This is a genomic window from Amycolatopsis thermophila (assembly GCF_030814215.1).
Taxonomy (GTDB): domain Bacteria; phylum Actinomycetota; class Actinomycetes; order Mycobacteriales; family Pseudonocardiaceae; genus Amycolatopsis_E; species Amycolatopsis_E thermophila.
The window spans coordinates 5,524,754-5,578,906 of record NZ_JAUSUT010000001.1; the positions used below are offsets into that span (position 1 = coordinate 5,524,754).

At 70.0% G+C, this 54,153-nt stretch carries 61 protein-coding genes and 3 pseudogenes (2 of these 64 only partly in view); 34 read left to right on the forward strand and 30 right to left on the reverse strand.

Annotated elements, in window-relative coordinates; all coding sequences use genetic code 11:
* The 6 genes from FB470_RS27085 to FB470_RS27105 all read right to left on the reverse strand — a co-directional run.
* Positions 1-517, reverse strand: the 5' portion of a protein-coding gene (locus tag FB470_RS27085; protein WP_306996106.1) for an anti-sigma factor family protein. Its footprint begins 164 nt before the window's first position; only the first 517 of its 681 coding nucleotides appear in the window; the start codon lies at positions 515-517; its stop codon lies beyond the left edge, outside the window.
* On the reverse strand, positions 504-1,052 hold the full coding sequence (locus FB470_RS27090) for an RNA polymerase sigma factor (RefSeq protein ID WP_306996107.1): 549 nt from the start codon (positions 1,050-1,052) through the stop codon (positions 504-506). Before FB470_RS27090 ends, FB470_RS27085 begins: the two co-directional genes overlap by 14 nt.
* Before the next feature lie 565 nt (positions 1,053-1,617).
* Entirely contained in the window at positions 1,618-1,800 is a 183-nt protein-coding gene (locus FB470_RS27095; RefSeq protein WP_306996109.1) for a hypothetical protein, read from the reverse strand.
* A 467-nt stretch (positions 1,801-2,267) separates the two neighbouring features.
* Entirely contained in the window at positions 2,268-3,053 is a 786-nt protein-coding gene (locus FB470_RS27100) for a phytanoyl-CoA dioxygenase family protein (RefSeq protein WP_306996111.1), read from the reverse strand.
* Positions 3,050-3,337: a hypothetical protein gene (locus FB470_RS35810; RefSeq protein ID WP_370876578.1), complete on the reverse strand. Its 288-nt coding sequence runs from the start codon at positions 3,335-3,337 to the stop codon at positions 3,050-3,052. Before FB470_RS35810 ends, FB470_RS27100 begins: the two co-directional genes overlap by 4 nt.
* A 453-nt stretch (positions 3,338-3,790) precedes the next feature.
* Positions 3,791-4,156 (reverse strand): ArsR/SmtB family transcription factor, encoded by a 366-nt coding sequence (locus FB470_RS27105; RefSeq protein WP_306996112.1) that lies wholly within the window; start codon positions 4,154-4,156, stop codon positions 3,791-3,793.
* A 114-nt stretch (positions 4,157-4,270) separates the two neighbouring features.
* Here FB470_RS27105 and merA point away from each other — a divergent pair, with 114 nt between their 5' ends.
* Both merA and FB470_RS27115 read left to right on the forward strand, forming a co-directional pair.
* The gene (gene merA, locus FB470_RS27110) at positions 4,271-5,692 is read left to right on the forward strand and encodes a mercury(II) reductase (RefSeq protein WP_306999497.1); all 1,422 of its coding nucleotides are present in this window, start codon (positions 4,271-4,273) and stop codon (positions 5,690-5,692) included.
* Between the two features lie 16 nt (positions 5,693-5,708).
* Entirely contained in the window at positions 5,709-6,152 is a 444-nt protein-coding gene (locus tag FB470_RS27115; protein WP_306996114.1) for a MerR family transcriptional regulator, read from the forward strand.
* 84 nt (positions 6,153-6,236) lie between these two features.
* On the opposite strand, the gene FB470_RS27120 is transcribed toward FB470_RS27115, so the two are convergent.
* On the reverse strand, positions 6,237-6,551 hold the full coding sequence (locus FB470_RS27120) for a hypothetical protein (protein WP_306996116.1): 315 nt from the start codon (positions 6,549-6,551) through the stop codon (positions 6,237-6,239).
* 107 nt (positions 6,552-6,658) lie between these two features.
* Between FB470_RS27120 and FB470_RS27125 the strand changes: the two genes are divergently transcribed.
* Positions 6,659-7,027 carry a hypothetical protein gene (locus FB470_RS27125; protein ID WP_306996118.1) on the forward strand — a complete coding sequence of 123 codons (369 nt, stop codon included), beginning with the start codon at positions 6,659-6,661 and terminating at the stop codon, positions 7,025-7,027.
* A 78-nt stretch (positions 7,028-7,105) separates the two neighbouring features.
* On the opposite strand, the gene FB470_RS27130 is transcribed toward FB470_RS27125, so the two are convergent.
* Positions 7,106-9,127 (reverse strand): heavy metal translocating P-type ATPase, encoded by a 2,022-nt coding sequence (locus tag FB470_RS27130; RefSeq protein ID WP_370876701.1) that lies wholly within the window; start codon positions 9,125-9,127, stop codon positions 7,106-7,108.
* Between the two features lie 51 nt (positions 9,128-9,178).
* Between FB470_RS27130 and FB470_RS27135 the strand changes: the two genes are divergently transcribed.
* Complete coding sequence (locus FB470_RS27135) at positions 9,179-9,541, forward strand: ArsR/SmtB family transcription factor (protein WP_306996120.1); 363 nt, start codon at positions 9,179-9,181, stop codon at positions 9,539-9,541.
* A 655-nt stretch (positions 9,542-10,196) separates the two neighbouring features.
* Here the strand turns inward: FB470_RS27135 and FB470_RS35815 are convergent.
* Both FB470_RS35815 and FB470_RS27145 read right to left on the reverse strand, forming a co-directional pair.
* Positions 10,197-10,361 (reverse strand): annotated as a pseudogene (locus FB470_RS35815) (transposase); the annotation flags it as partial.
* Positions 10,362-10,407: 46 nt separating this feature from the next.
* Positions 10,408-10,566: a hypothetical protein gene (locus tag FB470_RS27145; protein WP_306996122.1), complete on the reverse strand. Its 159-nt coding sequence runs from the start codon at positions 10,564-10,566 to the stop codon at positions 10,408-10,410.
* Between the two features lie 92 nt (positions 10,567-10,658).
* On the opposite strand from FB470_RS27145, the gene FB470_RS27150 reads away from it, so the two are divergent.
* The 5 genes from FB470_RS27150 (at position 10,659) to FB470_RS27170 (ending at position 13,472) form a co-directional block, all read left to right on the forward strand.
* Positions 10,659-11,510 carry an NmrA/HSCARG family protein gene (locus FB470_RS27150; protein WP_306996124.1) on the forward strand — a complete coding sequence of 284 codons (852 nt, stop codon included), beginning with the start codon at positions 10,659-10,661 and terminating at the stop codon, positions 11,508-11,510.
* Entirely contained in the window at positions 11,507-12,454 is a 948-nt protein-coding gene (locus FB470_RS27155) for a DUF5996 family protein (protein WP_306996126.1), read from the forward strand. Before FB470_RS27150 ends, FB470_RS27155 begins: the two co-directional genes overlap by 4 nt.
* Before the next feature lie 296 nt (positions 12,455-12,750).
* Positions 12,751-13,002, forward strand: a complete 252-nt coding sequence (locus tag FB470_RS27160) for a DUF421 domain-containing protein (protein WP_306996129.1) — start codon at positions 12,751-12,753, stop codon at positions 13,000-13,002.
* Complete coding sequence (locus tag FB470_RS27165) at positions 12,999-13,205, forward strand: hypothetical protein (RefSeq protein ID WP_306996130.1); 207 nt, start codon at positions 12,999-13,001, stop codon at positions 13,203-13,205. Before FB470_RS27160 ends, FB470_RS27165 begins: the two co-directional genes overlap by 4 nt.
* A gap of 48 nt (positions 13,206-13,253) precedes the next feature.
* Positions 13,254-13,472 carry a YrhK family protein gene (locus FB470_RS27170; RefSeq protein WP_306996132.1) on the forward strand — a complete coding sequence of 73 codons (219 nt, stop codon included), beginning with the start codon at positions 13,254-13,256 and terminating at the stop codon, positions 13,470-13,472.
* Positions 13,473-13,722: 250 nt separating this feature from the next.
* Here FB470_RS27170 and acs read toward each other — a convergent pair whose 3' ends face one another.
* Positions 13,723-15,531: an acetate--CoA ligase gene (gene acs, locus FB470_RS27175; RefSeq protein ID WP_306996134.1), complete on the reverse strand. Its 1,809-nt coding sequence runs from the start codon at positions 15,529-15,531 to the stop codon at positions 13,723-13,725.
* A gap of 131 nt (positions 15,532-15,662) precedes the next feature.
* On the opposite strand from acs, the gene FB470_RS27180 reads away from it, so the two are divergent.
* The 8 genes from FB470_RS27180 to FB470_RS27215 all read left to right on the forward strand — a co-directional run bounded on the left by FB470_RS27180 (position 15,663) and on the right by FB470_RS27215 (position 24,461).
* Positions 15,663-16,868 carry a helix-turn-helix domain-containing protein gene (locus tag FB470_RS27180; RefSeq protein ID WP_306996136.1) on the forward strand — a complete coding sequence of 402 codons (1,206 nt, stop codon included), beginning with the start codon at positions 15,663-15,665 and terminating at the stop codon, positions 16,866-16,868.
* Between the two features lie 78 nt (positions 16,869-16,946).
* Positions 16,947-18,464, forward strand: a complete 1,518-nt coding sequence (adh, locus tag FB470_RS27185; RefSeq protein ID WP_306996137.1) for an aldehyde dehydrogenase — start codon at positions 16,947-16,949, stop codon at positions 18,462-18,464.
* Positions 18,464-18,832, forward strand: a complete 369-nt coding sequence (locus FB470_RS27190) for a DUF779 domain-containing protein (RefSeq protein WP_306996139.1) — start codon at positions 18,464-18,466, stop codon at positions 18,830-18,832. The genes adh and FB470_RS27190 overlap by 1 nt, the downstream gene beginning before the upstream one ends.
* A gap of 209 nt (positions 18,833-19,041) precedes the next feature.
* Entirely contained in the window at positions 19,042-20,334 is a 1,293-nt protein-coding gene (gene mdo / locus FB470_RS27195) for an NDMA-dependent methanol dehydrogenase (protein WP_306996141.1), read from the forward strand.
* A 70-nt stretch (positions 20,335-20,404) separates the two neighbouring features.
* Entirely contained in the window at positions 20,405-21,430 is a 1,026-nt protein-coding gene (locus FB470_RS27200) for an AAA family ATPase (protein ID WP_306996143.1), read from the forward strand.
* A 9-nt stretch (positions 21,431-21,439) separates the two neighbouring features.
* Positions 21,440-22,942, forward strand: a complete 1,503-nt coding sequence (locus FB470_RS27205; RefSeq protein ID WP_306996145.1) for a VWA domain-containing protein — start codon at positions 21,440-21,442, stop codon at positions 22,940-22,942.
* Complete coding sequence (mftM, locus tag FB470_RS27210; protein WP_306996147.1) at positions 22,939-23,814, forward strand: mycofactocin oligosaccharide methyltransferase MftM; 876 nt, start codon at positions 22,939-22,941, stop codon at positions 23,812-23,814. Before FB470_RS27205 ends, mftM begins: the two co-directional genes overlap by 4 nt.
* Before the next feature lie 32 nt (positions 23,815-23,846).
* Positions 23,847-24,461 (forward strand): acetate uptake transporter family protein, encoded by a 615-nt coding sequence (locus FB470_RS27215; protein WP_306996149.1) that lies wholly within the window; start codon positions 23,847-23,849, stop codon positions 24,459-24,461.
* A gap of 37 nt (positions 24,462-24,498) precedes the next feature.
* On the opposite strand, the gene FB470_RS27220 is transcribed toward FB470_RS27215, so the two are convergent.
* From FB470_RS27220 to FB470_RS27230, 3 genes are read right to left on the reverse strand one after another with little or no spacing between them, the layout of a single operon-like run.
* Complete coding sequence (locus FB470_RS27220) at positions 24,499-25,146, reverse strand: MadR family response regulator transcription factor (RefSeq protein ID WP_306999501.1); 648 nt, start codon at positions 25,144-25,146, stop codon at positions 24,499-24,501.
* A complete protein-coding gene (locus tag FB470_RS27225; protein WP_306996151.1) occupies positions 25,146-26,483 on the reverse strand; it encodes a MadS family sensor histidine kinase in 1,338 nt (445 codons plus the stop codon). The genes FB470_RS27220 and FB470_RS27225 overlap by 1 nt, the downstream gene beginning before the upstream one ends.
* A gap of 4 nt (positions 26,484-26,487) precedes the next feature.
* Positions 26,488-27,840 (reverse strand): iron-containing alcohol dehydrogenase, encoded by a 1,353-nt coding sequence (locus tag FB470_RS27230; RefSeq protein WP_306996153.1) that lies wholly within the window; start codon positions 27,838-27,840, stop codon positions 26,488-26,490.
* 211 nt (positions 27,841-28,051) lie between these two features.
* Between FB470_RS27230 and nicT the strand changes: the two genes are divergently transcribed.
* Positions 28,052-29,116, forward strand: a complete 1,065-nt coding sequence (gene nicT / locus FB470_RS27235; protein WP_306996155.1) for a Nickel transporter NicT — start codon at positions 28,052-28,054, stop codon at positions 29,114-29,116.
* A gap of 34 nt (positions 29,117-29,150) precedes the next feature.
* Here the strand turns inward: nicT and FB470_RS36005 are convergent, their stop codons facing one another.
* From FB470_RS36005 to FB470_RS27245, 3 genes are all read right to left on the reverse strand, one after another.
* The gene (locus tag FB470_RS36005) at positions 29,151-29,705 is read right to left on the reverse strand and encodes a transposase (RefSeq protein ID WP_442320568.1); all 555 of its coding nucleotides are present in this window, start codon (positions 29,703-29,705) and stop codon (positions 29,151-29,153) included.
* A complete protein-coding gene (locus tag FB470_RS36010) occupies positions 29,608-30,099 on the reverse strand; it encodes a transposase (RefSeq protein ID WP_306996157.1) in 492 nt (163 codons plus the stop codon). The genes FB470_RS36005 and FB470_RS36010 overlap by 98 nt, the downstream gene beginning before the upstream one ends.
* A gap of 320 nt (positions 30,100-30,419) precedes the next feature.
* A complete protein-coding gene (locus tag FB470_RS27245; protein WP_306996159.1) occupies positions 30,420-30,788 on the reverse strand; it encodes a hypothetical protein in 369 nt (122 codons plus the stop codon).
* Between the two features lie 40 nt (positions 30,789-30,828).
* Here FB470_RS27245 and FB470_RS27250 point away from each other — a divergent pair, with 40 nt between their 5' ends.
* The 3 genes from FB470_RS27250 to FB470_RS27260 all read left to right on the forward strand — a co-directional run bounded on the left by FB470_RS27250 (position 30,829) and on the right by FB470_RS27260 (position 33,048).
* The gene (locus tag FB470_RS27250; RefSeq protein ID WP_306996160.1) at positions 30,829-31,839 is read left to right on the forward strand and encodes an RNA polymerase subunit sigma-70; all 1,011 of its coding nucleotides are present in this window, start codon (positions 30,829-30,831) and stop codon (positions 31,837-31,839) included.
* Positions 31,840-31,917: 78 nt separating this feature from the next.
* Positions 31,918-32,517, forward strand: coding sequence for a maleylpyruvate isomerase family mycothiol-dependent enzyme (locus FB470_RS27255; protein WP_306996162.1), 600 nt, complete (start codon positions 31,918-31,920; stop codon positions 32,515-32,517).
* 12 nt (positions 32,518-32,529) lie between these two features.
* Positions 32,530-33,048: a helix-hairpin-helix domain-containing protein gene (locus tag FB470_RS27260; protein WP_306996163.1), complete on the forward strand. Its 519-nt coding sequence runs from the start codon at positions 32,530-32,532 to the stop codon at positions 33,046-33,048.
* 880 nt (positions 33,049-33,928) lie between these two features.
* Here the strand turns inward: FB470_RS27260 and FB470_RS27265 are convergent.
* From FB470_RS27265 to FB470_RS27275, 3 genes are read right to left on the reverse strand one after another with little or no spacing between them, the layout of a single operon-like run.
* Positions 33,929-34,375 carry a pyridoxamine 5'-phosphate oxidase family protein gene (locus FB470_RS27265; RefSeq protein WP_306996164.1) on the reverse strand — a complete coding sequence of 149 codons (447 nt, stop codon included), beginning with the start codon at positions 34,373-34,375 and terminating at the stop codon, positions 33,929-33,931.
* Positions 34,376-34,406: 31 nt separating this feature from the next.
* On the reverse strand, positions 34,407-35,033 hold the full coding sequence (locus tag FB470_RS27270) for a VOC family protein (protein ID WP_306996166.1): 627 nt from the start codon (positions 35,031-35,033) through the stop codon (positions 34,407-34,409).
* Between the two features lie 5 nt (positions 35,034-35,038).
* Entirely contained in the window at positions 35,039-35,479 is a 441-nt protein-coding gene (locus tag FB470_RS27275) for an iron chaperone (RefSeq protein ID WP_370876702.1), read from the reverse strand.
* A gap of 245 nt (positions 35,480-35,724) precedes the next feature.
* On the opposite strand from FB470_RS27275, the gene FB470_RS27280 reads away from it, so the two are divergent.
* Together FB470_RS27280 and FB470_RS27285 are read left to right on the forward strand one after the other, a co-directional pair.
* A complete protein-coding gene (locus FB470_RS27280; protein ID WP_306996169.1) occupies positions 35,725-36,252 on the forward strand; it encodes a TetR/AcrR family transcriptional regulator in 528 nt (175 codons plus the stop codon).
* A 169-nt stretch (positions 36,253-36,421) separates the two neighbouring features.
* Complete coding sequence (locus tag FB470_RS27285; RefSeq protein ID WP_306996172.1) at positions 36,422-36,994, forward strand: hypothetical protein; 573 nt, start codon at positions 36,422-36,424, stop codon at positions 36,992-36,994.
* Between the two features lie 124 nt (positions 36,995-37,118).
* Here the strand turns inward: FB470_RS27285 and FB470_RS27290 are convergent, their stop codons facing one another.
* Positions 37,119-37,376 (reverse strand): hypothetical protein, encoded by a 258-nt coding sequence (locus tag FB470_RS27290; RefSeq protein ID WP_306996174.1) that lies wholly within the window; start codon positions 37,374-37,376, stop codon positions 37,119-37,121.
* Between the two features lie 59 nt (positions 37,377-37,435).
* Here FB470_RS27290 and FB470_RS35825 point away from each other — a divergent pair.
* The 3 genes and pseudogenes from FB470_RS35825 to FB470_RS27300 form a co-directional block, all read left to right on the forward strand.
* Positions 37,436-37,777 (forward strand): annotated as a pseudogene (locus FB470_RS35825) (helix-turn-helix domain-containing protein); the annotation flags it as partial.
* A 32-nt stretch (positions 37,778-37,809) separates the two neighbouring features.
* Positions 37,810-38,229, forward strand: coding sequence for a DDE-type integrase/transposase/recombinase (locus FB470_RS35830; protein WP_370876703.1), 420 nt, complete (start codon positions 37,810-37,812; stop codon positions 38,227-38,229).
* Positions 38,230-38,436: 207 nt separating this feature from the next.
* Entirely contained in the window at positions 38,437-39,555 is a 1,119-nt protein-coding gene (locus tag FB470_RS27300) for an IS110 family RNA-guided transposase (RefSeq protein ID WP_306988316.1), read from the forward strand.
* On the opposite strand, the gene FB470_RS35835 is transcribed toward FB470_RS27300, so the two are convergent.
* On the reverse strand, positions 39,530-39,691 hold the full coding sequence (locus FB470_RS35835; protein WP_370876726.1) for a hypothetical protein: 162 nt from the start codon (positions 39,689-39,691) through the stop codon (positions 39,530-39,532). The two genes, FB470_RS27300 and FB470_RS35835, sit on opposite strands and share 26 nt — an antisense overlap.
* Here FB470_RS35835 and FB470_RS35840 point away from each other — a divergent pair.
* Entirely contained in the window at positions 39,644-39,787 is a 144-nt protein-coding gene (locus tag FB470_RS35840) for an integrase core domain-containing protein (protein ID WP_370876704.1), read from the forward strand. The two genes, FB470_RS35835 and FB470_RS35840, sit on opposite strands and share 48 nt — an antisense overlap.
* A 306-nt stretch (positions 39,788-40,093) precedes the next feature.
* On the opposite strand, the gene FB470_RS27310 is transcribed toward FB470_RS35840, so the two are convergent.
* Positions 40,094-41,287 carry an MFS transporter gene (locus FB470_RS27310; RefSeq protein WP_306996179.1) on the reverse strand — a complete coding sequence of 398 codons (1,194 nt, stop codon included), beginning with the start codon at positions 41,285-41,287 and terminating at the stop codon, positions 40,094-40,096.
* Positions 41,288-41,382: 95 nt separating this feature from the next.
* On the opposite strand from FB470_RS27310, the gene FB470_RS27315 reads away from it, so the two are divergent.
* Entirely contained in the window at positions 41,383-41,760 is a 378-nt protein-coding gene (locus FB470_RS27315; protein ID WP_306996181.1) for an ArsR/SmtB family transcription factor, read from the forward strand.
* A 15-nt stretch (positions 41,761-41,775) separates the two neighbouring features.
* Here the strand turns inward: FB470_RS27315 and FB470_RS27320 are convergent, their stop codons facing one another.
* Positions 41,776-42,591 carry an IclR family transcriptional regulator gene (locus FB470_RS27320; protein ID WP_306996182.1) on the reverse strand — a complete coding sequence of 272 codons (816 nt, stop codon included), beginning with the start codon at positions 42,589-42,591 and terminating at the stop codon, positions 41,776-41,778.
* Between the two features lie 80 nt (positions 42,592-42,671).
* On the opposite strand from FB470_RS27320, the gene FB470_RS27325 reads away from it, so the two are divergent.
* Positions 42,672-43,847, forward strand: a complete 1,176-nt coding sequence (locus FB470_RS27325) for a CaiB/BaiF CoA transferase family protein (RefSeq protein ID WP_306996184.1) — start codon at positions 42,672-42,674, stop codon at positions 43,845-43,847.
* Positions 43,848-43,855: 8 nt separating this feature from the next.
* Here the strand turns inward: FB470_RS27325 and FB470_RS27330 are convergent, their stop codons facing one another.
* Positions 43,856-44,617, reverse strand: a complete 762-nt coding sequence (locus FB470_RS27330) for an SDR family NAD(P)-dependent oxidoreductase (RefSeq protein WP_306996186.1) — start codon at positions 44,615-44,617, stop codon at positions 43,856-43,858.
* 292 nt (positions 44,618-44,909) lie between these two features.
* On the opposite strand from FB470_RS27330, the pseudogene FB470_RS27335 reads away from it, so the two are divergent.
* Positions 44,910-45,421: pseudogene (locus tag FB470_RS27335) on the forward strand (transposase); the annotation flags it as partial.
* Positions 45,422-45,455: 34 nt separating this feature from the next.
* Here FB470_RS27335 and FB470_RS27340 read toward each other — a convergent pair.
* The 5 genes from FB470_RS27340 to FB470_RS27360 are packed head-to-tail and all read right to left on the reverse strand — an operon-like array spanning position 45,456 to position 49,646.
* A complete protein-coding gene (locus FB470_RS27340) occupies positions 45,456-46,049 on the reverse strand; it encodes an SDR family oxidoreductase (protein ID WP_306996188.1) in 594 nt (197 codons plus the stop codon).
* Positions 46,050-46,062: 13 nt separating this feature from the next.
* Positions 46,063-47,205, reverse strand: coding sequence for a thiolase family protein (locus FB470_RS27345; RefSeq protein WP_306996190.1), 1,143 nt, complete (start codon positions 47,203-47,205; stop codon positions 46,063-46,065).
* The gene (locus FB470_RS27350) at positions 47,202-47,597 is read right to left on the reverse strand and encodes a Zn-ribbon domain-containing OB-fold protein (protein WP_306996191.1); all 396 of its coding nucleotides are present in this window, start codon (positions 47,595-47,597) and stop codon (positions 47,202-47,204) included. The genes FB470_RS27345 and FB470_RS27350 overlap by 4 nt, the downstream gene beginning before the upstream one ends.
* Before the next feature lie 14 nt (positions 47,598-47,611).
* A complete protein-coding gene (locus FB470_RS27355; protein ID WP_306996193.1) occupies positions 47,612-48,415 on the reverse strand; it encodes an enoyl-CoA hydratase/isomerase family protein in 804 nt (267 codons plus the stop codon).
* A 1-nt stretch (position 48,416) separates the two neighbouring features.
* Complete coding sequence (locus FB470_RS27360; protein ID WP_306996195.1) at positions 48,417-49,646, reverse strand: CaiB/BaiF CoA transferase family protein; 1,230 nt, start codon at positions 49,644-49,646, stop codon at positions 48,417-48,419.
* A 227-nt stretch (positions 49,647-49,873) separates the two neighbouring features.
* Between FB470_RS27360 and FB470_RS27365 the strand changes: the two genes are divergently transcribed.
* The 4 genes from FB470_RS27365 to FB470_RS27380 form a co-directional block, all read left to right on the forward strand.
* Entirely contained in the window at positions 49,874-50,896 is a 1,023-nt protein-coding gene (locus FB470_RS27365; RefSeq protein ID WP_306996197.1) for an NAD(P)-dependent oxidoreductase, read from the forward strand.
* Positions 50,893-52,368, forward strand: a complete 1,476-nt coding sequence (locus FB470_RS27370; protein ID WP_306996198.1) for an aldehyde dehydrogenase — start codon at positions 50,893-50,895, stop codon at positions 52,366-52,368. Before FB470_RS27365 ends, FB470_RS27370 begins: the two co-directional genes overlap by 4 nt.
* Before the next feature lie 52 nt (positions 52,369-52,420).
* Positions 52,421-53,842, forward strand: a complete 1,422-nt coding sequence (locus tag FB470_RS27375) for an FAD-binding protein (protein ID WP_306996200.1) — start codon at positions 52,421-52,423, stop codon at positions 53,840-53,842.
* A 234-nt stretch (positions 53,843-54,076) separates the two neighbouring features.
* Positions 54,077-54,153, forward strand: the beginning of a protein-coding gene (locus FB470_RS27380) for an MFS transporter (protein WP_306999503.1). Its footprint extends 1,258 nt past the window's final position; only the first 77 of its 1,335 coding nucleotides appear in the window; it begins with the start codon at positions 54,077-54,079; its stop codon lies beyond the right edge, outside the window.

Consider the following 54,153-nt stretch of genomic DNA (forward strand, 5'->3'; position numbering starts at 1 on the left):
CCGGCCGATCGGCGTGCGCGACCAGTAGCTCGACGCCGTCCAGCCGGTAGTACTGCAGCCGCAGCTCTGCCGCCCCGGCCTGCACGGTCCAGCCCTGGCCGTGCGCGACCGGGCCCGCATCCGGCGAAACAGGCCGGCCGGTCGGGGCGGGGATGCGCTGCGCGGCTTCCACCACGGTGGTGATCGCCGGCGGGTCGGCACCACGCTCGGGCAGTGCGAGCGCGACCAGCGCGACTACCGCGGCCGCCACCGCCAGCGCTCCGGCCGTGAGCGACCGCACCCGTCGTTGCGGCGGCCGGGTCCGGGCGGCCAGTTCGACCGTCATGCGCACGCGGTCGGCCAGGTCGTGAGGTGCTGTGTCGCGCAGTTGGGCGGTGGCCCTGCGTCCGGCCCGGTCTTCGCGCACCGCCTGCCAGCAGTCGGCGCAGGTCAGCAGGTGCGCGTCGAACTCGGCGGCGGCCTGGTCGTCCAGCTCTCCGGCGAGAAACGCGGCCAGCGACTGTTCATGCGTGTCCATGGCCGCCTCCCGTCCGCGGCCGGGTGCCGGCCAGCAGCACGGCCAGCTTGCGGCGTCCGCGGTGCACTCTGGCCAGCACCGTGCCGCGCGGGCAGCGCAGGATCTCGGCTGTCTCCCGCGCGGTGTAACCTGCGACGTCCATCAACAGCACACACCACCGCTGTGGCTCCGGCAGCCGTGCCAGCGCGGTTTCGATCTCGGCTCGGTCGAGCGCCGTGATCGCCAGCTCGTCCACTGCGTCCGCGGCCACGACCTCGCCCGCCTCGGCCTCGGGCGCCTCGATCGGACGACGCGATTCCCGCCGTGCCTGGGAGCGGGCCGCGTTCAGGCAGATCGCCGCCAGCCACGCCCGCGTGTTCTCGCCGTGGTGCTGATCGAAATGAGTGAACGCCCGCAGGTAGGTCTCCTGCACCAGGTCGTCGGCCTGCGCCGGATCCGCCGCCGCATGCCGGGCGATCCGGTACAGCGCCTCCAGGTGCGGCAGGGTCGCATCGAGGAACGCCCGGTGTGCCGCGCCGCCGTCCCTGCCACGCATCCGACCTGTCCCATCTACCCGCACATCACCATAGACGCCGGGGACCATCCCGTGATTGCGTCGGCCGCCCGCGGCGGCGAACCGCAAGCGGCCGCGATCGCATCAGAGTTCTCCACCTCTGCGTGCCGCTCGACCGACGTCCGGGCCGGTCCTGCCCAGCGACCACGCTGTACATCAGATGTCCGAGCGCGGACGCCCACGGCGTGAACAGCGGTGCGGCCACGAGGTCGACCGCCGTCCACCCGAGGCACCGGATGACCAGCCAGACGACGATGCCGAACACCATTCCCGTTCCGGCGCGCCGGACCTGGTCGCCGCCGCGCGGGTTGACGGCACCGACGATCGCGGCGAGCACCCATGCCCGGCACCGCCGCCATCATCATGTGCACGACCAGCCCCATCACCGGCGCGCCGACGCTGAAGCTCCCGTCCAACGTCCTCGGATTCCTTGTCCCCGCGCGAACCCGGTATCAAGGGCGCGCCGACCAGAAGTGTCAGCAGGATGACACGGGCGGCGGGAGAATGTGTTTCGTTCGTGTGCTGTGTCCGTCGCTTCGCGGCAAGGTCAGTCGGCAGTGCTGCGGGTATCGAGCCGGTCGACCACGTCGAAAACGACGCAGGCGCTGCGGCCGCCGCCGGGCCCGCCGTGCCTGCCAGCCCAGCGCAACCGCCGGGAAGCCCAGCAGCCCCAGCAGCAGGACTCCACCCGGAAGTGCCCGGTCACCGAGCCGGCCACGACGCTGCTCACCAGACATATCCGCCGACCAGCAGTCGTTCCGCCGTTCCCCACTTCCGGTCGGGCGCGCCTGACGATCACCTCCGGCGCGACCGCAGGGTCTGCCGCCAGGGGAGTCAAGCGCGGCGATGGCAGCGGGGATCGGTCCCGCGGAAGTCTCACTTGCCGGTGAGCGCGGCGCAGTTGGCGGTTTCGAACTCGTCGATGCGGTCGAGGAGTTGCGTCAGCTCGGCGATGCGGGCGCGGGTTCGGTGCCACCGTCCGGAGTTGCCGGGCGAGGTGCGGACGGATGCGCTCGTCGGGCCGGGTCGGGCAGACCTCGGTGAGGTCGCTGATCTCGTCGGGGGTCAGGCCGGGCGAGCGGAGGTTTCGGCCGCGCGGACCCCCACAGTGCGGATTCGTCGTACAACCGCCGATCGTCATCGGCGTGCTCGTCGACGCGGCGCCCAGCCGCTCACGGTGCTTCGGCTGGGCGCTGGTCATCGGGCGCCGTGCGGCCGGGGTGTTCGGGGGTAGCGGTGGTCCGGCAGCGGTTGGCCAGGGCTCAGGTCGAGCGGGTCGTGGCCGGGCAGCGGCCGGTAGGTGGCGTCGGCGTCGGTGAAGGTGACCAAAAAGGACAGCCGATCCTCGGTGGAAGTGTTGGCGCCGGCACAGTGCGCGGTGCGCCCGTGGTGGAACGTGGCGTCACCGGCCCGCAGCGGGATGGTGACTCGGGGGTTCCAGTGCAGCTCGGGCCAGTGGGTGAACAGGTAGTTGTCCGGATCGGACTTGTACTCGTTCAACTCGACGTGAGCGGGTCCGCCGCGGCGGTGCGAGCCGGGCAGGAAGGTCAGGCAGCCGCGCTCGGCGGGCACGTCGACCAGGGCGATCCAGGCGTTGAAGATCAGGCGCGAGTCCAGTAGCGCGAAGGTCAGGTCGTCGTGCCAGCCGGTGGGCGCGCTGTGTCCGGGGTTCTTGCGGAGAACCTCGCCGCCCCAGACTCGCAGCGGCATGCCGGCCAGTTGTTCGGCGAGCGAGCCGATGCGCGGGTGGAGGGCGAGTTCGCGCAGGACAGGGTGGTGTTCCCAGGCGTCGGTCGTGGCGGTGATGCGGGTGCCGAACTCGTCGTCGGTGTGGCTGTGCGCGGCGAGGGTTTCCGTCGCCGCGGCGCGGAAACGGGTCACCTCGTCGGCAGTGAGCAGGCCCGGCACGTGGGTGAAGCCGCGCTCGCGGAAGTCCTGGACGATGTGCTCCGCCGCGGCGTGCGCTTTGTCGGTGAAAGTCATGTCAGCCTCCGATCACCGGTTCGTGTCCGGGGAATGGGGTGTCGGTGGTGTCGATCATCGGCCTGACGGGGACAGGCGGGCCAGGATGAGCGGGCACGTGAGGGTGTCCATGGCGCACCTGCCGCACAGGGTCCGCCCGCCGGTTCCGACGATGGGCCGTCGGCGTCGTACTCGGCGGCCGGCGCTTGGCGCACCTGGTCGACGCTGCTACCGGCGGCCTCCGCCAGGTGGTCGAGGGTGACGGCTTCGCCCTCGGCGAGCTGCCGCAGCAGCGGGCGGAACAACCACGGCTGAGTGGCCGGTGGCCGGTGCCGCGCGGAGCGCCGGCGAGCCGGTCGACCAGCCGGCGGGAAGGAGTGCTCACGATCATCACCTCGCAGGCTCGGCGCCGCCGGGAAGAGCGCCGATTGTGGCTACGGACGCGACGCTAGGGTCTGCCCCCGGGGTGAGGGTCAAGCGGGAGCTACTGCTGCCGATGGCAGTCCGCGGAGTCCGATGCGCGTGCACTGCGAACGTGACGCCGAATTCGCCAGACCACGACCGCGACGAGCAGGGCGACGGCCCCGCCGATCACCCACGGGTTGCCCAGGACCGCTCCGGCTCCGGCGAGCGCGCCCCCGGCTATCAGCAACGGCAGACCGCAGCACAGCGCCGGCAGCAGCAACAACGCACCGGCGGCCAAGGTGTTGCGCGTGCCGTCGGGGTCGCGGTTGGTGGGGATCGCAAGCCGCCTTCGCTCACGGAGTAGGGGTGATGCGCATGCAGGCAGCGAGGGCGGCGGCGTTGTCCGCGGCCAGCGACCGCGCCAGCAGCACCAGTTCGGCCACGCGCGGGTCGGTGACCTTGTAGTGGGCGAACCGGCCTTGGCGCCGGACCTGCACGTACCCGCAGTCGGCCAGGCAGCCCAGGTGGGTGGAGACCCGGCCCTGGGACAGGCCGATCTGCTCGACGCATTCGGTGACGGTGTGCTCGTCGTGGAGCAGGTACTCCAGCAGCCGCAGGCGTGCCGGGTCGCCCAGGGCGCGGAAGAACTTGGCCACCATCTCCACGCCGTTCGGCTCGGTGGGCAGCAGCGCCGCCACGGGTTCGGGTGCCCCGGCCATCGGTTCGGTGTCCTCACATCGGATAAGCAACGTATGCGGATGAACGGATATGAGGCTAGCATCCTTGTATCCGCCGGGGCGAATACGTCCGGCGGGACGGAGAGGAGCCACCGGATGCAGGACGACCTGGCGGTGATTGGTTCGGGTGCGGCTGCGTTCGCGGCGGCGATCGCGGCGCGCACCAAGGGCCGCTCGGTGGTGATGGTCGAGCGCGACACCGTCGGTGGGACGTGCGTGAACACCGGCTGTGTGCCGTCGAAGGCGCTGCTGGCCGCCGCCGAAGCCCGCCACGTCAGCCTGGACGGCCGGTTCCCCGGCATCAGGGTGACCCCGTTCGGCGTCGACCTGCCGCGCCTGATCGACGCCGAGCGCGATCTGGTGGGCGCGCTGCGGGCGGAGAAGTACACCGGCCTGGCCGCCGAGTACGGCTGGGACATCCTGCGTGGCATGGCCACCTTCAGCACCGACGGGCCGGACCCGGTGCTGCACGTGGATCTCGCCGACGGCGGCACCCGGAAGGTGGTCGCCGAGCACTATCTGATCGCCACCGGCTCGGCCCCGTGGGCGCCGCCGATCGACGGACTGGCCGAGGCCGGCTACCTGACCTCGACCACCGCGATGGAACTCGACGCGCTCCCCGCCTCGATGATCGTGATCGGTGGCAACGCGGTCGGCCTGGAACAGGCCCAGTTGTGGAACCGGCTCGGCGTCGACGTCACGGTGGTGGAAGCGCGGGACCGGCCGGCGCCCTTCGAGGAACCGGAAGTCTCCGCCGTGATCGAGGAGGCGTTCACCCGCGAGGGCATTCGCGTGATCAGCGGCGCCACCATCACCCGTACCGGCCGCGATCGGGCCGGCTACCGGCTGGCGCTCACCGGCGCCGACGGCCAGCCGGGCGAGGTACGGGCCGAGCAGCTGCTCGTGGCGACCGGCCGCCGTCCCGTCACCGCCGGGCTGAACCTGGCCGCGGTGGGGGTCAAGACCGGGTCGCGCGGCGAGGTGACCGTCGATGAGCACCTGCGCACCGGCAACCCGCGGATCTGGGCCGCCGGGGACGTCACCGGGCACCCGCAATTCGTCTACGTCGCGGGCGCACAGGGCACCCTGGTGGCCGACAACGCGTTCGACGATGCCAAGCGGACGCTGGACTACCACCACCTGCCCCGGGTGACGTTCACCAGCCCCGCGATCGCCTCGGCCGGGCTGACCGAGGCCCAGGCCGTCGAGCAGGGCTACGCGTGCGAATGCCGGGTGCTGCCGCTGGAGCACGTGCCGCGGGCGCTGGTCAACCGCGACACCCACGGACTGATCAAGCTCGTCGCCGACCACGACACCGGCCGCCTGCTCGGCGCGCACGTGATCGCCGAGGGCGCCGGGGATGTGATCGCCACCGCCGTCCACGCGCTGGCGAACGACATGACCGTGCAGCAGATGGCCGACCTGTGGTGCCCTTACCTGACGATGGCCGAAGGCATCAAACTCGCCGCGCAAACCTTCACCCGCGACGTGTCCAAGCTGTCCTGCTGTGCCTCCTGACGAGACGGAGCGGCCGATGACCAGCGGAACCCGTTCGGAGCGGATGACGGTCGGCGAGCTGTCCCGCCGCACTGGAGTGCCGATCAAGGCATTGCGCGAATACACGGACTCCGGGTTGATCTACACGATGGGCCGCAGCGAGTCCAACTACCGCCTGTTCACCGGCGATGCCCTGCGGTGCGTGCAGTGGATCGGGCAGCTGCGTGGACTCGGGCTGACCCTGGCCGAAATCCGGGACCTCGCCCGAAAGTGCCCACAGCCCAACGACGAGCTCATCGGACCCCGCCTGGCCGGACTGCTCCGCACCGCGCGAGCCCGCTTGGAGACGCGCATCGCGGAACTGCAGCGAACACGCGACCGGATCACCGACTTCGAAACCGCCCACCGCGCGGAGCTGGCGGGTCGCGCGAAATCGAACGGCCGGGCCGTCGATCCGCGACGCCGCGCCGGGTGCGCGTGACCCGATCACGCGCACAGGGTGCCGGTAGCCGTGGCCGGGACCGAACCACGCCGGCCCACTGCGATGTCATCCAGCCTGGGCTACCTAGGGAAGGTGACGGTCGATCCAGCGCAGCACGGCGCCCAGCGCGCCTCGCCGGTGCCAGCCGCGGCGGATCACCGTGGCCCGAACGGCCTGGATCCCGCTACGCACCAGCGCAGCCGGCGACGGATGCAGCTCGTCGAAGCGCTGGAGGGCCCGGCGCTGCAGCCACCGCGCGCACCGCAGACACACTCCGACCTCCGGATGGTCACCCAACCGGACCAACTCCGCTTCCGGGTATCTGCCGCCGCAACACCAGCACCCAGTCTCCGACACCCGCTCCTGCTCAGGCTGGACCGACACCAGGATCACCTCCACGCGACGACCGAGGATGCGCTGCGACCACCACGCCACCGATTGTCCGGTCGGCCGGACGACCCGGACCCAACACATCCTGGTCCACCAACCGGAAAGGACACACGTCCATGTTGTCATGGGGTGCCATCGCCTACGGGGCCGCACTGTCCGCCGTGCTGGCCGTACTGCTGGTGCTCGCCGCCGCGCGCGAACGCCGGCCCGGCACGCTCGCCACCGTCGCCGCCGGAGCGGTGCTCGGGCCGGCGGCGTGGAACGCCATCCTGCGCGCCACCGACGCCAGCCAGTTCTTCACCGACGCTCCGATCCCGTTCTTCCCGATCAGCTGGCAGGACACCGGATCCGGCGTCTTCACCCTCGCCGCACTCGCCCTGCTCCTCAGCCTCGGACCATTGCGCGCCACACCCGGCCGCCGCATCGCACTCGTGGCCGGTCTCGGCGCCCTCAGCGCGCTGCTGGTCGACATCTACCTCTACTGACCCGCGCAGGTCAGGTCTGGGGACAAGGGGCGGTGTGCTCGGGTTCCTGGCAGTCGAGCACACCGTGGCCCCTCGCGCTCACCTTGAACCAGGTGTCGCGCCGACGCGGGTCGCGCGGCGCCAGGCGGCGCGGCGGAGGAGGCGGAGCCCGTTGAGGCCAACGATGACGGTGGAGCCTTCGTGGCCGGCCACGCCGAGCGGCAGCGGCAGGGTGCCGATCAGGTCCCAGAGCACGAGGCCGGTGATGAACACGGCGGCGATGATCAGGTTGGCGGTGACGACGCGGCGGGCGCGGCGGGACAGGGCGATGACGGCGGGGATGGTGGTCAGCTCGTCGCGGACGACGACGACGTCGGCGGTCTGCAGGCTGAGGTCGGATCCGGCGCCGCCCATCGCGATTCCGGTGTGCGCGGCGGCGAGGGCGGGTGCGTCGTTGATGCCGTCGCCGATCATCGTGACCCGCGCGCCATCGGTTTCGAGGTCGCGGACGGCGATGACCTTGTCATCGGGCAGCAGGCCGGCGCGGACGTCGATGATCCCGACCCGGCCGGCGATGCGGGTGGCAGTGGCGGCGTTGTCCCCGGTGAGCAACACGGGGGCGGTGCCGGTCAGGCGGGTGACGGCGGCGACGGCGGGGGCGGCTTCGGGGCGGATCTGGTCGGTGATGCCCAGCACGCCGATCGGGCGGTGTTCGCAGAGCACGACAACGGCGGTGTGTCCTTGTTCTTGGAGCACGTCCACGACACCGGCGGCATCGTCCGATGTGGACAGAAACGCGGCGGGGGAGCCGACTTGGAGGAATCGGTCGTCGACACGGGCGGAGACGCCGCGCCCGGGCCGGGCGGAGAACTCGTCGGCGATCGGCAGGTCGAGGCCGCGGGCGCGGGCGGCCCGAACGATCGCGGCGGCCAGCGGGTGCTCGCTGGGGTGCTCGGCCGCCGCGGCCAGCCGCAGCAACTCGTCCTCGGTGATTCCGGTGCCGGGCAGAACGTGGATCTCGGCGAGTTCGGGGGTTCCACGGGTCAACGTGCCGGTCTTGTCGAATGCGACCCGGGTGGTCGCGCCGAGCTGTTCCATGACGACGGCCGACTTGACCAGGACGCCGTGGCGTCCCGCGTTGGCGATCGCGGCCAGCAGCGGCGGCATCGTGGCCAGCACGACCGCGCACGGGGACGCGACGATCATGAACGTCATCGCCCGCAGCAACGAGTCCTGCAGCGCCTCGCCGAGCAGCAAGGGGATGACGAACAGGGCGATGGTGGCTGTGACCATGCCGATCGAGTAGCGCTGCTCCACCTTCTCGATGAACAGCTGGGTCTTGGCCTTGGTCTGGCTTGCTTCCTCCACCAGGGCGGCGATGCGGGCGACGACGGAGTCCTCGGCACGGCGGTCCACCCGCACCCGCAGCGACCCGGTGCCGTTGAGCGTCCCGGCGAACACCTCATCCCCGGCCGTCTTGTCGACCGGGAGTGGCTCGCCGGTGATGGTGGCCTGGTCGACCTCGCCGGCCCCGGACAGCACCGCACCGTCGGCGGCGATCCGCTCGCCGGGTCGCACCAGCACCACATCGCCGACCTGGAGATCGGCCGCCTTCACCGTCTGCTCGTCACCCTCGGGCGACAGGCGGGTCGCGGTGTCCGGGGCGAGGTCCAGCAGCCCGCGCACCGAGTCCTCGGTCCGGGCGGTGGCCAGGGCTTCCAGCGCGCCGGAAGTGGCGAAGATGACGATCAGCAGCCCGCCGTCCATCACCTGCCCGAGTGCCGCAGCGCCGATCGCCGCGACAACCATCAGCAAGTCCACATCGAGGGTCTTTTCCCGCAATGCCCGTAGTCCGGCCAAGCCGGGCTCCCAGCCGCCGGTGACGTAGCAGGCCAGGTACAGCGTCCACCACGACCACTCCGGCCCGCTTAGCACCTGGACGGCCAGCCCGGCCAGGAACAGGACGAGTGCCGTGGCGGCCCACCGCATCTCCGGCAGCTCGAACAGCCGGGTGCGCCGCGCCGGCACGGCTGCTGGTCGGGCAGCGGTGGAGCGGGCCGGCGTGGCGGTGGACGAAACCACGAGAAACCTCCGGGGACGACGGGCGGACGCCTCGACCATAACAGAACGCATGAAGACGTCTTCATGTATAGAATGGGTTAGACTCCGGTCATGGGACACGGGGTGCAGGGCCGCGACCGGCCGGTGGGCCGGCTGGATGCCGAGTCCGCGGCGCATGTCGCGACGACGCTGCAGGCCCTGGCCACCCCGAGCCGACTGCTGATCCTCACCGAGTTGCGGCAAGGCCCCCGTCCGGTCACCGAACTGGCCGAGGCCATCGGGCTGGAACAGTCCGCCGTATCGCACCAGCTGCGGCTACTGCGCAACCTCGGCCTGGTCACCGGCACCCGCGCCGGCCGCAGCATCGTCTACAGCCTCTACGACAACCACGTCGCCCAACTGCTCGACGAGGCCGTCTATCACAGCGAACACCTCCGCCTCGGGCTCGCCGACCGGCCCGACACCGCAAGCTGACCGGCCTCACCAGTCAGTAGCACGAATTCGGTGCTGCCGATCTCGCTGACCGAACCGGTGTCGCCGTTCCGGTTGCCGGTAGCGGACCCGCCAGGAAGGCTCCCGGTCTGCTCGACCCGTGCCATGACGACCTCGGGGTTGTTTGTGCTGCGTTCGGGTCGTCCGCCCGGGCACGACAGCATCGTCAATTCAGCGCCCGCGTGGGGCCGACGAGAGGTCGGTGGACGGCGCGGAATCGCCGGCATCTGTGTTGTTCACCGCAACCTGGCCACTTGCGGTGAACCAGTGCCCAGATCCGCGGCCACCGCGCCGACCTCCTGCACGCTGGCCCGGACGTAGGTGGTTGTGGTGCCGGCGTCGGTGTTGTCGTCGTGTCCTGTGAGTCGTCGGAGCCTGAGGGTGATGGCGGCGATGGTGAGTTCGGCGTGGTAGTAGGCGGCGCGTTCGGCGTAGGTGGCTGGGTCCGGAACTGTTTGAGCCGGTTGAAGCAGCGTTCGACCACGTTGCGCCGCTTGTAGGTTGCGCGGTCGAAGGCCGGCGGGTGCCCACCCGCGGCGGGAGCCCTTGGCGGCGCGGCGGGCGATCTGGTCTGCACGCTCGGGGCTGATGAAACCGGATTCGTCGGTCCCGCATCGCCTGCCGTGTCGAGGGTGGGAGTCGTGCGCGGTCTTCCACCGCCCCGTTTGGGCACGTCACGCCACGGCGCACCGGTACGCAGCTTCCACAGAATCGCGTTGAGCACCTGCCGGTGATCCCGCCACCGCCGTCCCCGACCGGAGACCGGCGGCAGCAGCGGCTCACTCCGCGCCCACCGCCCGATCCGTCACCTCACCCCGACCCACCACCACCCAGAACCCACAGCCAGATCAACTACAGGACATCACCTTGTCGCTGCCGGTCGGCAGAACCACGAGCGTGCCCCGGCCGGAGTCGAGCGCGCGGACGGCCTGGTGCTGCGATGCCCGCAAGGTGGAATCGAACAACGTGCTCGCGACCGCCCCGGGCGCCAGGGGCGAGCCGGTCATACCGAGGAAGGTACCTATTTCGGCGCACTGTCGCGGGCGGTCGCCGGTAGGGTGATCCGGGAGCTGTTCCGCGACGGATACGGGAGCGTGCGATGCCTGAGCGGCCGATGCTGGTGCTCACCGCCACCGGTGGGCAGGGACGTGCAGTCACGGCGGGGCTTTTGGACCGCGGCGCAGAGGTGCGGGCACTGGTGCGCGATCCCGGCAGCCCCGCGGCCCAGGCGCTGCGCCGCCGCGGTGTCGAAGTGGTTCCCGGGCTACTGGACGACGCGCACTCGCTGACCGCGGCCATGCGCGGCGTGGCGGGAGTGTTCGCGTTGACCACCCCGTTCGAGGCGGGCGCGGAAGCCGAGGTGGCGCAAGGGCGGGCGATCCTCGCGGCAGCGCGTGCGGCGGACGTCGGGCACCTCGTGTTCAGCTCCGTCGCCGGCGCCACCCAGCGGACCGGGGTGCCGCATTTCGACAGCAAGGCGATCGTCGAGGCCGAGGTGCGGGCCAGCGGGTTGCCTTACACGATCCTGGGACCGACGTACTTCTTCGACAATGCGCTCGGCGGCTATCAACAGATTCTCACGGGGACGCTCGACCTGCCGTTGCCGGGGGACCGGCCACTGCAGCAGCTGGCGCGCTCCGATCACGGCGCGTTCGCGGCCGAGGTGCTGGTGCACGCCGAAAAGTATGTGGGCCAGCGGATCGAACTCGCCAGCGACGCCCCCACTCCGACGCGGATGGCGCTCGCGCTGAGCGAAATCGTCGGCCGGGAGGTCCGCCACAACCGGGTCCCGCTGGACGCCATCGGCAACGCGGACATGCATGCGATGTGGGCTTTTCTCAACGGGACGGGCTACCAGGTGGACATCCCCGCGTTGCACGCCGCCCACCCGGAGATCGCGTGGACCACGTTCGCTTCCTGGGCCCAGCAGACTTTCGGAGGCCAGTCATGAAGACCGTGTCTGCCCGCGGGCCCTTGTTTCCGCCGCTGCCGTACGAGTCGTGGCGCGACTGCCTGGCCACACTACACCGGTTCGCCCAGGTGGTGGGCAAGATCCGGCTGGCCGCGAGCCCGCGCCGCAACCACTGGTGGAATGTGCCGTTCCACGTGACGGGGCGGGGCATCACCACCCGGCCGATGGGCTGGGATCCGATTTTCTGCATCGACTTCGACTTCCTCGACCACCGCCTCGACATCAGCACGATCGACGGCGCCCGCCATTCGATCAGCCTGCCGGGCCTGTCGGTGGCCGCGTTCCACGACCGGTTGCTGGCCGGGCTCGCCGCGATCGGCGTCGACGTGGTCATCGACCGGCCCTACCCGTTCGATTTGCCGGACGCCGCGCGGCCGTTCGCCGAAGACACCGAACACGCCGCCTACAACCCGGTCTCGGCAACGGAATACTGGCGGATCTTGAGCCGGGTGAACCTGCTGCTCGAGGAGTTCGCCGGGCGGTTCTCCGGCAAGACCAGCCCGGTGCACCATTTCTGGCACACCTTCGACATCGCCGTGACGCGGTTCGCCGAGCGCCCGGTGGACCAGCCGCCCACAGCCGACCCGGTGACCCGCGAGGCGTATTCGCGGGAGGTCATCAGCTTCGGGTTCTGGTTCGGGGACGAGACTTTCCCCGCACCGGCGTTCTACTCCTACACCGCGCCCGAACCCGGCGAGCTCACGCGTGAGTCCCTCGACCCGGACGCGGCGGGCTGGCACGATCGGGGTGGCAGCCACCTGGCGATCCTGCGCTACGACGACGTCCGCACCCGGCCCGACCCGCGCGCGGCGGTACTGGATTTCTACGAGTCGGCCTACCAGGCCGGGGCGCGCCACGCCGGCTGGGACACGGCGCGTTTCGCCTGCCCCGGCGGGGCCACCGATCCCTACGTCCAGGGCTGAGCCCAGGGGCCCTGGCGTCACCCGGGGACGCGTCCGGCACGCGTGCCGATGTCATGCCGTCGTTGCCAGCGGGTCTCGGCGTGCCCGGCATGACCGATACCATCGGATTCCCTGCCCCGCCCAGGGTTTTCCTGCTGCTGGTCGACCGTCTGGGCTGGCAGGCCCTGTCGGCGCGCGGTTCCTGTCCTCGCTGATGGGCGGACCGGGAACCGATCGCCGGGTGCTTCCCGGCGACGACGGCGACCAGCCTTGCCGCGCTCGGCGCTGGGTTGCGGATCGCCCGGAGGAGACAGGAGGTGCGGGCGACGAGCGGTGCGGATTGGCTGATGGGCGGCGCGAGGGAGCTTCCCGCCACCTGCCCGAAGATCGTCACGTTGTCGCTGATGGCGTTGGCCGGCCTGCGGCTCGCCCCGCGCCGGGCACTTGCCGAGTTACGCATCTTCGACCTCCTCGTGATCATCGCGACCGGCGCGATCGTCGGGCGTACCGCGACCGCCTCCGATGCGTCGTTCCCGGTCGGTGCCGCGGCCCGGCGGTGCACATCGTGATCTCACGCCTGCGGTTCGTCCCGCGAGTGGCGAGCGTGCTCGATCACCCGGTGCGCGTCCTCGTCGTGGACGGTGCGGTCGACCACAGGCAGCTCAAGGCTGCGCATCCGACCGAGGGCGACCTGTCCGAGGCACTGCGCGAACGGGGCGGGCACAACCTCGCAATCCGCGACGCGGGCACCACTCTTCCGGATGTGAGGTGAAAGGGGTTCAGGTGTGTCTGTGCGAAGCTCCGACGGGAATTCCCGGCCGTGCACCTGGCGATCGGTGTCGCGGGCAACGTCGTCTTCTTCGTGGGCAGCGTGCTGTTCATCTGGTCCTGGTCCGAGCAGATCGCGGTCTGCCTGTTCATCGTGGGCTCGTTCGGGATGATGCTCGGCGCGATCGGACAGGCCTTCTACATCCACGAACGACACCGCCTCAACGGCACGCCGGGGGAGCGGCCGGCAGGCGTCTCGGCGCGAAACTGACCAAGTACCACAACGGAGTTCACCGCGATCATGGCTCGGCCTCGCCCCCTGGACGCCCGGTGGCCCGAGTGGCAGCGGACTCAGCTCGCCGCGCGGACGCGGAAGCCGCTGTCCGCATCCGCGCGAGCCTGTGCACGCTGACCCACGGCCGGTCCGCACGGTGCGCACGTGCGCCCCGACCACCCGCCACCCTTGCCCGGCGCGAGACATTCTCCACCTTCGGGTTGTCCACACGCTCGGGCCCAGCCGTTCACCGTGCGGCCCGGCCGGAGATCTGGGTCATCACACCGGCGTCGGCGAGCGTGGTGACGTCGCCGATTTCCCGGTTCTCCGCCACGTCGCGCAGCAGGCGGCGCATGATCTTGCCGGAGCGGGTCTTGGGCAGCTCGGGCACGACCATGATCTGCCGCGGTTTGGCGATCGGGCCGATCTCCTTCGCCACGTGGTCCCGCAGCTCCGGCACCGGGTCGCCACTCGCCGAGCCGCGCAGGATCACGAACGCCACGATGCCCTGGCCCGTCGTCGGGTCGGCGGCGCCCACCACCGCGGCCTCGGCGACCGCCGGGTGGGACACCAGTGCCGACTCGACCTCGGCGGTCGAGATGCGGTGCCCGGAGACGTTCATGACGTCGTCCACCCGGCCGAGCAGCCAGATGTCGCCGTCGGCGTCGTACCGCGCGCCGTCGCCCGCGAAATACGCGCCGGCGAAGCGCGACCAGTACGTGTCCCGGAACCGGGCGTCGTCGCCCCACACGCCCCGCAGCATGGACGGCCACGGCTGGTCCAGCACCAGGTATCCGCTCTCGCCCGGCGCGACCCGCTTGCCGGCGTCGTCCACCACCACCGCGGAGATCCCGGGCACCGGCGCCTGCGCGGAACCCGGCTTGAACTCCGCCGAACCAGGCAGCGGGGCGATCATGATGGCGCCGGTCTCGGTCTGCCACCACGTGTCCACGATCGGCGCCGTGCCCGCCCCGATGTGCTCGCGGTACCACCGCCAAGCCTCGGGGTTGATCGGCTCGCCCACCGATCCGAGCACCCGCAACGACGACAGGTCGTAGCGGGCCGGGATGTCCTCGCCCCACTTCATGAACGTCCGGATCAGCGTGGGCGCCGTGTAGTAGATCGACACCCCGTACTTCTGCACGATCTCCCAGTGCCGGCCCTCGTGCGGAGTGTTCGGCGTGCCCTCGTAGGCCACCTGCGTCGCGCGGTTCGCCAGCGGCCCGTACACGATGTAGGAGTGTCCGGTGATCCACCCGATGTCCGCGGTGCACCAGTACACGTCCTCGCCCGGCCGGTGGTCGAACACCACCTGGTGCGTGTACGCCACCTGCGTCAGGTAGCCGCCGGAGGTGTGCAGGATCCCCTTCGGCTTCCCCGTCGTCCCGCTGGTGTAGAGGATGAACAACGGGTGCTCCGAATCGAACGACTCGGGCGTGTGCGCCGTCGGCTGGCGATCCACCAGCTCGTGCCACCACACGTCACGATCGCCCATCACCACCGGGGTTCCGGTGCGCCGCACCACGACCACCTTCTCCACCGCGGACCCGGCCAGGGCTTCGTCCACGCCCGCCTTCACCGGCACGGCCTTGCCCCGCCGGTACTGGCCGTCGGCGGTGATCACGACCTTCGCCTGAGCGTCGTCGACCCGCGAGCGCAACGCCGACGGCGAGAACCCGCCGAACACCACCGAATGCGGCGCGCCCAGCCGCGCGCACGCCAGCATCGCCACGATCGCCTCGGGGATCATCGGCAGCTGGATCGCGACCCGGTCACCGGCCCGCACCCCGAGCGCGAGCAGCGCGTTGGCGGCCCGGCACACCTCGTCCCGCAGCTGCGCGTAGGTGATGTCCCGCGAATCACCCGGCTCGCCCACCCAGTGGATCGCCACCTGGTCCCCGAACCCGGCCTCGACGTGCCGGTCGACGCAGTTGTAGGCGACGTTCAGCCTGCCGCCGGCGAACCACTTCGCGTACGGGGCGCCGGAGAAGTCCAGAACCTCCGACCACCGCACGTCCCAGTGCAACCGTTCCGCCTGCTCAGCCCAGAAGTCCATGCCGCCAAGCCTGACCGGCCCACGTTGGCGGGACGTTGGAACCCTCCGTGCGGGTAGGTGCGCCCTCGCCGATCGTCAGGCATCATGGAGCACCATCGCGCCGGAAGCACGAGGACGACGAGGTCGCGGAAATGGCAGAGCGTAGCGCGCTCCACCAGCGCCGGGCGGCCCTGGAACGGGAATGGGCCCGCTGGGTGCCGGCACAGGCGCGCCCGGAAACCCTGGAACTGCGCAGCGAGGTGGCCGAATCCTGGGCACGCTCGCTGTCCATCGTGGATCCCGCGCGGGACAGCGCACCCGCGGCCGGTGACGAGGTGCGCTCCCGCTGGCGTGAATCGCCGCTGCGGGCCCCGGTCACCGAACTCGCCGACGAGCTGCGCAGCATCGCCGACGACGCCGGGTTCGTCGCCGCCGTCACCGACGAGTCCGGCACCATCCTGTGGACCTGCGGCGGACGCGTGATGCGGCGCCGGGCCGAGCGGGTGAACTTCGCGCCCGGCGGCCGCTGGGACGAGCCGGACATGGGCACCAACGCCCTGTCGCTGGCGCTGCGCACCGGCCGCCCGAGCAGCGTCTTCTCCGCCGAGCACCTGGTCGCAGCCCTGCACGGCTGGGTCTGCTACTGCGCCCCGATCCGCGACCCGCGCGGCCGCCACCTCGGCGTGCTGGACCTGTCCACCACCTGGGACCGGTCGCACCCGCTGGCCATGTCGACGGTCCGCACCCTGGTCACCGCCATCGAGTCCCGGCTGCACGCCGCTCCGCCCGCGGCGCCGGGCATCCGGCTGTCCTGCCTCGGCTCCGGCAGCGCCACGTTCGACGGCACCCCGCTCCGGCTGTCGCCGCGGCAGCTGGAGGTGCTCACCCTGCTCGCGCTCGAGCCCGGCGGGTTCCCGCCCGACGGGCTGCGCGAAGCGCTGTACGGGGACCTGCCGGTCACCAGCACGACGTTGCGCGCTGAGGCCTCCCACCTGCGGCGCATGCTCGGTGGCGCGCTCGCCAACCGCCGCTACGCCCTGACCACGCCGATCGAGTGCGACGCCGTCGACGTGCTGAACGCGCTCAAGGCGGGAGACACCGCGACGGCGGTGCGCCGCTACGCCGGACCCCTGCTGCCCGCGTCCGAGGCGCCGGGCATCACCCGGTGGCGGCACCACCTGGAGGTCGCCGTGCGGGAGGCCGTGCTGGCCTCGCGGGAGCCGGACCTCGCCCTGCTCTACGGCGAGCGGCACCCGTTCGACCTGCAGGTCCACGAGCACGCGCACCGGCTGCTGGCCCCCGGCGACGGCCGGCGAGGCATCGCGGCGGCGCGCTTGCGCGAGGCTCTGCTGGACTGAGCACCAACGTTTCGCCAACCCGGAGGCGGCACGGTGGCACCCATCACACCGATGTGATCGAGTGAATGGAGTGCTTCCATGGCTTACGCCAAGCCCGGTGCCGACGGCAGTGTCGTCAGCTTCGCCGCGCGGTACGACAACTTCATCGGCGGTGACTGGGTCGCACCGGCCGAGGGACGCTACTTCGAGAACCCGTCGCCGGTCGACGGCAAGGTGTTCTGCGAGGTGGCGCGCTCGTCCGCGGCCGACATCGACCTCGCCCTCGACGCCGCCCACGCCGCCGCCGAGAAGTGGGGCGCCACCTCGACGACCGAGCGCGCCAACATCCTGAACAAGATCGCCGACCGGCTCGAGGACCACCTCGAGGAGCTCGCGGTCGCCGAGACCTGGGAGAACGGCAAGCCGGTCCGCGAGACCCTGGCCGCCGACCTGCCGCTGGCCGTCGACCACTTCCGCTACTTCGCGGGCGCCATCCGCGGCCAGGAAGGCAGCATCGCCGAGATCGACGCCGACACGGTCGCCTACCACTTCCACGAGCCACTGGGCGTGGTCGGCCAGATCATCCCGTGGAACTTCCCGATCCTGATGGCCGCCTGGAAGCTGGCGCCCGCGCTGGCCGCCGGCAACTGCGTGGTGCTCAAGCCGGCCGAGCAGACCCCGGTGTCGATCCTCAAGGTCATCGAGGTGATCGCCGACCTGCTCCCGCCGGGTGTGCTCAACGTCGTCAACGGGTTCGGCGTCGAGGCGGGCAAGCCGCTCGCGTCCAGCTCCCGGATCGCCAAGATCGCGTTCACCGGCGAGACCACCACCGGCCGGTTGATCATGCAGTACGCCAGCGAGAACATCATTCCGGTCACGCTGGAGCTGGGCGGCAAGAGCCCCAACATCTTCCTGCCGGACGTGACCGACGCCGACGACGACTACCTGGACAAGGCCGTCGAGGGCTTCGTGATGTTCGCGCTCAACCAGGGCGAGGTGTGCACCTGCCCGTCGCGCGCGCTGGTGCACTCCGCGATCTACGACGAGTTCATCGGCCGCTGCATCGAGCGCACCAAGGCCATCACGGGCGGCAGCCCGCTCGACCCGTCGACGATGATCGGGGCGCAGGCCAGCAACGACCAGTACGAGAAGATCCTGTCCTACATCGACATCGGCAAGAAGGAGGGCGCGGAGGTCCTCGCCGGTGGCGGCGCCCGTGAGGTGGCCGAGCACCCGGGCGGCTACTACATCGAGCCGACGATCTTCCGCGGCACCAACGACATGCGGATCTTCCAGGAGGAGATCTTCGGCCCGGTGGTGTCGGTGACCACGTTCGACTCGGTCGACGAGGCGCTCAAGATCGCCAACGACACCCTGTACGGCCTGGGCGCCGGCGTGTGGACGCGGGACGGCATCGCCGCCTACCGCCTCGGCCGCGGCATCAAGGCCGGTCGCGTGTGGACGAACTGCTACCACGCCTACCCGGCGCACGCGGCGTTCGGCGGCTACAAGAAGTCCGGCATCGGGCGCGAGACCCACAAGATGATGCTGGACCACTACCAGCAGACCAAGAACCTGCTCGTCAGCTACTCGGCCAAGAAGCTCGGCTTCTTCTGATGGGCGGGCAGCTGTCGCGGGTGGCCATGACCGGCGCCGCGGTGGCCCTGCTGCGCCGGCTGGTCGACCAGCACGGGCCCGTGATGTTCCACCAGTCCGGCGGGTGCTGCGACGGCAGCGCCCCGATGTGCTACCCGGAGGGCGAGTTCCGGGTGGGCGCGTCGGACGTGCTGCTCGGCCACGTCGGCGACGGCACACCGTTCTGGATGAGCGCCGACCAGTACGCCTACTGGCGGCACACGCACCTGACGGTGGACGTCGTGGCAGGCCGTGGCAGCGGGTTCTCGCTGGAGGCGCCCGAAGGCGTGCGCTTCCTGATCCGGTCCCGCCTGCTCACCGACGACGAACTCGCCGTGCTGGACAACTGAAAAAGTGAAAAAGGCCCGGACGCTCGTCCGGGCCTTTTTCGTGTCCGGGGGCACCTGACCGATCGGGCAGGTGCGGCCCCGCCGCTCGTGCGGACTCCGGCTTCCGGCCGAGGAGTATTGCGCCTCAAGCGTTTCCGCACCGCCGCACTGGCGCTAGCTTCGGTGTGCGCGTCACCACAGTCGCCGTCGCGCAGGAAGGAAAGTGCGTCATGCAGGTCGACGAATTGCTGAAGCCGTTCCCCATCAAGGAGTTCCACCCGTTCCCGCGGGCGCTCCTCGGCCCCGGGGCCCACGAGATGATCGGCCCGGAGGCGCTGAAGCTGGGCTTCAAGAAGACCCTGGTGATGACGAGCGGGCTGCGCGGCTCCGACATCGTCCACAAGATCACCGAGTCGATGAAGTACCACGGGCTCGAGGTCGTGCTCTACGACAAGGTCGAGTCCAACCCCAAGGACTACAACGTCATGGACGCCGTCAAGCTGTACCAGGAGAACAAGTGTGACAGCTTCGTCTCCATCGGCGGCGGTTCCTCGCACGACGCCTGCAAGGGCGCCCGCATCTCGGTTGCCCACGACGGCCGCAACGTCAACGACTTCGAAGGCTTCAACAAGTCCGAGAACCCGCGTAACCCTCCGCACATCGCGGTGTCCACCACCGCCGGCACCGGCTCGGAGACGTCCTGGGCCTACGTCATCACCGACACCACCACGGACCCGGACAACCCGCACAAGTACGTGGCGTTCGACGACGCCTCGGTCGCCACGCTGGCGATCGACGACCCGGTGCTGTACTACAGCTGCCCGATCGACTACACCGCGCAGTGCGGGTTCGACGTGCTGGCGCACGCCTCCGAGCCGTACGTGTCGCGGCTGAACTTCGAGCCGTCACTGGGCAACGCGCTGCGGGCCATCAAGCTCACCGCCGAAAACCTGCGCCAGGCCACCTGGAACCCGACCGAGCTGTCCGGCCGCGAGGGCATGATGTACGCCCAGTACATCGCCGCGCAGGCGTTCAACTCCGGTGGCCTCGGGATCATCCACTCCATCTCGCACGCGGTCAGCGCCTTCTACGACACCCACCACGGCCTGAACAACGCGATCGCCCTGCCGCGCGTGTGGGCGTTCAACATGCCGGTGGCGTACCGGCGGTTCGCCGACATCGCCCAGGTGATGGGCATCGACACGCACGGCATGACCGACGTGCAGGCCGCGGACGCGGCGCTGGCGGCCGCGATCCGGCTGCTGCGCGACGTGGGCATCCCGGAGAAGTTCACCGACGTCACGCAGGACAGCTACTCGAAGAACCGGCTCGGCCAGGGCCCGACGAAGTTCTACGAGCAGGCGAGCGTCATCAAGGGCGACGACGAGGACGTGGACCGCATCACCAACCACGTCCTCGGCGACGCGTGCACCCCCGGCAACGCCAAGGAATGCACCTTCGAAACCGTGCGTCCGGTGGTCGATCACTGCCTGAACGGCGACCTGGACGACCTGCTCAGCTGATCAGCTGACGAGCTGCCGGGGGCGGGTCGGACGGGGCCGCCCCCGGCACCCCGATCAAGGAGGGTTTGGCGTGACCGCATTCGATTCCGTCGAGGAAGCCGGGAAGGCGCTGGCCGCGCAGGGGTACCTGACCGACGACCGGCTGGCCACGATGGTGTTCCTGATGACCCGGCTGGAGAAGCCGGTGCTGCTGGAAGGCCCGGCCGGTGTCGGCAAGACGGAACTGGCGAAGTCGCTCGCCGCGGCCACCGGGCGCCGGCTGCTGCGGCTGCAGTGCTACGAAGGGCAGGACGAGGCCAGCGCGCTCTACGAGTGGGACTACGGCAAGCAGCTGCTCTACACCCAGATCCTCCGCGAGAAGATCGGCCAGCTCGTGGCCGACGCGCCGGACCTGCACGACGCGGTGGACCGCATCGGCGCGCAGGAGAGCGTGTTCTTCTCCGAACGGTTCCTCGCCGCGCGCCCCCTGCTGGAGGCGGTCCGCGCCGAGGAACCCGTGGTGCTGCTGATCGACGAGATCGACCGCGCCGACGAGGCGCTGGAGGCGGTCCTGCTGGAGATGCTGGGGGAGTACCAGATCTCGGTGCCGGAGATCGGCACGTTCACCGCCCGCAACCGCCCGTACGTCATCCTCACCTCCAACAACACCCGCGACCTCGCGGCCGCCCTGAAACGCCGGTGCCTGCACCTGTTCCTCGACTACCCGTCGGCCGAACGCGAGCTGGACATCGTGCGCAGCAAGGACACCGGCCTGCCGGAGGCGCTGGCCCACCAGCTGGTGGAGATCGTGCGCGGGCTGCGTGAACTGGAGCTGCGCAAGTCGCCGAGCATCTCGGAGACCATCGACTGGGCGCGCACGCTCGCCGTGCTGGGGGTCGACGAGCTGACCGCTCCGGTGCTGTCGGACACGGTGTCGGTGGTGGTCAAGTACGACAAGGACGTGCGCAAGGCGCTGGCGGCGCTGCCCCGGCTGGTCGACCCCAACGCCGAGGTCCCGGAAACCCTCCACGGTCACGGCCACGGCCACGGCCACACCCACGAGGCGCCGAAGGTCAGCGCCGACCGCGGTAGCCGGTCGTTCGGCCGCCGGTCGTAGGGACGCGCGATGGAGGCCAGTCTGCACCGGTTCGTGCGGCTGCTGCGGCTGCGCGACGTCCGGATCTCGGTGCCCGAGACCATCGACGCCCTGCGGTGCGCGGCCGAGCCCGGCATCCTCGCCGACCGCGCGGTGCTCAAGGAAGCGCTGCGGCTCGCGCTCGTCAAGGACCACCGCGACGACGCGGCGTTCGACGAGATCTTCGACGCGTTCTTCGCCCTGGTGCGGGTCGGCCCGGCCGAGCACGGGCACGGTCACGGGCACAGCCACGACGACCTGTCCGACACCGGTGAGCTGGAGAGCTTCACGCTGTCCGAGGAGCCGAGCGAGACGCCGCAGCAGGGGCACGAGCACGGCAAGCCCAGCGACATCCGGGACTACTTCGACCAGTCCGATCTGGCGCAGCAGTACAACCTGCACCAGGAGGCGAACAAGATCGACCTGGCCTCGATGACCGACGAGATCGTGTTCTCGACGGACAACACGGTCACCGGCGACGCCGGGTACCGGGTGCAGCTGGACACCGACCGCCTGCACGGCGCGGGCGTGCCCGGCCGGCTCTCCCGGGAGACCGGAACCAAGGTCGACGCCGAGCTGAGCATCGCCGAACAGGACGCGTTGCTGGGCTGGCTCGAGCAGGCCGCGGACGGCGACGAGGACGACGCCGCCCAGTTGCGCCGCCGCCTGGCCGGAGTGTTGGAGAACCTGCCGGAGGCGCTGAAACGGCACCTGGAAGCGTTGCTGGAGCTGGAGAACACCGTGGTCGAGACCCGGGAGAAACGCGCGGCCCAGGTCGACCAGGCCGGTGAGAGCGAACGGGCCGAGCTGGAGGAGTCGCTACGGCGTCTGGCGTCGTCGCTGCGTGGTGCACTGACCCACCGCCGGCGCATCGCCAGCGCGGGCCGCGTGGATCCCGGCCGCACGATGCGGCGCAACATGCGCTTCGACGGCATCCCGTTCAGCCCGGTCACCGTGCGGCGCGCGGACGACCGCCCGCGGCTGGTGGTGCTCGCCGACGTCAGCCTGTCCGTGCGGGCGACCGCGCGGTTCACCCTGCACCTGGTGCACGGCCTGCAGAACCTGTTCGCGCAGGTGCGCTCGTTCGCGTTCGTCGACGACATCGCCGAGACCACCGAGTTGTTCGCCGAGCACCCCGTCGAGCGCGCGCTCGGCCTGATCTTCGGTGGCGACGTGCTCGACGTGGACGCGAACTCGAACTACGGGGCCGCGTTCGGCGAGTTCCTGGCCGAGCACTCGTCGGCCGTCACGCGCCGGACCACCGTGCTGGTGCTGGGCGACGGCAGGGGCAACGGCAACGACCCCAACCTGACGGCGTTCGCCGAGATCGCACGCCGGGCGCGGGAGACCATCTGGCTCACCCCGGAGCCGCGTTACTCGTGGGGCCTGGGCGGATGCGACCTGCCGGCCTACGCGGAGCACTGCAGCAAGGTCCGCGTCGTCCGCGACCTGTCCGGTTTGGACCGGGTCGCCCTGGACCTGGTGACCCGATGACCGCCGCGCTGGACCCGCTCGCGCCGTTCCCGGTGGCCGAATACCTCGACGACCTGGTGCGGGTCGTGCGGGCCGAGGACGACGGGCGGCCGGCGGTCGTGCGCACCGAGCACTTCCGGCTGCACCGCGCCGGGCGGCGCATCGAAGTGAGCCACGCCCTTCGCCCGGACGAACTGGACAACGGCCTGACCGGGCTGCTCGTCGACGAGCTGTTCACGCCCGGCTGGCTGTGCGGGCAGGACGTCTTCGAGCGGGTGTTCACCGGGGTCGTCCGCAGTACGGTGCCCGACCCGGCCCGGGCCTGGGAAACCTTTTACGCCAACACCCTGGAGCACCTGCGCGATCCCCGCGCCGCGCCCGCACTGATCGCGGGGATCGCGCCGGTGTACGCGCGCGTGCTGCGGCTCGTGCCACCGGGCAGCGTCCTGGACCTCGGCTCGTGCTTCGGGTTCCTCCCGCTGATGCTCGCGCAGCGCCCGCGCACCACGGTGATCGCCTCCGACATCGTCGCCGGGTCCATGCGCGTGCTGGAGACGGTCGCCGCCGCCCGGGACACCCCGCTGCGCACGATGGTGTGCGATGCGACGCGGGTGCCGCTGCCGGACAGGTGCGTGGACACGGTGACGGTGGTGCACCTGCTGGAACACCTCGGCCCCGCCACCGGTGCCGCGGTTCTGACCGAGGCCCAGCGGCTGGCCCGCTCCCGGGTGATCGTCGCGGTCCCCTTCGAGGACGTCCCCAACGCCGACTACGGCCACGTACGCCGCTTCGACCTGGCGACGCTGACCGAGCTCGGCGTGGGAAGCGGATGGCGCCACCGCGTGTCCGGCTTCCACGGCGGCTGGCTGATCCTGGACCGCCGCCCCGCCTGACCGCGTTTCCCCAGCTCAACGAGGAGCACTCGATGACCACTGCCGTTGCCACCGAAGCCCCCAGCCGCACCCAGATCACGGGCGATCCCGCCCTGATCGGGGTGCCCACCTTCATCGTCGGCGCGATCGCGCTCGGCCTGGTGCTGACCGGGTACGTCCCGGCCGGCGCGGTCGGCGCCTCGATCGCGATCATCCTGCCCGCCACCGGCCTGGGCCAGCTCATCGCCGCGCTCTGGGCGGCCTCCCTGGGCCAGAACGCCGTCGCCGCCGTGTTCGGTGTGTTCACCGGCTTCTGGCTCAGCTACGCCACGCTGGTGCTCGGCCTGATCCACGGCTGGTTCGGCATCACCGCCGACGCCGCCGTCGCCACCCAGGGCCTGTTCCTGATCGCCTGGCTCGTCACGGTGGTCCTGCTGACGCTCGGGACCCTGCGCCTGCCGGCCGCGTTCACGCTGCTGTTCACGCTGATCGACGTCGCGCTCGCCCTGGTCCTCTACGGCACGGTGAGCGGCTCCACGGCCGCGACGACCGCGGGCGGGTACGTCGTCTTCGCGTTCACCGCGGTCGGCGTCTACCTGTTCGCCGGCGCCCTGTCGGCGGCGACCGGTGGGCGTGGCCTGCCGCTCGGCCGCCCGGTCCTGCGCTGAAACGGGCACCGGGTGGGCGGCTCCGCCCGCCCGGTGCTCAGATCAGGCCCCGCTTGCTCGCCTCGTACACCACTTCCGCGCGGCTTGAGGCGTCGATCTTGCGCATGATGTTGCGGACGTGGAACTTCACCGTCGTCTCCGAGATGAACAGCCGCGACCCGATGTCCCGGTTGCTCAGCCCGCGTGCCAGCAGCTCCAGCACCCCCTGCTCGCGGCTGGTCAGCACCGGCTCCTCCGGCGCCGTCCGGATCGAGCGCACCATCGCCGACGCCGACCGCGAGTCGAACGCGCTCTCGTTGCGCGCCACCGCCCGGATCGACGACACCAGCCCGGTGGTGTCCACGTCCTTGATCACGTACCCGCGGGCGCCGCGGTGGATCGCCTCCACCACCAGTGCGTCGTCGAGGAACGTGGTCAGCACCAGCACCCCCAGGTCCGGGTACCGCGAGGTCAGCTCCGAGCAGATCTCCAGGCCCTCGGTGTTGGAGCCGGTGGACAGCTTGAGGTCGAGCAGCACGATGTCCGGCCGCGTCCGCTCCACCACCGCGCGCGCCTCGGCCGCGGTCGCCGCCTCGCCGATGACCGTGATGTCGTCCTCGCGCTCCAGGATGGACCGCAGCCCCTGCCGGACGATGGCGTGGTCGTCCACCAGCACGATCTTCAACGTCCGCTCACCCGTGATCATCACGCCGCCTCCGTGACCAGCGGCAGCGGTATCTCCAGCAGCAACAGGATCCCCCCGATCCGGGACCGCCGGATCGACAGCGTCCCGCCCAGTTCCTCGGTCCGGGCCCGCATGTTCGCGAGCCCGCGGTGCGCGCCGGCCAGGTCCGTCGCCGACGACAGCCGCAGCATCCGGCGCAGCTGCGCCGGGTCACCGTCACCGTCGTCGGAGATGGACAGCCGGATGCGGTCGGCGCGGTAGTCCAGCCGGATCCGCGCGCGGGCCGCGTTCGTGTGCATCACGGTGTTGAACAGCGCCTCACCGGTGATCCGCAGCAGCGAGTGCTCGGCCTCGCCGGGCAGCGGCACCGGCTCGCCGTGCACCGAGACGCTCACCGTCAGATCTGTCGGCAGGTGCACTGTGGACAGTCGTTCGAGCAGCACCGGCAGCGAGCCGGAGGGCTCGGACTCGGAGTGGTGCAGCGCGTAGATCGCCGCGCGCAGCCGTTCCACCGCGTGCCGGGTCAGGTCCTTGGCGCCGGTGAGCTTGTCCCGCAGCGCCCCGAGGTCCGTGCCCGGCTCGGTCAGCTCGGCGCGGCAGATCTCGATCATCATCCCCGCCGACAGGACGTCCTGCGTGACGCTGTCGTGCAGCTCGCGCGCGATCCGGTGCCGCTCGTCGTCGAGCGCCTGCCGCTGCATCACCTCGATCAGCCGGCGCTGCGTCTGCTGAAGCTCGGCGTTGCGCGCGGCCAGGTCCCGCGCCTGCTGCTCGGCCGCCTCGGACAGCGCCTCGGTCCGGCCGCGCAACTGCATCGTGGCGTGCACGAGGTAGGAGTTGTGCAGCGCGACCGCGGCCTGGTTGGCCAGCACCCGCAGCACCGCGAGATCGGTGTCGGCGATGTCCATGCCCGGCGCGGGCCGCGCGGCGATCCCGCCGACGGGCTCGCAGTCCAGGGTCATCGGCACCCGCACCCCGGTGTCGGCGGGGTCGCCGGCCTCCCACGGCCTGGTGCGCAGGATCCGCAGGTGCGCGAGCGCGTCGGGCGGGAACAGCCGCTCGTCCTCGACCAGGGTCCCGCCGGTCAGCAGCAGGAACCGCGGCCGCGCCGCCCGCAGCGCGCCGTCGGCGACCGCGAACAGCAGCCAGTCCGCCTGCACGTGTTCGGCCGCGGCGCGCACCACCGCCTCGACCAGCGCGCGCGGACCCTCACCGGTGCGCACGAGCGCCCGCGAGATGCGGTCGAGGGCGCCGACCGCGCGCTCCAGCCGCTCCGCCGTGCGCACGTACTCCGGGTAGAAGGACCGCTTGCCCGACCGCACACCGGTCAGCGCTCCGAGGTAGTTCTCCGTCGTCATCGGCCTACAGCGCCTGCCGGAACAGAGCCGCGACGTCCGCCGCGCTCGCCTGACGCGGGTTGGTCGCCAGGCACGCGTCCTGCAACGTGGTGCGGGTCAGCGTGTCGATGTCGGCTTCGGTGACACCGAGCGCGGCCAGGCCACGGGGCACGCCGACGGCGTCGGCCAGCTCACGCACCCGGCAGGCGAACAGCTCGGCCACCTCGGCCGCGGGCTTGCCGGTCACGTCGATCCCGGTGGCCGCGGCCAGCGGGACGAACCGCTCCGGCGCCGTGGCCGCGTTGAAGCGGATCGCGTGCGGCAGCAGCACCCCGTTGAGCACGCCGTGGGGCGCGTCCAGCAGGCCGCCCACCTGGTGGCTCATCGCGTGGGTGATGCCGAGGATGGCGTTGGTGAACGCCATCCCGGCCTCCAGGGCGCCCTGCGCCATCGCGATGCGCGGGTCGGCCGCCCGGGGGTGGACCATCGTGTGCAGCAGGTTGCGGGTGATGAGCGTGGCGGCGTGCAGCGCGTGCTGGTCGGTGAGCGGGTTGTGCGCACGGGAGACGAACGACTCGACCGCGTGGGTGAGCGCGTCCAGCCCGGTGGCGGCGTTCAGCTCGTCGGGCATGGTGATGAGCAGGCGCGGGTCGACGATCGAGATGTCCGGCACCAGCGTCCGGCTGATGATCGTGATCTTGGTGTGCTGCGTGGTGTCGGTGACGACCGCGAACTGGGACACGTCCGCGCCGGTGCCGGACGTGGACGGCGCCATGACCAGCGGCGGGATCGGCTGCACCACCTTGTCCACCCCGGCGTAGCCGAGGATCGTGCCGCCGTTGCCGGACAGGATCGCCACCCCCTTCGCCGCGTCGATGCACGACCCGCCGCCGACCGCGATGATCACGTCCGAGCCCACCGACGCGTACTGCTGGTAGGCGGCCTCGATCTCGTGGTCCTTGGGGTTCGGGGTGACGCCGGAGAACACGACCGGCCGCAGCCCGGCCAGCCGCAGGTGGCTCTCCGCCTCGTCCACCCAGCCGGCCTCGATCAGGCCCGGGTCGGTGATCACGAACGGGCGGCGGGCGCCGACGCGCAGCGCGGCGTGCCCGAGCTCGGCGAGCGAGCCGGGGCCGAACACGACTTCCGGCACGTGGAACTTGGCGAGCTCGGCGGGCTCGGTGCGGGTGTGCGCCACGCACGGCCCGGTCAGCGGTTCGGCCTGGTCGAGGACTCCGCCCGGCACGGTCACCTCCCGCGATCGACGATCCCCGCGACGGTGCGGCGACCCGTCCCACGGTACGTCACGGCGGCTGTCCGCCAGAACACCACCGACGACGGTGCCGGGCAGTTTCGGCAGGTCGGACAGTCGTGGCATGGGGTGCTCCTCGTCCTTCGACCGTCCCGACGCTACCCCCTGGGGTGACGGCCGACACACTGTCCGAGCGGCCGCCGGTACCTACCCGATCGGAGGGGTTCTCACCCGTTGACCGGCGCCCTCCCCTCCGTTCGGGCAGTGCCGCGGCCGGCGCCCGGCTGCGACGGTGCTGGTACCGGCGACGAGGCCGGCGGGGCGGAGGGAGCAGGACATGGCGGTCCTCGACCGGCAGGGCAGGAGCAGCATCACCGGGATGGCGGTGACGGTGGCCCTGTTGCACGTGGTCGGCTGGGGCACCCTGCTGCTCGTGGTGCCCGGCCACTACGCGATCGGGCAGGCGGGGGTCTTCGGCGCCGGGCTCGGTGTCACGGCGTACACGCTGGGCATGCGGCACGCGTTCGACGCCGACCACATCGCCGCGATCGACAACACCACGCGCAAGCTGATGATGGACGGCCGGCGCCCGCTGTCGGTCGGGTTCTGGTTCTCCCTCGGCCACTCCAGCGTGGTGTTCGGCCTGTGCCTGCTGCTCGGGCTCGGGGTGCGCGCGCTGGCCGGCCAGGTCACCACGGACTCCTCCACCCTGCACGCCGTCACCGGCCTGATCGGCACGCTCGTGTCCGGCGGGTTCCTGCTGCTGATCGGCCTGCTGAACCTGGTCGCGCTGCGGCACATCGCGGCGGTCTTCCGGCGGATGCGCACCGGCGACTACGACGAGGCCGAACTGGAGCGGCGGCTGGACGAGCGCGGGTTCCTGAACCGGATCCTGGGCCGGGTCGCGCGGTCGGTGCGCGAACCGTGGCACATGTACCCGCTGGGTCTGCTGTTCGGGCTGGGGTTCGACACCGCGACCGAGGTGTCGCTCCTGGTCCTGGCCGGCGGCGCGGCGGCCTTCGACCTGCCCTGGTACGCGCTGCTGACGCTGCCGGTGCTGTTCGCGGCCGGGATGAGCCTGCTCGACACCGCGGACGGGGTGTTCATGAACTTCGCCTACGGCTGGGCGCTGGTCACGCCGGTCCGGAAGGTCTTCTACAACCTGACGGTGACCGCGTTGTCGGTCGCGGTCGCCCTGATCATCGGCGGCCTCGAACTGCTCGGCCTGCTCGGCGAGCGGCTGAAGGTGACCGCGGGCCCACTGGCCTGGGCGGCGAGCCTGGACCTGGCCGACATCGGGTACCTGCTGGCCGGGCTGTTCGCGGTGACCTGGCTGATCGCGCTCGTGGCGTGGCGCGCCGGGCGGGCAGGGCAGCGCTGGGCGCCCGAGGCGGCCGAGTGAGGCCCGCCCCGGGCGCTGGTCCGACAGATCAAACTCAAGGCACCCTAGGCCGGTCGTAACGCGGGTCAGACCGGAGCACCGGGCGGCACGTGCTCATCCTCACCGTCGAACCGGGTGGCGATTCCTCGCCAGTGTTTGAGCTGGTTGAAGCCGCGTTCGATGACGTTGCGGCCGCGGTAGTCGATCTCGTCGAAGGCGGGTGGCCGGCCTGGTCGGCCGGTTCGGGGATGACCGCCCGAATCCCGCGGCTGCGGAGGTGTGTGCGGATGGCGCGGGAGGAGTAGGCCTTGTCGCCGCGGACCCGGTCGGGTCGGGTCCGTGCTCGCCCGCCGCCCAGGCGGGGCACCCGCAGGTGGGCCATCAACGGCTCGAACATCGGCGAGTCCCCGGCCTGGCCCGGTGTCAGCAGCGTGACCAGTCCACGCCCGTTCCCGTCGACCACACGGTGGATCTTGGTAGTCCAGCCGCCGCGCGAGCGGCCAATGGCGTGATCAGGCGGCTCGATCCCGGGTTTCGTGTAGTTCGGTCCAGCCCCCTGTGTGGCGGGTGATGTTCGTGGCGTGCTGATGCGCCTGCGCGATGCTGGAATCCACCGAGACCGACCAGTCGATCAGCCCCGCCGCGTCCGCGAAGGCCTGCAGGCGCTGCAGCACCACCTCCCAAGTGCCTTCCCGGGCCATCCGGCGGTGCCAGGTCCAGATGGTTTGCCAGGGCCCGGACACCGCCGGCACGTCCCGCCGCGCGATCCCGCACCGATACCGGTAGATGATCCCCTCCACCATCGCCCGCGCATCCGAAAACGGCCGCCCCGGCCTGCCCGTGCGCGCCGGCAACAAGTCCTCGATCAACGCCCACTGCTCATCCGAGAGCAACTCACACCGTGACACAACCATCTTGCGCAGGTCGTACTCGGCCGGCAGCGGGTTGGTCACCAGTTCGGCGGGATAGCGTGCGGCCATGATCCGCATGGCGGTGTTGACCACGTGCGCCGCCAGCGAGGGGCCGGAGCATCAGGGTCTGGACCATCGTGTGCAGCTCGGTCAGCGAAGCGACATCCTCGTCGATGCTGACGGGGGTGCTGATGTCGAGGTCCAGGCGTTCCATCGCGTGCGCGATGTTGTCCAGCACCTGGCCGGGGTCGATCAGGATTTTCCCGCCGTCACTGATGCTGGCCCTGGGGTGCCGGTCGACGAACTCGGTGGCAGCCTCGAAGTCGCTGTGCTCTTGGTTCGTACAGTGCCCTTCCTGATCGACAGGGGCCTGGTCGCGTACGACCCTCGCGGCGTGTGCAGCCTCCTGCTGGTCACTGCTGCGGGTTGCTGGTGCGGCGGATCGTGCCTTCTGCGGGCCGGTCGGGGTGTTCGGCGGGTAGCCAGCGCAGCCGCTCGGTGTGTCGGGCTTGGAGCGGGTCCGGTGGGAGGAAGCCGGCCGGGAACGGTACGCCGGGGTGGTCGTCGGTGATGACGGCCCGGAACAGCCGGCGGCCTGGGAACTCCGTGGAGGGCTCGGTGAACCCGACGACGCTGTCACCCAGGCGCACGGTGACCTCTCCTGTGGCTTGGCGGTCGGCCGGAGTGCCAAGACTGACGGTCAGCCCCAGGAGCAGCCAGTTCGCCGCAGAGGAACCGAACAGGTTGGCCAGCTCGTCGGCGCGGAGGGTCGTGTCGGTCATAACGCGCAGCTTGCCTCGTGGCACCGACACAAACGGTTTGGTGTCTGGCCTGCGGTACGGATGGGAGACTGATGCCGTGGTGGTACGCGGCGAGCCTGATTCCCTGGCGACGAGCCTGGAGCGGTTGCGGGGATCCCTGACCGGTTACTGCTACCGCATCCTCGGGTCCGCCAGCGACGTGGAGGACGCCGTGCAGGAGACGATGCTGCGGGCGCTGCGGGCGATCGACAGCTATGACCCGGATCGCGCCGGGTTCTCGACCTGGGTGCACCGGATCGCCACAAATGTTTGCCTGGACATGCTGCGCGGCGCGCAGCGCCGAGCGTTGCCCTGGGACATGGGGCCGGCCGCATCCGGCCCGGACATTGGTATCCCGCTCCCGCCAACGCGGTGGGTCGAGCCGTTGGCGGACTCTCGCCTCGCGGACACCGTTGACCCGGCCACCCTCGCGGTCCGGCATGAGACGCTGCGCCTGGCCTTCATTGCAGCGCTGCAGTGGTTGCCGCCGCGCCAGCGTGCGGTGTTGGTGTTGCGGGATGTCCTCGGGTTCGCCGCCACGGAAGCCGCCGAGGTCATGGAGATGTCGGTGGCCGCGGTGAACAGTGCGCTGCAGCGGGCCAGGGCCATGCTGGCGGAGCATCGGCCGCGCCCGGCCGACCCACCGGACCTGGACGGCAGGACTCATCGTGACCTGCTCGAGCGGTACGTACACGCTTTTCAGGCGCACGACGTGCCCACGCTGCTCGAGGTGCTGGCCGACGATGTCCGGTCCGGCATGCCGCCGTTCGCGTGGTGGCTGGACGGGCCGGCCCGAATCGGCGCCGCGATGACCGGGACGGACGCCTGTGCCGAGGACCGTCTCGTCCCGGGTGAGCAGGTCAACGGGTGTTGGACGCTCGGCCAGTACCGGCCGGACCCGAACGGCACGCTGGTGCCGTTCGCGCTGTTGGTGATCGAGTTCCGAGGCGGGCGGATCAGCGAGATCGTGACGTTCCTGGGCTGCGGTGACCGCTTCGCGGAGTTCGGTCTGCCGGAGATACTCGAAACCTGATCCCCGGGGACCGATGAGTCCGACTGCTGCCGGTCGTACAAGAGGCGACACATCGGCTACCACCGGAGGCTTTCGTTCATGTCACCGTCCCAGACAGACCTCACGCCGCACGTCCGCGCCGAGCGGGAGCGACTGGCCGGTCTCCTTGCTGGCCTCCAGGACGACGAGTGGGATAGTCCGTCCCTGTGCCGGGGCTGGCGGGTACGTGAGGTCGTCGCGCACATCACCATGCCGTTCCGTACGAGCCTGCCCAGGGTGGTGGTGGGGCTGGCCGCGGCCGGCTTCTCGTTCAACCGGTACGCCGACCGGGCGGCCCGTACCGACGCTGCCCGGATGTCCGGGGCCGAACTACTGGCCGTCCTGCGGGCCAACATCGCCAGCCCCTGGCAGCCGCCGGGCGGGGGCCCCGCCGGCGCGCTGAGCCACGACACCATCCACGGCTTGGACATCACCGAGCCGTTGGGTCTGCCATCGCCGCCGGTCGAGCGAATCGCTCTGGTCCTGGCGAACGCCACACCGCGCAGCCTCTCCTACTTCGGAGTCGACCTGGCGGGCATCCAGCTGCGGGGCACCGACGCCGATGTCCGGATCGGTGACGGACAACCGGTCGAGATGCCGGTCAAGGACATCCTGCTGACCATCACCGGGCGACGCCCGCTGTTGGCCCGAACGAAGTGAGAGGATCACCTCGTGACGACGCTCACCCAGCTTCGCAAGGCTGCCCTTTCCTATCCCGAGACCGCCGAGCAGGTCAGCGGCCCAGGAATCATTGCATTCACGGTGCGCGACAGGCGATTCGCCTCGGTGAACAAGGACCGCCTGGTGGAACTGCGGCTCGCCACGCCGGATGTTGAGAAGGTCCTCGTCGCGCATCCGACCGCGCAGCGGCTGGTCCGCGGTGCGACACCAATCGGCGTACGTGTCCCGATCGGGGACATCAACGGTCAACAGCTCAACCATTGGGTGCGTCGCGCCTGGCTGTCGCGGGCGCCGAAGCAGCTGGCCGCGCAAGTAGCCGCAGGGGACACCGCAGCATCCGGTGCGGTCGGCGACCTACCCAAGGCCATCGGAGGCCCCGCCACCAGGGCCCTCACCGGCGCCGGCATCACCACACTCGCCCAGGTGGCCGCCCTGACCGACGCAGACCTCCTAGCGATGCACGGAGTCGGTCCACGAGCCGTTCGTATCCTCCGCGAGACGCTCACCTGAAACCGCCTTGACGTCTGCCATCGCGGACGAGATCGGCACCGGCTGTCTGAGGTCTGTGCGCCGCCAAGGTTGCGGTAGAGGGGTGGGACCGGAATATGCCAGAAACCTGCCGCGGGCTTCCGTAGCTGCCGGCCAGCGCGGTGGGACGAGGTCGGCTGGTAGCCAGTACAGGCCGAGTCGTCCCGGTCCGGGGATCGGCTGGTCGAAGAGGGCCGGGTCGGCAAGCATCCAGTGGTAGGTGCCGAGTTCGTGCTGGCCCAGGGTGCGCAGCAGCCGGCGGCGGGGTGGACGTCGACCAGGCGGACGGTGCTGAGGTAGCCACCGGGGCACGCCTTCAGGTCGTCGAAGCCGGTGATGCCGAGGCCGGGGGCCAGCGCGGCCCGGCCGCCGCCCACACCTGCACGGCGTGCACGACGATTTTCGGTGCCCAGCACCCCAGAGGGTGGTTGCCAGGTGCGGTTCTCCACGGTCTTGCCCGCGAAGATGAGGTTGGCCCACGGCCGGCGCACCGACAGGGCGCGGCGCTGCCCTGCGAGTATCCGCCCCCGCGGTCTCGGCGGTGCGTCGTTCGGCGGCGCGCCCGGAGCGCTTCCGCGCGGCCCGTTGGTCGCTGGGTATCGAGGCGCTGCCGTCGGGCACGTAGCTGGGCATCGTCGTCCTCACGCCGAGCCGGTCAGTGCGCGAGCTCGGGGTGGTCGAGCAGGTAGGGGGTCGGCCAAGATAGGCGAAATTCCGGCAACGAGTTGATCAGGAGCTCGCCGCGGCGCGGCAGCTGGACGCCGGGAGTTGAGCACCAATCTGAGCAGCACGAAGAGTGATTCAGGTCGAATACCTCGGACCAGCAGGTAGTCCCCTCACGCTGGGACTCTTACCAGCGCAGTCAGCCGAGCCAGCGACCATCGCGCATGAGGTCGCGCCCCCGCAGCTCGTTCTCCTCACGCCAGGCCTGGATGCGCCACGGCCGGATCAGGAAGTACTGGTAGGGCTTGGCGAGCTGACGCGGGTCGAAACCAGTCCTGGTCGCGAACGCATCGCCCGTCTCAGGGCCGACGTCCACCGGCTCGGCGGTGCCGTCGACGATGACGACGTCGCGGGTCGGTCCGAGGCTGAGTCGCACTCGGCCATCCGCCATCAGGTTGCGGCTGGTGACCGAGGTTCGCGGTGTCGAGATGAGGAATGCGGTGCCGTCCCAGAGGTACGAGAGGGGGACGAGGTGGGCGCCGCCCTGGGAGCTCGACGTCGCGACCCAGACATCGACATCGTTCTCGAGTTTCGCGCGAGTGTCCCGCAGTCTCTCGTCAAGTCCACGCGGCGGCGCGCCCGTCATGCTTCCTCCCGTTACTTCGCGTAGAGATACATCAGGATGTGAGTACCGACGATGCGGCCTGCCAGGCGAACCCGTCCGGGTCGACGAAAGACCCGGCATCGCCGCCGATCGTGAGTCGGTGCGATCCGGTGCCGTCGGGAGAGACGCCGGCGTCCTTGGCAAGGGCGCGGCGCCGGTAAAGCGCCAGCTTCACGGGACTGGTCTCAGCGGCGAACTCGACGTACACGCGGCCGAAGGTCTTCGCCACGGCAAGTCCGTGGTCGACGTAGAACCGCTTGCTTGTGGCCACGTCCGCGACTCCCAGCAGGAGCACGATCTCGTCGATCTGCCGGGTGGCCGGGCCGGTGTTCTTCTTCGCCGAGGTCGCGATCTTCCAGATCGCCCCGTCCGGTGCCTGCACGACGCCGCCGTAGCCCCAGAGCGACTTCGCGACCGGCTTCAGCGGCGTGGCGCCGGCGTCGAGGGCGGTGCCGATGAGGCTGTCGACGGTGGACGGCTGGGACACCGTGAGCGCCAGCATGAACCCGCGGAAGCCGGTTGTGGGTGCTTCCGAGGCCCGCAGGTGGATCTGTGTGTCCAAACCGAAAGCATCGGCGTAGAAGCGTTGGGCGACCGTGGGATCGGCCACGTCGAGGGTAACGGATTCGATGGATGTCATGGCGATCACGCCGATTCCGGCGCGGCTACCGGCGCTTCTCGATTCCCGATCGGTGTCACCGCCTGCTTCACCAGCGCACCGATCCGCGCCTCCACTTCAGCCGTGACTTCGGTCAAGGCGAAGCCTGCCGCCCACATCGGGCCGTCGTCCAGGTTGGCCAGGTCGCTGAATCCGAGCGTCGCGTAGCGGGCCTTGAACTTCTCCGCGCTCTGGAAGAAGCACACCACCTTGCCGTCCAGCGCGTAGGCGGGCATCCCGTACCACAGCTTCGGCTCCAGGGTCGGAGCGTTGGCCTTCACCACAGCATGGACGCGCTCGGCCATGATCCGGTCCGACGGCTGCATCTCGGCGATCTTCGCGAGGACGTCCTGCTCCGCCCGTGCCGCCTTGTGCGCACGCGAACCGCTTCGCCCCGCCGCCTTCAGTTCCGCGGCATGGTCCTTCATCGCGGCGCGCTCTTCGGCGGTGAAGCCCTCGTGCGCCCTGCTTCTACTGCTGCCCACAGCAGCTTCCTTTCGACGATCTCAACATCGGCACACATCGGCACGCACCGTGCCGATGCGACCAGATCATGCATTCAACGCCCACCACTTGTCAACGGCACGCTACGTGCCGATAGGATGACGGTATGCCCCACCGGCCCGGCACACCGCGACGCAGAGGCGCCGCACGCACCGCGGAACTGCTTCAGGTGACCCTCGAACTGGCTGCGGAGGTCGGCTACGCGGGCCTGAACATCGAGGCGGTCGCCCGCCGTGCCGGAGTCGGCAAACACACGATCTACCGACGCTGGCCATCCAAACCAGCACTCCTGCTGGACGCGCTCAGTCGCGTGTGGATCACAGACCTGGACTACGACGACACCGGCGATGTCCGAGCGGACCTACGCGAGCAGTTCCTGCGCTCCGCCCCCGCGCTCGCCAACCCACCGATCGGCCCCGTCTACCGGGGGTTGATCGCTGAGGCGCAAACCGATCCCGCACTGCGAGCGACCCTGCACGAACGATTCCTGCTCACCGTGGAGAGACGCACCCTCGACAGGATCACCCGCGCGCAGCACGCCGGCGAACTGGTCGCAGGCGTCGATCTCGAGTTCGCAGCCGAAGTGCTGTGCGGCACGTTGTACTACCGCCATCTGCTGTCGACCCGTCCCATCGACGAGGGCACCGTCGACGCCCTACTGGACATGTTCATGGCCGCCTACGGCACCACCCGGTGAACATCCCAACCGCGGCCCGGCGCGAGATCCGCCGCGTGCACGAGCTGATCGTGCAGGGCTACCACGACGCCGGCTACTAGCCGGTGTTCGTCCCACCGGACTCCGCCGCGGCCCGGCTGGACTCCATCTGCGCCGACCTGCGCCTGCCCAAACCGAGCAAGGGAGCGTGATGGTGTTGTCCCGCAAGGGGAAAGCAGGAACACCGGATCTGTTGCTGTCGCCGAACAGTGTGCTGGCCAACGCGCTGCTGCGCTCGATCGACCTGCTCCGACCGCGCGTGCTCGCGGCGCGGCCGTCGCGGATCGAGTTCGTGGTGGGCACCCAGATCAACGGCGCCCCGCACCTGGGCACGAACCTGGTGCAGACCGCGGCGTTCCTGCTCGCGAAGATCGCCCGCCGGGAGTTCTGCATCGACTGCTACTACCGGGCGTTCTTCGACTCGCTCGGAGGCGACCGGCACCGAGTACGTGGTCAAGACCTACACCGACCAGCAGGCCACGCCGGGGTTCCGGGCGGAGTTCCTGCGCACCCTGGAACGCATCGAGGACATCCGCTCGTGCATCGCCCCCTCCCACGGAGTGGTGAACATCCGGGTGCCGTGCCCGGAGTGCGGGTGGGCGGAGAAACGCGCCGACCGCACCAAGCTGGCCAACATCCAGAGGCCGGTTCAGCGCGACGCCGCCGGCTCGCGACCAAGGCCCGCGTCAACAGTAGGGCTTCCTCGGTCTGGGCAACCAGGTGATCCAGCCGCGCCAGCGTCTCGACCAGGCCCGCGTCCCAGGTCCGGCGCAGCCGATCCAATTCGACAGCTGGCCCCGTCTGGTCGTCGGCGTCCGGGACGTTGGTCATGGCCGGCGAGCATACGGTCAAGCGGTCGGGCCGCCGGGAAACAAGGCGCGGGGTTCGAGGTCCAGCCGGGTGACCGGTACCGTGTCCGGCGGGTCGAGGTCGAGCACCAGATCGCCGAGCCGGCGGATGGCGTGGGTGATGTACGGGGTGATGGTGGCCAGGTCGTCGTGGTCGACAATGTTGCCCTCGGAGGCGAAGGCGTTGGGGGCGTCGGTGATGTCCAGCGCGGTGGAGTAGACCGCGCAGATGGCCATCAGCTCGGTGAACTTGACCACTAGTTCTAAAACTGACGGAGGTTGTTGACAGTCTGGGCTCCTGATCTAGGAAGGAGCTCATGGCTGAGCGAGTGTGGAGTGAGAAGGACCTGGTCAGGCGCGCGAACTGGCGCCTGGCCGTTCTTCGTCACGCGGAAGAGGTCTCGGGCAACGTCGCGGCCACCTGCCGGTACTACGGCATCAGCCGCACAGTCGTCTACCGGTGGAAACGTCGCTTCGAGGACGAGGGCGTCGACAGTCTGAAAGACCGCTCGAGTGCCCCGCTGCACTGCCCGACCATCACCCACCCGCAGGTGGTCGAGAAGATCATTCATCTGCGGCAGCATTACCACTTTGGCCCGCTGAAGATCAGCATGTACCTGCGTCGCTACCACGATCAGAAGATCAGCGCGTCCACGATCTACCGAATCCTCAAACGCCTGGGCATGAGCGGCTGCCCGCTTCCCAGCGCTACAAACGCCACCAGCAGCGGTGGAAGCGATACGAGAAGCAACGCCCCGGCCACCAGTTGCAGATCGACGTCAAGTTCGTCGAACCGATTACCAGCGTCGGCGGCCGGAAGAAGCGCTACTACCAGTACACCGCGATCGACGACTGCACCCGGCTGCGGATCCAGAAGATCTACCCGCGGTCTGACCAGAAGACCGCGATCCAGTTCCTGGACTACGTGCTGTCCCGCCTGCCGTTCCAGGTGGAAAAGATCCAGACCGACAACGGCGCGGAGTTCCAGTCGGCATTTCACTGGCACCTGCTCGACCAGGGCATCGGCCACGTCTACATCCGTCCCGCGACTCCGCGACTCAACGGCAAGGTCTGTGAAGACTTAGCTCGGTGCTGCACCGGATCGGTCTGACCCTGGTCAAGGTATGACCTATCGATAGTGGTGGTGTCCTGCGTTCGATTTGTCGGCCGGCTCCGGTGCAGCACTGTGGTGCGCACCGGCCAGGCGGAGCTGACCTGATAGGAGCTTGGGCTAGAAGCCCCCGTCGCAGACTTGTCGCCCCGCCCGGCCGGTTCGCTCCATCCGTGAGATCAGCCCTAACGGAGGAGCACATCCAGCATGACAACCCAGATGGCTATAGAGCCAGCAGCTGGTGCCGTGATCGGCGGCGTCGATACCCACAAGAACACTCACTACGCGGCGGCGGTCGATGACCACGGCCGCCTGTTGGGTCATCGGGAGTTCCCCGCCAATGACCGCGGCTACGCCGACCTTCTGGCATGGGTTCAGGAACACGGCGAGGTAGGCGCGATCGGGGTCGAGAGCACCGGATCTTTCGGCGCCACGCTGACTCGGTTCCTTACCGCCCGGGAGATTCGCGTGGTCGAGGTCAACCGGCCCAACAGACTGGCACGGCACATGGACGGCAAGTCCGATCGGCTCGATGCCGAGCAGATCGCCCGGGCTGTCCTCGGCCAGACTTCGACGGCCACCCCGAAAGCCAAGTCCGGCCTGGTCGAGGTCATCCGGACCCTTCGGGTGACTCGTTCCAGCGCAGTCAAGGCACGCACCAGCGCATTCAACACACTGTGGGGCGTCATGATCGGGTCACCCTCTCCGTTGCGCGACGAACTTGTCGTGCTGAGCAAGAAGACGCTGGTCAACCGATGCCTGCGGCTGCGGCCGGAGACGGAGGACCTGCTCGGCCTGGCAACAACCCCAGGCCGGCTATTGATGGCCGGAGTCAAGGCCACCCTACGGGGCCTGGCACGCCGCTGGAAGCAACTCGATGATGAGATCAAGGCCCTCAACAAGCAGATCGGGGCCCTGGTCCACGCAGCGGCACCCGAACTGGTCGAACTGCACGGTGTCGGCGTCGAGATCGCGGGCCAGTTCCTCGTCACCGCAGGCGACAACCCCGAACGCATCCGCAACGAAGCCGCCTTCGCCAAGCTCTGCGGTGTCGCGCCCCAGCCGGCCAGCAGCGGACGCACCACCGGCCGACACCGACTCAGCCGCGGCGGCGACCGCGCCGCAAACAGTGCCCTCTACATCGTCACGATCGTCCGGATGCGTCGCCACCAACCGACCCGCCACTACGTCGAGCGGCGCACCGCCGAAGGCCTGCGCAAACGCGAGATCATCCGCTGCCTGAAGCGCTACATCGCCCGGGAAATCTATGCCAACCTTCCCCGACCATCCACGGCCTCCGTCACACCCCCTCCGACAGCGGCTTGACGAACATAGGAGCATCGAGCGCTCGCACCGCATCGACGCCGAGGAGTTCTACCGTCTGCTCGACGGCGTCGTCCTCGGCGACATCGCGGTGTTCAACGACAAACTCAAGGAATGGGAGGACTACTACAACTACCACCGCCCCCACGGTGGCCTGGGCGGCCAGACCCCGTATGAGAGGCTCCTACAGAAGACCCAAACCAACACCCAGTCTGTCAACGACCAGCGTCAGTAGCACAACTAGTTCGTGGTGGTCGGGGTCGTGGTGGCCGATCAGCCGGCCGCCGCCCATCAGCCATTCCGAGTAGCCGTGGAGCGCCTCGGCCTTGTTGGTGATCGCAGTGATCTGCTCGCGCAGCTCCGGCTCTGACAGATACCGCAGCCTTGTCCTTGGACTGCACCGCCTTGCGGATCGCGGCCGCGGCCACTGGCCTGTAGTTTCCTGGTTCTCACCTGAGGCTGGTGGATTTCTTGCGGCGAGCAATTTGCGATTGACGCGTGCTTGGTGCTGTCGCGGTGGCGGCCAGGCGATGGTGGGTGCTCATATCGTGCGTGCGTGGCGCCAGACGAACCCGCCAGCTGCAAGCGATGCGACCGCGACAATGGCGGCGAAGATGGTCGACCCCGTGGCGAATCCCAGGCCGTCGCTGAGGTAGCCGGTGCCGACGGGCAGTAGCGCGGCGGGGATGTAGCCGCCGAAGTTGAGCATGGCGTTGGCCTCGGCGCGCCGCTGTTCGGGCACGTGGGTGCTGATCAAGGTCAGCCCGCCGAGTTGACCGAGCCCTTGTGCCGCGCCGGCGAGCATGGCGGTGACGACGATCGCCAGGACCCAATGTGCGCGCACGGCGACCAGAAGTACGGCCATGCAGGCGAGCGCCGCGGCCACGCCGGTGAGCAGGACGGCGCGGACTCCCAGACGTTTCGCAGCGAACTGGACGGCGGTGGCGGCGCCGAACATGACGAACGCGGTCACCCCGGCGAGCAGGCGGTTGCTCGTGCCGAGGACGTTCGCCAGGAGCGCCGGGCCCAGCGAGAGCACGAACGAGGTCGAGGTGATGCCCGGGGCGAACACCGCGATGCCCAGCGCGACCTGCTTGCGCTGCGCGCGCGGCACTGCGGGTACGCGCACCCAGCCGCCTGTGCCGCGTTCTTTCGGGCGCCGCAACGGCAGCCGCATCACGACGACGGCCGCGCTCAGCAGAAGCATCGCGGCGACCACGAAGATCGTCACCGTGGGGCCGGGCAGCGTCTCGGACAGTGCTCCGGCGAGCAGTGGCCCCAACCCCGCCCCGAAGACCATGGCGGTGGACGCGGCGAGCGTGGCAGTGCGGGCCCGGGCCGGTCCGCCGACGTCGACAACGGCGGCCATGCCCGCTGAGACCGTGATGCCGACCGCGATCCCGGCGAGCAGCCGCGCGATGCCCAGCACCAGTGCGGAGGTCGCGGTGGCGAACAGCGCGCACGCGACCAGCGCCAGCAGCACTCCGGGCAGGACGACGGGTTTGCGGCCGAGCCGGTCGGAGGCGCGGCCCGCCACCAGCAGGGCGGCGAGCAAGCCGGCGATGTAGGCGGCAAAGATCACCGTGAGCGTGCCGGCGGAGAAGCCCAGCCGGTGCTGCCACAGCACGTACAGCGGGGTGGGCGCGTTCGACAGCGCGAACACCGCGGTGACCGGCCAGGCGGCGAGCCAGGGATTGCCGGCTCGGGGCGGGGCGGCGTCGGAGACGGCGACCATCGATCCTCCAGTACGAATAAAGTCGAACTAGTACGAGTCTACTCGAACATAGCATCAGTTCGACTGAAGTCGTACTGGAGTGGTTGAATGTGGGCATGCGCACGTCAACGGTGATCGACCCGGACCTCCCGCCTGCCGAACTGCCGCCGCCGCTGCCCGAGCCGGCGCGCGACGAGCTCCGTCTCGAGGTCGTGCTCGGAGCGCTGAGCGATCCCCTACGGCTGACGATCGTGCGCAAGCTGCTGCTGGAACGCGAGGCCTACGACCATCCGTGCGGCTGGTTCGGGCTGGACCGGCCGAAGTCGTCGCTGACCCACCACTTCAAGGCGCTCCGGGAGGCGGGCATCCTGCGGCAACGGCAGTACGGGCTGGAGCGGCGCAGCCGCGTGCGCACCGAGGACCTCAACGCGCGCTTCCCCGGCCTGCTGGACCTCGTCGCAGCATGGGAACCCGCATCACCCGGGCGGGATTGATTGCCAGCGGTTGTCTCACGACGCGGAGGCGCGTCGTTCCTCCGAGGCGATCACCGTGTCCAGAGCGGTGTCCGGGAGCGTGTCGTCGGGGGCGCCGAGCTGGCGGGAGATCTGCACGCCGGTCTGCAACATCTGAGTCAGCACCATCGGCCGCCGGTCGGGTGCCAGCCGGCCGCGTGGCGCGCAGATGTGCACGGCGGCGATAACGGTGCCACTGGCGTCAATGATCGGGGTGGCCAGACCAATGATGCCCTCGACGCTTTCACCGTCGCTGATGCTGTAGGCCCGACCACGGATGGAGGCGTATTCGGCGCGCAACTGGTCGCGGTTGGTCAGGGTGAAGGGGGTGAACTGTTCCAGGCGGGAGGCGCCGAGCGCGCGGGCTTCGAGGTCGGGGTTGTAGGCGGCGATGAGCTTGCCCACGGCCGAGCCGTGCAGTGGGCGTCCGCCACCGAGCTGGATGACCACGGACAGCAGTTGTGACGCCTCGTAGCGGTCCGCGTAGACGACATCATCGCCGCTGCGGACGGCGAGGTACACGTTCTCGTTGACCTGCTCGCACAGCTGGACCAGGTGCGGGCGCGCCACGTGCCGCAGCTTCACGGAGTCCACTATGGATAGAGCCAGGCCGATCGACCGCGGTCCCAGCGCGTACGTGCGGGTGCCGGCCAGCCGTACCGCGCCGATGTCGACCAATGCCTGGAGCAGGTCGTGGGTGCTGCTCATCGGAAGCCCGAGGTCGTCGCTGAGGTGCTTGACGCTCCGGCCGTCGTGGTGCTGGGCGAGGTAGCCGAGCACCGCCAGGGCGCGATCGATCCGAGCTGGGTTCACAACCCGATCTCCTCTTCTCGTCGACAGGGTCACGATCGTAACCCTAGTCACCAACTCCGCAATCTCGTACCATACTTCGCATGTACGAATCTTCAAGCTCCAGGCCGCTCACTGGTGATGGTAGCGCCAACGCGAGGCCGTTGGCGGGAATTCGCGTCGTAGATGCCACTACCTGGCTGGGCGCGTATGCCGGGAGACTGCTTGCAGACCTCGGTGCCGATGTGGTCAGACTCGAACCGTCCGACGGATCTGCGGAACGATGGCAGGGGCTCCGGTTGCCCGGCGGGACCAGCGCCTGGTGGGCGTTCGCCGAGGCGGGCAAGCGCGGGACCGTGTTGGACGCCCAGGAACCGGGCTACGCCGATCGGCTCGCGCGCCTGCTGGATGCCGCGCAGGTGCTGCTGACCTCAGAGGGGCCCGCCGCGCTGCGCGACCGCGGACTCGATCCGGAACACCTGCGAGCACGGCATCCGGGCCTGGTTCACGTCTCGGTGAGCCCGTATGGGCTGGACGGGCCGTACGCCGACCGGCCGGCGACGGATCTGACGCTGCTGGCGGCGGGCGGTCTGCTGTCGCTCGCCGGCGATCCGGATCGCGAACCGGTGCGTCCGTTCGGTACTCAGACCGCCGTGATGGCGTCCCTGCACGCCACCGTCGGCGCCCTGATCGCGGTGTTGGTTCAGGAGGAGTCGGGCCAGGGGCAGACCGTGGATGTGTCAGCGCAGGAGGCGGTGGCGCATTCGCTGGAGAACGCGGTGCAGTACGCCGACCTGGAGGGCGTGGTGCGGCACCGGGCGGGCAGCGCGCCGACCGAGGCGGGAACGGGGTTGTTCACGTGCCGGGACGGTTGGGTGTACCTGGTCTGCGGGCTGGGCGGCTACCCGCTGGGCTGGGACGGTTTGATCGCCTGGTTGGACGCCGAGGGCGTGGCTGGTGCCGACCGATTGCGGGCGCCGCAGTGGCAGGAGTCAGCGTGGCGGAAATCGGTGGAGGCCGTGGCGGAGTTCCGCGTGATCTTCGAAGGCTTCGCCGCCGGCCGTGGCAAGCAGGAGCTGTACGAGGCCGGGCAGCGGTTCGGGGTGAGCATCGCGCCGGTGTCCACTCCGGACGATTTGCTGACCAGTCCACAGCTGACCCAGCGCGGGTTCTTCCGCGAGATCGACGTGGACGGCGCGCCAGTGGTGTTCCCCGGCGCGCCCTACCGGTTCGCCGGCGCCGAGGTGGGCCCGCAGGGCGGGCCGCCCCCTGCGCCGTAACCGGCCGGTCAGGCCCGGGCCGGCTGCGCGTAGAGGCTCTTGCCGCCGCAGACGTAGAGGACCTGGCCGGTGACGGCGGTGCTGGCCGGTCCGGCGAAGAACCGGGCCGCCCAGGCCACGTCCTCTGCGGCGCCGAGGGTGCCGGTGGGCTGGGCGGTCATGAGCCGATCGAGGGTTTCGGCGGGTTCGCGCCGCAGCAGCGGGGTGTCGATCAGGCCCGGCGCCAGGCAGTTCACCGTGATGCCGTGCCGCGCCAGCTCGATCGCCAGTGAGCGGGTGGCAGACACGACCCCGCCCTTGGACGAGGCGTAGGCCGTCTGCCCGAACCAGCCGAGCCAGGCGCGGGAAGCGATGTTGATGATCCGGCCGGTCCGGCGGGGGATCATGGACCGGGCTGCGGTTTGCGAACACAGGAACACCCCGGTCTGGTTGATGGTGAGGGTGCGCTGCCACTGCTCGTCGGTGAGCCGCCGGATGCCCGCGTCGATGCTGATCCCGGCGTTGTTCACCAGGATGTCCACCGGCCCGTACGCGGCTTCGGCGTTGGCGAACAACCGCTCGACGGCAGGGCGGGACGCCACGTCCACCGGTAGGCCGATGGCGGTGCCGCCCTCGGTGGTGATGTCGTGAGCCGCGGCGGTGGCTGCCTCGGCCGCGATGTCGGCGATGACGACGCGAGCGCCCGCGTCGGCGAATTCCCGGGCGATGGCCAGGCCGATGCCGCTGGCGGCACCGGTGACGACCGCGATCCGGCCACTGAGTTCACGCATGGCTGGTCCTACCTTCTTTGTTGGGTCTGAACTGGTCACTTCGCAGGATCGGGGGACCCTGGGGCTCCGGTATGGCTTGCACGGTTGCGCCGGTGGTGAAGGCTGAAAGGATTTGGTCGCCTGGGGCCCGTGACGGCCCGGCCGCTGATTGGGATACGCGGTGTGATCGCTGTGAGGACGGTGTCGGCGTGGTCGTCTGCGGGTGAACTGCGGAGCTCAAGCGATGGAGGACGTCGTGCCCCTGATCTGGGCCGGCGTGGACATCGGCGAGGAACATCACCCCTGCGTGGGACCGGGGCAGGAACTGGCCGCTGCGATGGTCGAACGTCTGGCCAAGGGGTGATCGCCCTCAGCATCGAAATCGCCCAGATCGACGGGATGATCGAGGAGCGATTTCGCCGGCACCGTCATGCCGAAGTGATGCTCACCCTGCCTGGCTTCGGGCCGGCTCTTGCTGCGGAGTTCCTCGCCGCCACCGGTGGTGAGATGACCGCGTTCGGCTCGGCGGACCGTCTCGCCGGTTACGCCGGACTCGCGCGCCGGGACTCCGGCCGCACGCACGGCAACCTGCGATGGCCTCGCCGCTACCACCGGGGCTTGCTCAGGTCCTGTTACCACGCTGCCGTGACCAGCGTGCCGGCCTGGCCCTCCTCGAAGGCCTACTACCAGCGCAAACGAGCTGAAGGCACACGACACGAACAGGCGGTGCTCTGCCTCGCCCGCCGACGTCTCACCGTCCTGTCGGCCAGGTTCGGCGACGAGTGCCGCTACCACGCTTCACCTCCGATCCCGGCGGCTGCGTGACTTGACAATCGCCATTGGGAAGTCCTTTGCGGATTCAGACGGACAGGCTGGACAGCAGGCTGGCTCCGCCGCAGCAGTAGAGGACCTGCCCGGTGAGGTAGCCGCTGCGGTCGTGCAGGAAGAACGCGACGGTGGCGGCGATGTCCTCGACGGTCACCGGCCGCGGGGCCAGCTCGGTGGGCTCGCGCAGGTGGGTGCCGGCTGGCGGCGGCGTGTCTCGCAGGGGGCTGGTGTCGGGTGGGAGCGCGGCGATCACGTTGACGGTTGTCCCGGTGGGCCCGAGTTGGAGGGCAAGGCTGCGGGCGGCCGCGACGAGCGCGGCGGCTGCGGCGGCGGACTGGACGCGGCTTGGCCAGCCGAGGCCGTCGCGGCTGCCGACGACCACGATCCGGGAGCCGCCGGCCGCGCGCGAGCGCAGCCTGGGCCGCAGTCGCTCGACGGTGCCGAGGAAGTCGTCGACGGATCCGCCGGCTCGGTTCCCGTCGAGCAGGCCGGGGTCGTAGACCAGTGCCGCGATCTCCCGGTCGTGCGGTGGATCGGTCGCAACGGTCCAGCCAGTGGATTCGAGGTGGTCCGTCACAGCCGTGCCGATGAGCTTGCCGGGGCCGGTGACGACGGCGAGGGGCATCGTGTCCTCCACTTCAGTCGGTGGTGAGGATGTGGACGGCGCAGGCGCCGTTGTCGACGCCGAAGATGCCGCCCCCGGTGACGTGGGTCAGCGCCACTTCGGCGCCGGGCACCTGGAGGTCGCCAGCCTGTCCGGTCAGCTGCCAGTACGCCTCGCAGATCTGTGTGGCACCGGTCGCGCCGACGGGGTGGCCGCGGGAGAGCAGGCCCCCGCTGGGGCTGACCGCGACCCGGCCGTCCCGGTCGAACTCGCCGGCGACGATGGCCTTGTGCGCCTGCCCGCGGTCGGCCAGCCCGAGCGCCTCGGCGTGCAGCAGCTCGGCGATGGCAAAAGCGTCGTGTAGCTCCACGATGTCCACATCGGACGGGGCGAGGCCGGCCATCGCGTAGGCGGCCTTGGCGGTGCGCGCGGTGATCTCGGGCCAGGTCATGTCCCGGTATCCGGTGTGGAAACGGCCGGACCGCACAGCGCTGGCGCGGATGCGCACCGCCGGTGTGGGCAGCTGCGCGGCGATCTCCGCCGAGCACAGCAGAACCGCGGCCCCGCCGTCACTGTTGGGGCAGCAGTGCAGCAGCCGCAGCGGGTCCGCGATCGGGCGCGAGCCTGCAACGTCGGCCGGCGAGACTTCGCCCTGGAAGTGGGCGCGCGGATTGGCAGCGCCGTTGCGGCGGTTCTTCACCGAAACCGCCGACAACGCCTCGGGCGCAGCGCCGAAGTCGTGCAGATAGCGCTGGGCGCGCATCGCGTAGGCGGCGGGCATGACCATGCCCTGCTCGATCTCGATGTCGCCGGTGGTCAGGGGAAGTGTGCCACCGCCGAACCCGGTCAGGTTGTCCGCGCCGAACGCGACCACGCAGTCGGCCTGCCCGGTGGCGACCAACTGCCAGCCGAGATGCACCGCCGCCGCACCGCTGGCGCAAGCGTTTTCGACGGTGTAGACCGGCTGGCCGGATACGCCGACGCGTTGCAGGACGCGCTGGGCCAGCAGCGAGCCCCCGTAGGTGGAGCCGCCGAACCCGGCGTCCACCTGCTCCGGTGTGATGCCGGTGCGCGCCAGCAGGTCTCGCACCGCGGCGTAGCCCAGGTCCGCGGCCTTGATCCCGGGATGCTTGCCGAACGGGTGCACGGCCGCACCCGCGACGTAGACCGGCCTCATCGCGCGCCGTCCTCTGCCGTGATGACGTAGGACATCAGCGGTCCCGCGTCGGTGCGGCCGATCTCGCCGATGCCCAGACGTACCGGCGTGCCGGGGGCGAAGGCCTCGCCGGTACCGCCATGGGCCAGTACCCGGACACCGTCGATATCCACATAGGACAGGACATACGGTGGTCGGTACGCGGCTGGCCCGGCCCGGACGACGGTCGAGGCGTACACGACGCCGCGGTCCCCGGTGGGCTCGTCGTGGACGTCTGTCGAGGCGCAGTGCGAGCACACGTCACGGGGCGGGAACCAGCGTGCGTCGCAGGCATGGCAGCGGGTGATGGTCAACGTGACGTTGTCGCCGTCGCGGCGGATCCACTCGCCGCCGACAGTCTCTACTGTGGTCATCGAGGCTCCTGTTCTCAATTGCCGGTGTAGTGGGGTGTGCGCCGCTCGGCGAAGGCGGTGCGGCCCTCGACGCGGTCGCGGGTGTCTCGGAGCACGCCCCAGAGCAACTGCTCCAGGGCGACGGATTGGCTCAGCGGGAGATCGTCACTACGGGTGGCGAGGGTGACGAGGCTGGAGATCGCCAGCGGTCCGCAGGCGGCGATGCGGTCGGCGAGTTCAAGCGCGCGGTCGACGAGCTGGTCCGGGCGGACGAGATCGCTGACCAGCCCGACCCGGTGCGCTTCGGCGGCGTCGATGCGGTCGCCGGTGAGGACCATCTTCAACGCGACCGCGCGTGGAATGGCACGCAGTAGCTTCGACACCCCGCCGACGGCCGGCACACTCGCCCAGCGGGGCTCGGGCAGTCCGAAGGTGGCGGCGTCGCTGGCGATCCGCAGGTGGCAGTCCAGCGCGAGTTCCATGCCCCCGCCGAGTGCGTGCCCGTTGACCGCCGCGATGAGGGGCTTGGTCAGGTTCAGCTCACTGAGGGTGATCGCGCGGACGTACAGCCCGTCGCCGACACTTTCTTCGTAGGGCGCGAAATAGGAGCGTGCGAACGAACTCTGCGGCGGCAGGGTGCGCTTGAGGTCCGCGCCCGTGCAGAACGCCCGCTGCCCGGCTCCGGTGAGCACTGCCACGCGCAGGCTCGAGTCGTCGCGGAAGGCGCGCAAGGTCTCGTTCAGTGCGCGCATGTCGGCGACGTCGAGGGCGTTGAGCGCTTCGGGCCGGTTGATCCGGATGACGAGGGTCTTGTCGTGGCGTTCGGTGTCGATGGCCATGTCAGCCGATCACTTCCTGTTCGTGGAGACGGTCGTACTCGGCGCCGGTGAGCCCGAGCAGCTCGGTGCACACCGCACGGGTGTCGGCGCCCAGCAGTGGCGCGGGCGAGCGCAGGCGTCCTGGCGTGGTCGACAGGCGGTAGGGGATGCCGTCGTAGACGCAGTCGCCCATTTCCGGGTGGCGCAGGGTGACCCAGTGGCGGCGTGCCGCGAGCTGCGGGTCGCGGTGCAGGAGGTCGGCGGCGTCGTTGACCGGTGCCGCCGGAACCCCGGCGGCTGCCAGTGCGTCGGCCAGTTCCCTGGCGTCCCAGTCGCGCACGGCTTCTCCCAGCGCCTTGTCGAGCAGCGCGGCCGCGGACCTGCGGCCGTCCCCGGTGGACATCTCGGTGCTGCGGGCCCAGTCCGGGTGACCGAGCACGCGGACCAGCCCGCGCCACTGCTCATCGGTGACAACGGCGATCGCGCACCAGCTGTCCTCGCCGGCACACCGGTACACGCCGTGCGGTGCAGCGACCTCGTCGAAGTTGCCGTCACGCCGCACGTCGATCCCGACCCCGGCGGCGAGGATGGCTGGACCGATCGCGTTGACCGTGGACTCCAGCTGGGCCAGTTCGATGTACTGACCGCGACCGGTGCGTCGGCGTTGCCTGAGCGCGGCGAGCACCGCGATCGCCCCGTGGAGGGGATTGGGCACGTGGTCGGGATAGTTGGTGCCGGTGCCGACCGGGGCGCGATCGGGGTAGCCGGACAGCCCCAGCAGGCCCCCGGCGGCGGCGATCGACAGGCCATAGCCGCGGAAGTCCCGATGCGGCCCGCTCACGCCCTGCATCGGCATGTCCAGGTAGATCACGTCCGGCCGCACCGCGCATGCCGCCCGGTATCCCAGCCCGAGCCGCTCCATCGTCCCCGGGGTGAAGTTGTTCGCCACGATGTCGCTGGCCGCGATGAGCCGCAGCGCCAGCTCTCGGCCGACCGGGTGGCGCAGGTCCAGGCAGATGGACTTCTTGCTGGAGTTCCGGTTGGCGAAGTAGCCGCTCCGGTTCACCCCCGGCACGCCCCCGGCGAAGGGCGCCATGCTGCGGATCACGTCGGTCCGCGTCCGGGACTCGACCTTGATCACCTCCGCGCCGTGGTCAGCCAGCGGCTTGGTCAGGAACGGTCCCGCGCCCACCCACGTGAAGTCGGCGACCCGCACCCCGCGCAGTGGTCCTTCATCGTCGCTCGTCGCCATCACTGTCTCCGTATCTGCGAAGTTGACTTCGAATTCTCGTATCAGGCGTGAAACCTGTCAACCAACTCTGCGAGGTGAACTCGTGCGAACAGGCTCTTGACAAGACCGGCGCTTCGCGTGACGCTCACTCTAATCCGAGTATTCGAATCGCGATACGCAGTTGCGACACTCAGGGAGTTGGCGGACCGCGCGCGAGGAGACCGAGCCAAAGGGAGGCTGCGTCACCCATGAGCTATGCACGGCCGAGGATGCTGATCCTCGACGACTGGGAGGGCGAGATCCGGACCTCGCCCGGGGCGGACCGGTTGCGGGAGCTTGCCGACGTGACCGTCCTGGACGGCCCGCTGGCGGAGGTACCGGACGACGAACTCGCCGACGTGCGGGTCGTGCTGGCGATCCGGGAGCGCACCCGCTTCAACACCGCAACGCTGAACCGGCTGCCGCGGCTGGAGCTGATCCTGCAGACCGGTGGGCATGCATACCACATCGACGCCGACGAGGTGGGTAGGCGTGGCATCGTGGTACCGCTGTGGCGCAGCCACGACGCGTGTGAGGCGGCTATGCGAGAGCTCACGTTCGGCCTGATGATCGCTGCGCTGCGCAAGTTCCCCGAGGCGAACCAAGCGCTATCGGTCGGCGACTGGCCCGGCATCCTGGGCGGTACCCTGCGCGGCCGTCGTCTGGGGATTCTGGGTATGGGCCTGCAGGGCAAGGCCGTGGCTCGGCTTGGCCGGGCGTTCGACATGGACGTCGTCGCCTGGGCACGTCCCGGCAGCAGTGCCGTCGGCAGTGACGACGGCGTGCCACGGCTGCCGATGGACGAACTGCTGACCACGTCGGATGTGGTGAGCATCCACCTGCGGCTCTCGCCGGATTCCCGGGGCTTGCTGGGCGCCGCGGAGCTGCGCTCCATGAAGCCCGGCTCCGTGCTGATCAACACGGCGCGTGGGGCGATCGTCGACGAGGAGGCACTGGTCGAGGTGCTGCGGGACGGTCCGTTGCGCGCGGCCGGCCTGGACGTGTTCACCGTCGAGCCACTGCCGAAGGACTCACCCCTGCGCAGCTTGCCCAACGTGGTGCTCACCCCGCACATCGGCTGGACGGTCCGGGAGGCCTTCGCCGAGTTCGCCGACGGCGCGGCCGGGCAACTGGAGGACTACCTCGCTCATCGGCTCGACCAGCGAGAGCTGGCCTTCCCCCCGCCGCAGCAGCGAGGAACGGACGTGATCGGCGGTGTGAGCACGCGATGACGATGGACCGTCACGACCACTGGATCGCCGGCCGCGCGGTGTCACCGCACTCCGGCGACTACCTGCCCACGCTCGATCCGATGACCACACGCCCGTGGGCGGAGATCGCCCGCGGTGACGCCGAGGACATCGACCGAGCGGTGACCGCGGCGCAGGATGCGTTCCCCGCGTGGCGCGCCACGGCACCCAGCCGGCGAGCGGAGACCCTGTGGAAGCTCGGCGACCTGATCGCCGAGCACGCCGATGAGCTCGCGCAGCTCGAATCGCGGGACGCCGGCAAGGTGATCCGCGAAGTCCGCGGCCAGCAGGTGGCGCTGCGCAACTGGTACCACTACTACGCCACCCTCGCCCACCACATGGAGGGCCGGCACATTCCGCACGACAGCCGGACCCTCACCGCCATCACCGTGCGCGAACCCTACGGCGTCATCGGGGTCATTCCCGCGTTCAACTCACCGATGTTCCTGGGCGCGATGGGCCTGGCTCCCGCCCTGGCCGCCGGGAACACCGTGGTCGTCAAACCGCCCGAGGTCAACGCGCTGTCGCTGCGGCTGCTCGGACAGCTCGCCCAGCAGGCCGGCCTGCCCGACGGTTGCCTGAACATCGTGCACGGTTACGGCCACGAGGCCGGCGACGCGCTTGTCGGCCACCCGCTGGTCCGCAAGGTGTTCTTCACCGGCGGCCCCGAGTCGGCGAAAGCGGTCACCGCCCGCGCCGCCGCGGGACTCAAGCCGACCGTGCTGGAGCTGGGCGGCAAGTCGGCGAACATCTTCTTCGACGACGTCGACGTCGAGCAGGTCACCAACGGGGTGATCGCCGGAATCTTCGCCGCCGCCGGCCAAACCTGTGTCGCCGGATCCCGGCTACTGGTCCAGCACGGCGTCGCCGATGAGCTGGTCAAGGCAATCGGCGAACGGACCCGGCGGATCCGACTCGGTGATCCGACCTCGCCCGACACGGAGATGGGACCGATCTCCCAGGAGAAGATCCACACCGGTGTCGCCCACCGGGTCGCCGAAGCCATCAACGATGGCGCCGCAGTCGTCGCAGGCGGCCCGGATGCGCCCATCCCTGACGCGGGCTGGTTCTACGCCCCCACCGTGCTCGACGGCGTCACCAACGACATGGCCGTCGCCCGCAACGAACTGTTCGGCCCCGTCCTGTCCGTCATCCGGTTCCAGGATGAGGACGAGGCCATCGCGATCGCCAATGACTCCGATTTCGGCCTCGCCGGCGGCGTCTGGACCAACAACCTCCAGCGGGCCCACCGTGTCGCCCGTCAGCTCGAAGCCGGGACCGTGTGGGTCAACACCTACCGGGCCCTGCACTACGGCACCCCGTTCGGCGGCACCAAGACCAGTGGGTACGGCCGCGAAAACGGCCTGGACGGCTTCGCCGAGTTCACCCAGCCCAAATCCATCTGGTTCGAATCCAGCACCGAACCGATGGCCGATCCCTTCACCCTGCGCTGACCGAGCCCGCCGGCAACCAACCCCATCCTGTCAACGACGACGAGGAGAAATGATGAACACCCCCAACAGCTACGACCTCGTGGTAGTCGGTTCCGGCGCCGCCGGACTCGCCGCAGCCGTCAGCTACGCCGAAGCGACCGCCCACCGGGCCCAACCACCGCGAATCGCACTACTCGAGCGATCCACAGAGGACCAGCGAGGCGGGGCAACTCGGTGGACCGGGGCGTTCCTGCGCATCACTGAGGAACGCAAGCTCGACCCCGACTGGGCGGACCACGTCCAGCGGGTCTCCGGCGGGCTGTCCGATTACGAGTACTGCAAGACCCTGGAACGTGAGACCCCGGCCACCCTCAAGTTCATCGAAGACCGCGGGGTCGCCCTGGAATTCAACGAGTTCCCCATCGCGCACACCTTCGCCGACGGCAGCCCCACCATGACCCCGCCCGGCAACCCCGTCGGTGGAGGAGCCTCCATCGTCAAGGCCCTCTCGGCCAAGCTCGACGAACACCCCAACGTCGACGTGCACTTCCAGACCGAAGCCATTCGCCTCACCACCGGCGAGGACGGCGCGGTCGACGGCATCGTCGTACGCGGCCCCGACGGCTACGCCACCCGTCTTGGCGCCGGAGCCGTCGTCCTGGCCTGCGGCGGCTTCGAAGGCAACGCCGAGATGCTCACCCGCTACCTGGGCGCCAATGCGTGCGACCTGCCCCTGATCGCGCCGGGAATCGCCAACAACCGCGGCGACGGTATCCGCATGGCCCTGGAACTCGGCGCCGACACGGCCGGCCAGTTCGACATGATCCACGCCGAACCAGTCGACCGCCGCACCCGGAAAGCCGACGCGGTCCTCTACGGCTACACCGGCGGCATCTTCGTCAACGGCAAGGCCGAACGGTTCTTCGATGAGGGCAGGGACACCTGGGACAACACCTTCGAGCTCATCGGCTACGAGATCTGGCGCCACCAGAACCAGGAGGCCTACTGGATCGCCGACGCGCACAGCCTCGACATCCCCGGGATCCGCAACGCCTGGCTGTCCGACGTACCACCGGAACAGGCCGACACCCTCGACGAGCTCGCCCGCAAGCTCGGGCTGCAACCAGAAGCGCTGGAAAAGACCGTCGCCGACTTCAACTCCGCGGTCGGCCCCGGCGAGTTCGACCACACCCGCTTCGACGGCAAAGCCACCGTCGGGCTGACCCCACCGAAGTCCAACTGGGCCACCCCGCTGGACACCCCACCGTTCATCGGCATCCCGCTCACGGCGGCGATCTGCTTCACCTACGGTGGCATCCGCACCGACACGAACGCCCGCGTGGTGACTCCCAGCGGCGTGCCCATCCCCGGCCTCTACGCCGCGGGAGAGCTCACCGGCCTCTTCTACCACGAGTACCCGCCGGCCACGTCGGTGCTGCGCTCCCTCACCTTCGGCCGCCTCGCCGGACAACACGCCGCGGCACAACTCGCCTGAACCCGGGCCTCCAAATCGCGCGGGCCGCAACCGCACCGGAGCTGCGGCCCGCGCCCTCTCACGCCCATTTGACGGCGCGCGCCCGCTCATCGAGTTTCGCCCGCCAACCTCCAGTCCTCACCGCACCGCCAGGAGCGAGATCGCATGCAGCCCAGCGCACCAGACGCCGGGAGGGCCGCGGCACACGTTGCCGCGCGCCTGGACCGGCTGCCGGTCACCAGATGGCACCGCAAGATGACCTTCTTGGTCGGCATCGGCACGTTTTTCGACATGTACGAGGTGTTCCTCGGTGGTGTGATGGCCGCGGTCAT

Excerpts from the sequence above, each read along its gene's own strand:
- FB470_RS27090 (WP_306996107.1), bottom strand. The coding sequence starts at position 1,052 with ATGCGTGGCAGGGACGGCGGCGCGGCACACCGGGCGTTCCTCGATGCG.
- FB470_RS27100 (WP_306996111.1), bottom strand. The coding sequence starts at position 3,053 with ATGACTTTCACCGACAAAGCGCACGCCGCGGCGGAGCACATCGTCCAG.
- FB470_RS27105 (WP_306996112.1), bottom strand. The coding sequence starts at position 4,156 with ATGGCCGGGGCACCCGAACCCGTGGCGGCGCTGCTGCCCACCGAGCCG.
- merA (WP_306999497.1), top strand. The coding sequence starts at position 4,271 with ATGCAGGACGACCTGGCGGTGATTGGTTCGGGTGCGGCTGCGTTCGCG.
- FB470_RS27115 (WP_306996114.1), top strand. The coding sequence starts at position 5,709 with ATGACCAGCGGAACCCGTTCGGAGCGGATGACGGTCGGCGAGCTGTCC.
- FB470_RS27125 (WP_306996118.1), top strand. The coding sequence starts at position 6,659 with ATGTTGTCATGGGGTGCCATCGCCTACGGGGCCGCACTGTCCGCCGTG.
- FB470_RS27130 (WP_370876701.1), bottom strand. The coding sequence starts at position 9,127 with ATGGTCGAGGCGTCCGCCCGTCGTCCCCGGAGGTTTCTCGTGGTTTCG.
- FB470_RS27135 (WP_306996120.1), top strand. The coding sequence starts at position 9,179 with ATGGGACACGGGGTGCAGGGCCGCGACCGGCCGGTGGGCCGGCTGGAT.
- FB470_RS27145 (WP_306996122.1), bottom strand. The coding sequence starts at position 10,566 with ATGACCGGCTCGCCCCTGGCGCCCGGGGCGGTCGCGAGCACGTTGTTC.
- FB470_RS27150 (WP_306996124.1), top strand. The coding sequence starts at position 10,659 with ATGCCTGAGCGGCCGATGCTGGTGCTCACCGCCACCGGTGGGCAGGGA.
- FB470_RS27155 (WP_306996126.1), top strand. The coding sequence starts at position 11,507 with ATGAAGACCGTGTCTGCCCGCGGGCCCTTGTTTCCGCCGCTGCCGTAC.
- acs (WP_306996134.1), bottom strand. The coding sequence starts at position 15,531 with ATGGACTTCTGGGCTGAGCAGGCGGAACGGTTGCACTGGGACGTGCGG.
- FB470_RS27180 (WP_306996136.1), top strand. The coding sequence starts at position 15,663 with ATGGCAGAGCGTAGCGCGCTCCACCAGCGCCGGGCGGCCCTGGAACGG.
- adh (WP_306996137.1), top strand. The coding sequence starts at position 16,947 with ATGGCTTACGCCAAGCCCGGTGCCGACGGCAGTGTCGTCAGCTTCGCC.
- FB470_RS27190 (WP_306996139.1), top strand. The coding sequence starts at position 18,464 with ATGGGCGGGCAGCTGTCGCGGGTGGCCATGACCGGCGCCGCGGTGGCC.
- mdo (WP_306996141.1), top strand. The coding sequence starts at position 19,042 with ATGCAGGTCGACGAATTGCTGAAGCCGTTCCCCATCAAGGAGTTCCAC.
- FB470_RS27205 (WP_306996145.1), top strand. The coding sequence starts at position 21,440 with ATGGAGGCCAGTCTGCACCGGTTCGTGCGGCTGCTGCGGCTGCGCGAC.
- mftM (WP_306996147.1), top strand. The coding sequence starts at position 22,939 with ATGACCGCCGCGCTGGACCCGCTCGCGCCGTTCCCGGTGGCCGAATAC.
- FB470_RS27215 (WP_306996149.1), top strand. The coding sequence starts at position 23,847 with ATGACCACTGCCGTTGCCACCGAAGCCCCCAGCCGCACCCAGATCACG.
- FB470_RS27220 (WP_306999501.1), bottom strand. The coding sequence starts at position 25,146 with ATGATCACGGGTGAGCGGACGTTGAAGATCGTGCTGGTGGACGACCAC.
- FB470_RS27225 (WP_306996151.1), bottom strand. The coding sequence starts at position 26,483 with ATGACGACGGAGAACTACCTCGGAGCGCTGACCGGTGTGCGGTCGGGC.
- FB470_RS27230 (WP_306996153.1), bottom strand. The coding sequence starts at position 27,840 with ATGCCACGACTGTCCGACCTGCCGAAACTGCCCGGCACCGTCGTCGGT.
- nicT (WP_306996155.1), top strand. The coding sequence starts at position 28,052 with ATGGCGGTCCTCGACCGGCAGGGCAGGAGCAGCATCACCGGGATGGCG.
- FB470_RS27245 (WP_306996159.1), bottom strand. The coding sequence starts at position 30,788 with ATGACCGACACGACCCTCCGCGCCGACGAGCTGGCCAACCTGTTCGGT.
- FB470_RS27255 (WP_306996162.1), top strand. The coding sequence starts at position 31,918 with ATGTCACCGTCCCAGACAGACCTCACGCCGCACGTCCGCGCCGAGCGG.
- FB470_RS27265 (WP_306996164.1), bottom strand. The coding sequence starts at position 34,375 with ATGACGGGCGCGCCGCCGCGTGGACTTGACGAGAGACTGCGGGACACT.
- FB470_RS27270 (WP_306996166.1), bottom strand. The coding sequence starts at position 35,033 with ATGACATCCATCGAATCCGTTACCCTCGACGTGGCCGATCCCACGGTC.
- FB470_RS27275 (WP_370876702.1), bottom strand. The coding sequence starts at position 35,479 with ATGAAGGACCATGCCGCGGAACTGAAGGCGGCGGGGCGAAGCGGTTCG.
- FB470_RS27285 (WP_306996172.1), top strand. The coding sequence starts at position 36,422 with ATGGTGTTGTCCCGCAAGGGGAAAGCAGGAACACCGGATCTGTTGCTG.
- FB470_RS27300 (WP_306988316.1), top strand. The coding sequence starts at position 38,437 with ATGACAACCCAGATGGCTATAGAGCCAGCAGCTGGTGCCGTGATCGGC.
- FB470_RS27310 (WP_306996179.1), bottom strand. The coding sequence starts at position 41,287 with ATGGTCGCCGTCTCCGACGCCGCCCCGCCCCGAGCCGGCAATCCCTGG.
- FB470_RS27315 (WP_306996181.1), top strand. The coding sequence starts at position 41,383 with ATGCGCACGTCAACGGTGATCGACCCGGACCTCCCGCCTGCCGAACTG.
- FB470_RS27325 (WP_306996184.1), top strand. The coding sequence starts at position 42,672 with ATGTACGAATCTTCAAGCTCCAGGCCGCTCACTGGTGATGGTAGCGCC.
- FB470_RS27330 (WP_306996186.1), bottom strand. The coding sequence starts at position 44,617 with ATGCGTGAACTCAGTGGCCGGATCGCGGTCGTCACCGGTGCCGCCAGC.
- FB470_RS27340 (WP_306996188.1), bottom strand. The coding sequence starts at position 46,049 with ATGCCCCTCGCCGTCGTCACCGGCCCCGGCAAGCTCATCGGCACGGCT.
- FB470_RS27345 (WP_306996190.1), bottom strand. The coding sequence starts at position 47,205 with ATGAGGCCGGTCTACGTCGCGGGTGCGGCCGTGCACCCGTTCGGCAAG.
- FB470_RS27350 (WP_306996191.1), bottom strand. The coding sequence starts at position 47,597 with ATGACCACAGTAGAGACTGTCGGCGGCGAGTGGATCCGCCGCGACGGC.
- FB470_RS27355 (WP_306996193.1), bottom strand. The coding sequence starts at position 48,415 with ATGGCCATCGACACCGAACGCCACGACAAGACCCTCGTCATCCGGATC.
- FB470_RS27360 (WP_306996195.1), bottom strand. The coding sequence starts at position 49,646 with ATGGCGACGAGCGACGATGAAGGACCACTGCGCGGGGTGCGGGTCGCC.
- FB470_RS27365 (WP_306996197.1), top strand. The coding sequence starts at position 49,874 with ATGAGCTATGCACGGCCGAGGATGCTGATCCTCGACGACTGGGAGGGC.
- FB470_RS27370 (WP_306996198.1), top strand. The coding sequence starts at position 50,893 with ATGACGATGGACCGTCACGACCACTGGATCGCCGGCCGCGCGGTGTCA.
- FB470_RS27375 (WP_306996200.1), top strand. The coding sequence starts at position 52,421 with ATGAACACCCCCAACAGCTACGACCTCGTGGTAGTCGGTTCCGGCGCC.